This is a genomic window from Variovorax pasteuri (assembly GCF_051216435.1).
Taxonomy (GTDB): Bacteria; Pseudomonadota; Gammaproteobacteria; order Burkholderiales; family Burkholderiaceae_C; genus Variovorax.
On record NZ_JBPJZS010000003.1, the window covers coordinates 164546 to 220346 of the forward strand.

Annotated in this window: 53 protein-coding genes and 1 tRNA gene (2 of these 54 cut by a window edge); 33 read left to right on the forward strand and 21 right to left on the reverse strand. The window is 68.0% G+C overall.

Annotated elements, in window-relative coordinates; all coding sequences use genetic code 11:
- Window positions 1-697: the 5' portion of a sugar ABC transporter substrate-binding protein gene (locus ACSFBM_RS14275; RefSeq protein WP_435484934.1), read on the reverse strand. It extends 257 nt beyond the left edge of the window; only the first 697 of its 954 coding nucleotides appear in the window; its start codon is at window positions 695-697; the stop codon falls past the left edge of the window.
- A gap of 210 nt (window positions 698-907) precedes the next feature.
- Between ACSFBM_RS14275 and ychF the strand changes: the two genes are divergently transcribed.
- The 4 genes from ychF to ACSFBM_RS14295 all read left to right on the forward strand — a co-directional run bounded on the left by ychF (window position 908) and on the right by ACSFBM_RS14295 (window position 3498).
- The gene (gene ychF / locus ACSFBM_RS14280) at window positions 908-1999 is read left to right on the forward strand and encodes a redox-regulated ATPase YchF (RefSeq protein WP_435436862.1); all 1092 of its coding nucleotides are present in this window, start codon (window positions 908-910) and stop codon (window positions 1997-1999) included.
- Between the two features lie 23 nt (window positions 2000-2022).
- On the forward strand, window positions 2023-2544 hold the full coding sequence (locus tag ACSFBM_RS14285) for an ATPase (RefSeq protein ID WP_435484935.1): 522 nt from the start codon (window positions 2023-2025) through the stop codon (window positions 2542-2544).
- Window positions 2541-2726, forward strand: coding sequence for a hypothetical protein (locus tag ACSFBM_RS14290; protein WP_435436864.1), 186 nt, complete (start codon window positions 2541-2543; stop codon window positions 2724-2726). Before ACSFBM_RS14285 ends, ACSFBM_RS14290 begins: the two co-directional genes overlap by 4 nt.
- Before the next feature lie 97 nt (window positions 2727-2823).
- On the forward strand, window positions 2824-3498 hold the full coding sequence (locus ACSFBM_RS14295; RefSeq protein WP_435436865.1) for a glutathione S-transferase family protein: 675 nt from the start codon (window positions 2824-2826) through the stop codon (window positions 3496-3498).
- Here ACSFBM_RS14295 and ACSFBM_RS14300 read toward each other — a convergent pair whose 3' ends face one another.
- A complete protein-coding gene (locus ACSFBM_RS14300) occupies window positions 3499-3963 on the reverse strand; it encodes a YqaA family protein (protein ID WP_093130418.1) in 465 nt (154 codons plus the stop codon). It lies immediately after the preceding gene.
- A gap of 183 nt (window positions 3964-4146) precedes the next feature.
- On the opposite strand from ACSFBM_RS14300, the gene dusB reads away from it, so the two are divergent.
- From dusB to purH, 3 genes are read left to right on the forward strand one after another with little or no spacing between them, the layout of a single operon-like run.
- Window positions 4147-5208, forward strand: coding sequence for a tRNA dihydrouridine synthase DusB (dusB, locus tag ACSFBM_RS14305; protein ID WP_435484936.1), 1062 nt, complete (start codon window positions 4147-4149; stop codon window positions 5206-5208).
- A gap of 20 nt (window positions 5209-5228) precedes the next feature.
- Entirely contained in the window at window positions 5229-5465 is a 237-nt protein-coding gene (locus tag ACSFBM_RS14310) for a Fis family transcriptional regulator (protein WP_007838304.1), read from the forward strand.
- 15 nt (window positions 5466-5480) lie between these two features.
- Complete coding sequence (gene purH, locus ACSFBM_RS14315) at window positions 5481-7088, forward strand: bifunctional phosphoribosylaminoimidazolecarboxamide formyltransferase/IMP cyclohydrolase (RefSeq protein ID WP_435484937.1); 1608 nt, start codon at window positions 5481-5483, stop codon at window positions 7086-7088.
- A 118-nt stretch (window positions 7089-7206) separates the two neighbouring features.
- Here purH and ACSFBM_RS14320 read toward each other — a convergent pair whose 3' ends face one another.
- The 3 genes from ACSFBM_RS14320 to thiD all read right to left on the reverse strand — a co-directional run bounded on the left by ACSFBM_RS14320 (window position 7207) and on the right by thiD (window position 10075).
- The gene (locus ACSFBM_RS14320) at window positions 7207-7692 is read right to left on the reverse strand and encodes a hypothetical protein (RefSeq protein WP_435484938.1); all 486 of its coding nucleotides are present in this window, start codon (window positions 7690-7692) and stop codon (window positions 7207-7209) included.
- A gap of 3 nt (window positions 7693-7695) precedes the next feature.
- Window positions 7696-8982 carry a glutamate-1-semialdehyde 2,1-aminomutase gene (gene hemL / locus ACSFBM_RS14325; RefSeq protein ID WP_435484939.1) on the reverse strand — a complete coding sequence of 429 codons (1287 nt, stop codon included), beginning with the start codon at window positions 8980-8982 and terminating at the stop codon, window positions 7696-7698.
- Window positions 8983-9109: 127 nt separating this feature from the next.
- Complete coding sequence (gene thiD / locus ACSFBM_RS14330; RefSeq protein ID WP_435436871.1) at window positions 9110-10075, reverse strand: bifunctional hydroxymethylpyrimidine kinase/phosphomethylpyrimidine kinase; 966 nt, start codon at window positions 10073-10075, stop codon at window positions 9110-9112.
- Window positions 10076-10186: 111 nt separating this feature from the next.
- Here thiD and ACSFBM_RS14335 point away from each other — a divergent pair, with 111 nt between their 5' ends.
- From ACSFBM_RS14335 to ACSFBM_RS14360, 6 genes are all read left to right on the forward strand, one after another.
- The gene (locus ACSFBM_RS14335) at window positions 10187-10357 is read left to right on the forward strand and encodes a rubredoxin (protein WP_007838397.1); all 171 of its coding nucleotides are present in this window, start codon (window positions 10187-10189) and stop codon (window positions 10355-10357) included.
- An 84-nt stretch (window positions 10358-10441) separates the two neighbouring features.
- A complete protein-coding gene (locus ACSFBM_RS14340) occupies window positions 10442-10840 on the forward strand; it encodes a response regulator (protein ID WP_081271091.1) in 399 nt (132 codons plus the stop codon).
- The gene (locus ACSFBM_RS14345; protein ID WP_435436872.1) at window positions 10840-11205 is read left to right on the forward strand and encodes a response regulator; all 366 of its coding nucleotides are present in this window, start codon (window positions 10840-10842) and stop codon (window positions 11203-11205) included. The genes ACSFBM_RS14340 and ACSFBM_RS14345 overlap by 1 nt, the downstream gene beginning before the upstream one ends.
- Window positions 11206-11224: 19 nt before the next feature.
- The gene (locus tag ACSFBM_RS14350; RefSeq protein ID WP_435484940.1) at window positions 11225-11758 is read left to right on the forward strand and encodes a chemotaxis protein CheW; all 534 of its coding nucleotides are present in this window, start codon (window positions 11225-11227) and stop codon (window positions 11756-11758) included.
- 42 nt (window positions 11759-11800) lie between these two features.
- The gene (locus ACSFBM_RS14355) at window positions 11801-14119 is read left to right on the forward strand and encodes a methyl-accepting chemotaxis protein (RefSeq protein ID WP_435484941.1); all 2319 of its coding nucleotides are present in this window, start codon (window positions 11801-11803) and stop codon (window positions 14117-14119) included.
- 187 nt (window positions 14120-14306) lie between these two features.
- Entirely contained in the window at window positions 14307-20486 is a 6180-nt protein-coding gene (locus tag ACSFBM_RS14360) for a hybrid sensor histidine kinase/response regulator (RefSeq protein WP_435484942.1), read from the forward strand.
- A gap of 102 nt (window positions 20487-20588) precedes the next feature.
- Here ACSFBM_RS14360 and ACSFBM_RS14365 read toward each other — a convergent pair whose 3' ends face one another.
- A complete protein-coding gene (locus ACSFBM_RS14365; protein ID WP_435484943.1) occupies window positions 20589-22088 on the reverse strand; it encodes a cryptochrome/photolyase family protein in 1500 nt (499 codons plus the stop codon).
- Here ACSFBM_RS14365 and ACSFBM_RS14370 point away from each other — a divergent pair, their 5' ends adjacent.
- From ACSFBM_RS14370 to ACSFBM_RS14395, 6 genes are all read left to right on the forward strand, one after another.
- Complete coding sequence (locus tag ACSFBM_RS14370) at window positions 22089-22688, forward strand: YqgE/AlgH family protein (protein WP_435484944.1); 600 nt, start codon at window positions 22089-22091, stop codon at window positions 22686-22688.
- An 11-nt stretch (window positions 22689-22699) separates the two neighbouring features.
- A complete protein-coding gene (gene ruvX / locus ACSFBM_RS14375; RefSeq protein WP_435484945.1) occupies window positions 22700-23152 on the forward strand; it encodes a Holliday junction resolvase RuvX in 453 nt (150 codons plus the stop codon).
- A gap of 124 nt (window positions 23153-23276) precedes the next feature.
- Complete coding sequence (gene pyrR / locus ACSFBM_RS14380; protein WP_435436879.1) at window positions 23277-23780, forward strand: bifunctional pyr operon transcriptional regulator/uracil phosphoribosyltransferase PyrR; 504 nt, start codon at window positions 23277-23279, stop codon at window positions 23778-23780.
- The gene (locus ACSFBM_RS14385; RefSeq protein WP_435436880.1) at window positions 23780-24742 is read left to right on the forward strand and encodes an aspartate carbamoyltransferase catalytic subunit; all 963 of its coding nucleotides are present in this window, start codon (window positions 23780-23782) and stop codon (window positions 24740-24742) included. Before pyrR ends, ACSFBM_RS14385 begins: the two co-directional genes overlap by 1 nt.
- Window positions 24743-24881: 139 nt before the next feature.
- Window positions 24882-26165: a dihydroorotase gene (locus tag ACSFBM_RS14390; RefSeq protein WP_435484946.1), complete on the forward strand. Its 1284-nt coding sequence runs from the start codon at window positions 24882-24884 to the stop codon at window positions 26163-26165.
- Window positions 26166-26211: 46 nt separating this feature from the next.
- Window positions 26212-26958 carry a lysophospholipid acyltransferase family protein gene (locus tag ACSFBM_RS14395; RefSeq protein WP_435484947.1) on the forward strand — a complete coding sequence of 249 codons (747 nt, stop codon included), beginning with the start codon at window positions 26212-26214 and terminating at the stop codon, window positions 26956-26958.
- A gap of 100 nt (window positions 26959-27058) precedes the next feature.
- On the opposite strand, the gene ACSFBM_RS14400 is transcribed toward ACSFBM_RS14395, so the two are convergent.
- Together ACSFBM_RS14400 and ACSFBM_RS14405 are read right to left on the reverse strand one after the other, a co-directional pair.
- Window positions 27059-27208 (reverse strand): hypothetical protein, encoded by a 150-nt coding sequence (locus ACSFBM_RS14400; RefSeq protein ID WP_435484948.1) that lies wholly within the window; start codon window positions 27206-27208, stop codon window positions 27059-27061.
- A gap of 37 nt (window positions 27209-27245) precedes the next feature.
- Window positions 27246-28043 (reverse strand): IclR family transcriptional regulator, encoded by a 798-nt coding sequence (locus ACSFBM_RS14405; protein ID WP_435437281.1) that lies wholly within the window; start codon window positions 28041-28043, stop codon window positions 27246-27248.
- Window positions 28044-28227: 184 nt separating this feature from the next.
- Here ACSFBM_RS14405 and ACSFBM_RS14410 point away from each other — a divergent pair, with 184 nt between their 5' ends.
- The 11 genes from ACSFBM_RS14410 (at window position 28228) to ACSFBM_RS14460 (ending at window position 39795) form a co-directional block, all read left to right on the forward strand.
- Window positions 28228-29994, forward strand: a complete 1767-nt coding sequence (locus ACSFBM_RS14410; RefSeq protein ID WP_435484949.1) for an FAD-dependent oxidoreductase — start codon at window positions 28228-28230, stop codon at window positions 29992-29994.
- Between the two features lie 39 nt (window positions 29995-30033).
- Window positions 30034-30810 (forward strand): SDR family NAD(P)-dependent oxidoreductase, encoded by a 777-nt coding sequence (locus ACSFBM_RS14415; protein WP_435484950.1) that lies wholly within the window; start codon window positions 30034-30036, stop codon window positions 30808-30810.
- Between the two features lie 62 nt (window positions 30811-30872).
- Window positions 30873-32072 carry an ABC transporter substrate-binding protein gene (locus ACSFBM_RS14420; RefSeq protein ID WP_435484951.1) on the forward strand — a complete coding sequence of 400 codons (1200 nt, stop codon included), beginning with the start codon at window positions 30873-30875 and terminating at the stop codon, window positions 32070-32072.
- Window positions 32073-32108: 36 nt separating this feature from the next.
- The gene (locus ACSFBM_RS14425) at window positions 32109-33032 is read left to right on the forward strand and encodes a branched-chain amino acid ABC transporter permease (protein WP_435436886.1); all 924 of its coding nucleotides are present in this window, start codon (window positions 32109-32111) and stop codon (window positions 33030-33032) included.
- Window positions 33033-33073: 41 nt separating this feature from the next.
- Window positions 33074-34879, forward strand: a complete 1806-nt coding sequence (locus ACSFBM_RS14430) for a branched-chain amino acid ABC transporter ATP-binding protein/permease (protein ID WP_435485260.1) — start codon at window positions 33074-33076, stop codon at window positions 34877-34879.
- 19 nt (window positions 34880-34898) lie between these two features.
- Window positions 34899-35609: an ABC transporter ATP-binding protein gene (locus ACSFBM_RS14435; protein ID WP_435484952.1), complete on the forward strand. Its 711-nt coding sequence runs from the start codon at window positions 34899-34901 to the stop codon at window positions 35607-35609.
- Between the two features lie 39 nt (window positions 35610-35648).
- Window positions 35649-36626 (forward strand): MBL fold metallo-hydrolase, encoded by a 978-nt coding sequence (locus tag ACSFBM_RS14440; RefSeq protein WP_435484953.1) that lies wholly within the window; start codon window positions 35649-35651, stop codon window positions 36624-36626.
- Between the two features lies 1 nt (window position 36627).
- Window positions 36628-37545 (forward strand): DMT family transporter, encoded by a 918-nt coding sequence (locus ACSFBM_RS14445; protein WP_435484954.1) that lies wholly within the window; start codon window positions 36628-36630, stop codon window positions 37543-37545.
- Window positions 37545-38738 carry an NADH:flavin oxidoreductase/NADH oxidase gene (locus tag ACSFBM_RS14450; protein WP_435484955.1) on the forward strand — a complete coding sequence of 398 codons (1194 nt, stop codon included), beginning with the start codon at window positions 37545-37547 and terminating at the stop codon, window positions 38736-38738. Before ACSFBM_RS14445 ends, ACSFBM_RS14450 begins: the two co-directional genes overlap by 1 nt.
- A complete protein-coding gene (locus ACSFBM_RS14455; RefSeq protein ID WP_435436892.1) occupies window positions 38735-39436 on the forward strand; it encodes an EthD domain-containing protein in 702 nt (233 codons plus the stop codon). The genes ACSFBM_RS14450 and ACSFBM_RS14455 overlap by 4 nt, the downstream gene beginning before the upstream one ends.
- Window positions 39437-39477: 41 nt before the next feature.
- Window positions 39478-39795, forward strand: a complete 318-nt coding sequence (locus tag ACSFBM_RS14460) for a hypothetical protein (protein WP_435436893.1) — start codon at window positions 39478-39480, stop codon at window positions 39793-39795.
- A gap of 34 nt (window positions 39796-39829) precedes the next feature.
- On the opposite strand, the gene ACSFBM_RS14465 is transcribed toward ACSFBM_RS14460, so the two are convergent.
- From ACSFBM_RS14465 to ACSFBM_RS14475, 3 genes are all read right to left on the reverse strand, one after another.
- Window positions 39830-41488: a methyl-accepting chemotaxis protein gene (locus ACSFBM_RS14465; RefSeq protein ID WP_435484956.1), complete on the reverse strand. Its 1659-nt coding sequence runs from the start codon at window positions 41486-41488 to the stop codon at window positions 39830-39832.
- A 164-nt stretch (window positions 41489-41652) separates the two neighbouring features.
- Window positions 41653-41868 (reverse strand): CrpP-related protein, encoded by a 216-nt coding sequence (locus ACSFBM_RS14470; RefSeq protein WP_435484957.1) that lies wholly within the window; start codon window positions 41866-41868, stop codon window positions 41653-41655.
- Between the two features lie 25 nt (window positions 41869-41893).
- Entirely contained in the window at window positions 41894-42082 is a 189-nt protein-coding gene (locus ACSFBM_RS14475) for a hypothetical protein (protein ID WP_435484958.1), read from the reverse strand.
- 351 nt (window positions 42083-42433) lie between these two features.
- On the opposite strand from ACSFBM_RS14475, the gene ACSFBM_RS14480 reads away from it, so the two are divergent.
- Window positions 42434-42685, forward strand: coding sequence for a hypothetical protein (locus ACSFBM_RS14480; protein WP_435484959.1), 252 nt, complete (start codon window positions 42434-42436; stop codon window positions 42683-42685).
- An 87-nt stretch (window positions 42686-42772) separates the two neighbouring features.
- Here the strand turns inward: ACSFBM_RS14480 and ACSFBM_RS14485 are convergent, their stop codons facing one another.
- The 8 genes from ACSFBM_RS14485 to ACSFBM_RS14520 all read right to left on the reverse strand — a co-directional run bounded on the left by ACSFBM_RS14485 (window position 42773) and on the right by ACSFBM_RS14520 (window position 52682).
- On the reverse strand, window positions 42773-43021 hold the full coding sequence (locus tag ACSFBM_RS14485) for a hypothetical protein (RefSeq protein WP_435484960.1): 249 nt from the start codon (window positions 43019-43021) through the stop codon (window positions 42773-42775).
- A 404-nt stretch (window positions 43022-43425) separates the two neighbouring features.
- Window positions 43426-43500 (reverse strand) — tRNA-Arg (locus tag ACSFBM_RS14490).
- 105 nt (window positions 43501-43605) lie between these two features.
- Window positions 43606-47727, reverse strand: coding sequence for a translocation/assembly module TamB domain-containing protein (locus ACSFBM_RS14495; RefSeq protein ID WP_435484961.1), 4122 nt, complete (start codon window positions 47725-47727; stop codon window positions 43606-43608).
- An 8-nt stretch (window positions 47728-47735) separates the two neighbouring features.
- Window positions 47736-49673 (reverse strand): autotransporter assembly complex protein TamA, encoded by a 1938-nt coding sequence (locus ACSFBM_RS14500; protein ID WP_435484962.1) that lies wholly within the window; start codon window positions 49671-49673, stop codon window positions 47736-47738.
- A 67-nt stretch (window positions 49674-49740) separates the two neighbouring features.
- On the reverse strand, window positions 49741-50928 hold the full coding sequence (locus ACSFBM_RS14505; RefSeq protein WP_435436901.1) for a vWA domain-containing protein: 1188 nt from the start codon (window positions 50926-50928) through the stop codon (window positions 49741-49743).
- A gap of 29 nt (window positions 50929-50957) precedes the next feature.
- Window positions 50958-51545, reverse strand: a complete 588-nt coding sequence (locus ACSFBM_RS14510; protein WP_435436902.1) for a GNAT family N-acetyltransferase — start codon at window positions 51543-51545, stop codon at window positions 50958-50960.
- A gap of 24 nt (window positions 51546-51569) precedes the next feature.
- Entirely contained in the window at window positions 51570-51815 is a 246-nt protein-coding gene (locus ACSFBM_RS14515; protein WP_435436903.1) for a hypothetical protein, read from the reverse strand.
- A gap of 12 nt (window positions 51816-51827) precedes the next feature.
- The gene (locus ACSFBM_RS14520; RefSeq protein WP_435436904.1) at window positions 51828-52682 is read right to left on the reverse strand and encodes an AAA family ATPase; all 855 of its coding nucleotides are present in this window, start codon (window positions 52680-52682) and stop codon (window positions 51828-51830) included.
- 151 nt (window positions 52683-52833) lie between these two features.
- Between ACSFBM_RS14520 and ACSFBM_RS14525 the strand changes: the two genes are divergently transcribed.
- Entirely contained in the window at window positions 52834-53526 is a 693-nt protein-coding gene (locus tag ACSFBM_RS14525; protein WP_435484963.1) for a c-type cytochrome, read from the forward strand.
- An 83-nt stretch (window positions 53527-53609) separates the two neighbouring features.
- Here ACSFBM_RS14525 and pcaG read toward each other — a convergent pair whose 3' ends face one another.
- Window positions 53610-54221 carry a protocatechuate 3,4-dioxygenase subunit alpha gene (gene pcaG, locus ACSFBM_RS14530; protein WP_435484964.1) on the reverse strand — a complete coding sequence of 204 codons (612 nt, stop codon included), beginning with the start codon at window positions 54219-54221 and terminating at the stop codon, window positions 53610-53612.
- Between the two features lie 20 nt (window positions 54222-54241).
- Window positions 54242-54967 (reverse strand): protocatechuate 3,4-dioxygenase subunit beta, encoded by a 726-nt coding sequence (gene pcaH / locus ACSFBM_RS14535; protein ID WP_435484965.1) that lies wholly within the window; start codon window positions 54965-54967, stop codon window positions 54242-54244.
- 104 nt (window positions 54968-55071) lie between these two features.
- Between pcaH and ACSFBM_RS14540 the strand changes: the two genes are divergently transcribed.
- Window positions 55072-55801, forward strand: partial view of a LysR substrate-binding domain-containing protein gene (locus ACSFBM_RS14540; RefSeq protein ID WP_435484966.1) — the 5' portion only. It continues 260 nt past the right edge of the window; 730 of the gene's 990 nt are visible here — the first part of the coding sequence; it begins with the start codon at window positions 55072-55074; its stop codon lies off the right edge, out of view.

Sequence of the window (55801 nt, forward strand, 5' to 3'; positions counted from 1 at the left end):
CCATGCTGTCGTTGCCGGCCAGCAGGGCCTTCAGGTCGGGGTGCTCGCGCATCATGCCGGCGGCCACCGTGTTGCCCTTGTCGATTTCCCACTGGCCCGACTGCACGCCCACCACCGTCACGCCGGCCGCCTTCATGGCGTCCTGGTAGCCCAGCGTGCGCTGCTGGGCATTGAAGGTGGTCGACACGCCTTCGATGATGCCGACCTTGTCGCCCGACTTCAGGTCCTTGGCGAGTGCGTCGCCCACCAGCTTGGCGCCGGCGCGGTTGTCGGGGCCGACGAAGGGCACCTGGATGCCCTTTTCCTTCAGTGCGGCGGCGTCGAGCTGGTTGTCGATGTTGACCACCAGGATGCCCTTGTCGATGGCGGCCTTGATCACCGGCACCAGCGCCTTCGAATCGGCCGGCGCGATGACCAGCGCGTTGATCTTCTGCGCCACCATCTGCTCGACCATCTTGATCTGGGCGGCGGTGTCGGTCTCGTCCTTGATGCCGTTGGCGACCAGCGTGTATTGCGAGGCGTTGGCCTTGTTGTGCGCCTTGGCGCCGTCTTCCATGGTGCGGAAGAATTCATTGGCCAGCGACTTCATGACCAGCGCGACCTTGGGCTTGTCCTGTGCGAAGGCGGGCGTTGCGGCGAAGGCGCCGAGCAGCGTCAGGGCGGCGGCGCTTTGCAAGGTACGGCGGGTGAATTTCATGGTGAATGTCTCCTGAGGTGGTTGATCAAAGCGGTACGCCGGTCTTTGCCGGGGGCTCCGATGTTAGCCGAGGGAAACGTTTGCGCAAACGTTTGCCTGTCGGTGCTAACCCTGAGCTTTGTGGGAGCGGGTGACAGCGGTTCCAAGACCTGCCGGGTGGGCATGCAGCCATGCTCGCCTAAAATCGCCGGTTACCCAAGAGGACCTCCCATGAGTTTGCAATGCGGCATCGTCGGCCTGCCCAACGTCGGTAAATCCACCCTTTTCAATGCGCTGACCAAGGCCGGTATCGCAGCGGAAAACTATCCCTTCTGCACCATCGAGCCCAACGTGGGCGTGGTGGAAGTGCCCGATCCGCGGCTGGCCGCGCTGAGCGAGATCGTCACGCCCGAGCGCGTGGTGCCCGCCATCGTCGAGTTCGTCGACATCGCCGGCCTGGTGGCCGGTGCCAGCACCGGCGAAGGCCTGGGCAACAAGTTTCTCGCGCACATCCGCGAGACCGATGCCACGGTGAACGTGGTGCGCTGCTTCGACGACGAGAACGTGATCCACGTGGCCGGCAAGGTCGACCCGATCTCCGACATCGAGGTGATCCAGACCGAACTCTGCCTGGCCGACCTGGCCACGGTCGAGAAGGCGCTGCACCGCCACACCAAGGTCGCGCGTTCCGGCGACAAGGAAGCGCAAAAGCTGGTCGCCCTGCTCGAGCGCTGCCAGGCTTCGCTCAACGAGAACATCCCGGTGCGCGCGCTTTCCTTCACCAAGGAAGAGCTGCCGCTGGTGAAGTCGTTCACGCTGATCACCGCCAAGCCCGCGATGTTCGTGGGCAACGTGGCCGAGGACGGCTTCGAGAACAACCCCTACCTCGACCGCCTGCGCGAGTACGCCACCAAGCAGGGCGCGCCCGTGGTCGCCATCTGCGCCAAGATCGAGGCCGACCTGTCCGAGATGGACGACGAGGACAAGAAGATGTTCCTCGCCGAAATTGGCCAGGAAGAGCCGGGCCTGAACCGCCTGATCCGCGCGGCCTACAAGCTGCTGGGCCTGCAGACCTACTTCACCGCCGGGGTGAAGGAAGTGCGCGCCTGGACCATCCACATCGGCGACACCGGCCCGCAGGCGGCCGGCGTGATCCACGGCGACTTTGAGAAGGGCTACATCCGCGCCCAGACCATCGCGTTCGAGGACTACATCGCCTTCAAGGGCGAGCAGGGCGCCAAGGACGCGGGGAAGATGCGCTCGGAAGGCAAGGAATACGTCGTGAAGGATGGCGACGTGATGAACTTCCTGTTCAGTTCCTGAGATCCTGAGGAAATGCCCCGTTGATGAGTTATCCGAAGATCGTCGTCATCGCGGGCCCCAACGGCGCGGGTAAAACCACTTTTGCCCGCGCTTTTCTCCCGCAGGAAGCGCAGACCCAGCGATTCATCAATGCCGACCTCATCGCTGCGGGGCTGTCGCCCTTCGCGCCGGAGGCCGAAGCGATCAAGGCTGGCCGGCTGATGCTGGACGAGATTGCTGCATGCGTTCGGCGCCGGGAGAGCTTCGCCTTCGAGACCACGCTGTCGGGGCTGGGCTACCTGCGCCACCTCGGCGAATGGCGCAAGGCCGGCTACCACGTGAGTCTTTTCTTTCTGGCGCTTCCGACCGCGGAATTTGCTGTTGCGCGCGTGGCCGAACGTGTACGACAGGGCGGCCATCACATCCCTGAGGATGTGATTCGCCGACGCTTCGAAGCGGGACGTCGAAATTTCGACGAACGCTACCGCGGTGCCGTGGATGCCTGGGCGCTGTACGACAACGCTGGCGAAGAGCCGACGCTCATTGAATGGGGAGAAGCACCGTGACCGATGAAGAACTCGTGCAAGCCAAGGACAAGGATCTGGCCGCTTCACTGATCGCGATCCGGCGCGCAGCGCAGCAGGCGCGCGAAGCCGCAGTGCGCACCAACACCGCCATCGTGGTGCAGCGGGGCGGGAAGCCGGTTCGCATCACGGCCGAGGAGCTGCGCAAGGCCGGCGTGAAGTAACGCCGGTGCGGGCGTCCGAGGAGGCGCCCATGCTTGTTTGTTGGGTAGACTGCGCGCGCCCGAATCTCGCGATTCCTCCTCCACAAGGCCCGCCCCCATGCTCACCGTCCACCACCTCAACAACTCGCGCTCGCAGCGTGTGCTCTGGCTGCTCGAAGAGCTCGACCTGCCCTACGAGATCGTCCACTACCAGCGCGATTCGCAAACCATGTTGGCGCCCGCTTCGCTGCGGGCCGTTCATCCGCTGGGCAAGTCGCCCGTGGTCACGACGGACGACGGACTCACGCTCGCGGAATCGGGCGCGATCATCGAGACGGTCATCGAGCGCTACGGCAGCGGCCGGCTCGCGCCTGCCGCCGGCACGCCCGAGGCGCTGCGCTACCGCTACTGGCTGCACTTCGCCGAAGGCACGGCCATGTCGCCGCTGCTGCTGAAGCTGGTGTTCGACCGCATCGAGACCGCCAAGATGCCGTTCTTCGCAAAGCCGATCGCCAAGGCCATCGCGGCCAAGGCCAAGGGCGCGTTCATCAACCCGAACATCACGGGGCACCTGAACTTCATGGAAGCCGAGCTTGGCAAGAGCGAATGGTTTGCCGGCGACGAATTCAGCGGCGCCGACATCCAGATGAGCTTCCCGGTGGAAGCCTCGCAGGCGCGCGGCGGGCTCGACGCGAAGCGCCCCAAGCTGATGGCGTACCTGGAGCGCATCCACTCGCGCCCCGCGTACAAGCGCGCGCTCGAGCGCGGCGGCCCCTACGGGCTGCTGAGCTGATCAGAAGATCTGCAACAGCGCCACCGTCATGGTGATGTAGCGCAGGAATTTCCCGATGGCCATGTAGGCCACGCAGGGCCAGAACGGCAGCTTGAGCCAGCCCGCCACCGCGCACAGCGGATCGCCCACCAGCGGCAGCCAGCTGAGCAGGCAGGCCTTCGGGCCCAGCCGCTCCAGCCAGCCCAGAACCCGCACATGGTGTTTCGAGTGCGAGTATTTGTCCGCCACCTTGTGCGCGCCGTAGCCCATCCACCAGTCGACCGCGCCCCCCAGCGTGTTGCCCACGGTCGCCACCGCGATGGCCGGCCAGAACATGTCGGGGTTGAGCTTGAGCAGCCCGAACAGAAAAGGCTCCGAGCCCACCGGCAGCAGCGTGGCGGAGACGAACGCGGCCACGAACAACGTCGAGAGACCGTATTGCGGCAGCGCCAAAAGCGCCATGAGGGAGTCGAGCCAGGCTTGCATAGGGTGGGGTAGGGCCCGCGCAGTATAGGCAGCGCCCGCGTTGAATCCACGTGGGAGAAAGCCCCGCGAAGCACCCGTATTTATACGGGTACCCCGGCGCAAATCGTTTCAGTCGCTGAAACGCGGCATGGCTACAATCGTGCCTCATTTTTCAGCAGCCGACGCGCACCGCCCCCCTTCCCAATGACCCTGCAGATCGGCACCCACACGCTGGAAAACCGCCTCTTCGTCGCGCCCATGGCCGGCGTGACGGACCGGCCTTTCCGCATGCTGTGCCGTGAACTGGGCGCGGGCTATGCGGTCAGCGAGATGGTCACCTCGCGCAAGGAACTCTGGGGCACGCTGAAGACCTCGCGCCGCGCCAACCACGACGGCGAGCCGGGCCCCATCGCGGTGCAGATCGCCGGCACCGACGCGGCCATGATGGCCGAGGCCACGGTCTACAACATCGAGCGCGGTGCGCAGATCATCGACATCAACATGGGCTGCCCGGCCAAGAAGGTCTGCAACAAGTGGGCCGGTTCGGCGCTGATGCGCGACGAGCCGCTGGCGCTCGAAATCGTGCAGGCCGTGGTCGATGCGGCGCAGCCTTTCAACGTGCCGGTCACGCTGAAGATGCGCACCGGCTGGAGCCACGACCGCCGCAACGCCGTGAAGCTGGCGCGCGACTTCGAATCGGCCGGCGTGCAGATGCTCACCGTGCATGGCCGCACGCGCGAGCAGGGCTACAAGGGCCATGCCGAGTACGACACCATCGCGGCGGTGAAGGCCGCGGTGCGCGTGCCGGTGGTGGCCAACGGCGACATTCGTTCGCCCGAGAAAGCGCGCGACGTGCTCGCGGCCACCGGCGCCGATGCGGTGATGATCGGGCGCGCCGCGCAGGGCCGGCCGTGGATCTTCGGCGAGATCGCGCACTTCCTGGAAACCGGCACGCACCGTGCACCGCCGCTCGTGGTGGACGTGCGCCGCCTGTTGCTCGACCATCTGGTGGAGCACTACGCGCTGTACGGCGACTACAGCGGCGTGCGCACGGCGCGCAAGCACATCGGCTGGTACGTGAGGACTTTGCCCGACGGTGAGGCGTTTCGCGCGCGAATGAACACCATCGAAGACTGTGCGGCGCAGCTGCGCGCGGTCGGCGACTATTTCGACGGGCTGGCGGACCGCATGGCGCGCATGCCCGAACAACATGAGGCGGACGAAGAACTGTCCGGTGAAGAGGAGGCGGCTTGCGCCGTCGATTGAGAGAGAAGAGAAGAAAAGCAATGAGCAAGAAACACATCGAGGACTGCGTGCGCACCAGTCTGGACAGCTACTTTCGCGATCTGCGCGGCACCGAACCCGACGGCATGTACGAAATGCTCGTGCGCGTGGTCGAGAAACCCCTGCTCGATGTCGTCATGACGCGCGCCGAAGGCAACCAGTCGAAGGCCGCGCAATGGTTGGGCCTGAATCGCAACACCCTTCGCAAGAAGCTGGTCGAACACAAACTTTTGAAATAACTCCACGGCACATCCATGGCTCAGACTGCACTCATCTCCGTTTCCGACAAGACCGGCGTTCTCGAATTCGCCCAGGCGCTGCATGCGCTGGGCATCAAGCTGCTGTCCACCGGCGGCACCGCCAAGCTGCTGGCCGACGCCGGCCTGCCGGTGACCGAGGTTGCCGACCACACCGGCTTTCCTGAAATGCTCGACGGCCGCGTGAAGACGCTGCATCCCAAGATCCACGGCGGCCTGCTGGCGCGTCGCGACCTGCCCGCGCACGTGGCTGCCATCAAGGAACACGGCATCGACACCATCGACCTGCTGGTGGTCAACCTGTACCCGTTCGAAGCCACCGTGGCCAAGCCCGGCTGCACGCTGGAAGACGCCATCGAGAACATCGACATCGGCGGCCCGGCCATGGTGCGCAGCGCGGCCAAGAACTGGAAGGACGTGGGCGTGCTGACCGACGCGTCGCAGTACGCGGTGGCGCTGGCCGAACTGAAGGCCGGCGGCAAGCTCAGCGACAAGACCAAGTTCGCGTTCTCGGTGGCTGCGTTCAACCGCATCGCCGACTACGACGGCGCCATCAGCGACTACCTCTCGGCCATCGACTTCGACGCCAGCATCGGGCAGGCCGCGCCCACGCGCTCGCTGTTCCCGGCGCAAAGCAACGGCCGCTTCGTGAAGGTGCAGGACCTGCGCTACGGCGAGAACCCGCACCAGCAGGCCGCGTTCTACCGCGACCTGTACCCCGCGCCGGGCTCGCTGGTGTCGGCCAAGCAGTTGCAGGGCAAGGAGCTCAGCTACAACAACATCGCCGACGCGGACGCCGCGTGGGAATGCGTGAAGAGCTTCGACGTGCCGGCCTGCGTGATCGTCAAGCACGCCAACCCCTGCGGCGTGGCGGTGGGCAAGGACGCGGCCGAGGCCTACGGCAAGGCCTTCAAGACCGACCCGACCTCGGCCTTCGGCGGCATCATCGCCTTCAACCGCCCGGTGGACGGCGCCACCGCGCAAGAAATCGCCAAGCAGTTCGTCGAAGTGCTGATGGCGCCGGGCTACACGCCCGAGGCGCTGGAAGTGTTCCAGGCCACCAAGGCCAAGCTGAACGTGCGGGTGCTTGAAATCGTGTTGCCCAAGGGCGGCGCCAGCGACTGGGACAACGGCCGCAACGCCATGGACGTGAAGCGCGTCGGATCGGGCCTGCTGATCCAGACCGCCGACAACCACGAGCTCGCGGCCAGCGACCTCAAGGTGGTGAGCAAGAAGCAACCCACGCCGCAGCAGCTGCAAGACCTGCTGTTCGCCTGGAAGGTCGCCAAGTACGTGAAGAGCAACGCGATCGTGTTCTGCGCCAACGGCATGACGATGGGCGTGGGCGCCGGCCAGATGAGCCGCCTCGACTCTGCGCGCATCGCCAGCATCAAGGCCGAGCATGCGGGCCTGTCGCTGAAGGACACGGCCGTGGCCAGCGACGCCTTCTTCCCGTTCCGCGACGGGCTGGACGTGGTGGTGGATGCAGGCGCGAGCTGCGTCATCCAGCCGGGCGGCTCGATGCGCGACCAGGAAGTGATCGATGCCGCCGACGAGCGCGGCGTGGTGATGGTCTTGTCAGGCGTGCGCCACTTCCGGCATTGAACGGGCTTCTTCGGCTTCTTTCAAGAACACCGCGGAACCGGCTTTGCCGGGCCGCTGGTGTTGCCCCCGGTAGGGGGTTGGAGAAGCGACACGAAGTGCGCGTAGCCTGGGGGCGAGCCTATTCGCCGAACCGGTATTTCAGCTGGAAAGTGATGGCGCCGTACAGCCGGTTCTTGATGGTCGGCACGTAGGCGATGTTCAGGCCCCAGTTCCTGCCTTCGATGGCCGCCGTCGGAAGGATGGCCGGAAACCAGTTGCCGTTGCGGTAGTTGGGGTAGCCGTCGAAGCCGCCCACCACCGCGCCGAACTTCACGCCGTAGAACTCGAAGGGCAGCACGTACAGCCCGACGTAGTTCGACTGACGGCGGTCGCTGTTGCGAAAGGTGCCCGCCGTGACGCGGTAGGTGTCGCTCAGCGGGTACTCGATGCCGAAGCCCTGGTTGACGTTCTCCAGCCCCTTGCCGCCGTCGAAGTGCGCCGAATAGAAGCCGGGGTTGACCCAGATGTTCTTCGGGTCGAAGGCGGACTGCGCAAGCGCCAGGCCGGGTAGAAGAAGAGCGGAAAGAGCAACACTCGCTACCGGCAGCAGGCGCAGGGCGTTCATGGACTAAGGCGTTCTGAAAATCTCTCGTGCCGCTTCTATGGTGGCTGCGATATCTTCCTCCCCGTGCGCTGCGCTCACGAAGCCTGCCTCGTAAAGCGCGGGGGCAATATACACGCCGCGATCGAGCAAACCGTGAAACAACGCATTGAACCTGGCGTTGTCGGTTGTCATCACGGTGGCATAGTTTTGCGGCAGGTCCTTCATCAGGAAAAAGCCGAACATGCCGCCTTCGCTGTCGGCGTTGAAGGGCTGGCCTTCGGCGGCCGCCGCGGCCTTCAGGCCGTCGACCAGCGAGCGCGTTTTCTTGCCTAGCGCTTCGTAGAAGCCGGGCTTGGCAATCTCCTTCAGCGTGGCCAGGCCGCAGGCCGTGGCCACCGGGTTGCCCGACAGCGTGCCGGCCTGGTAGACCGGGCCCTGCGGCGCGAGCTGTTCCATGATGGCGCGCGGGCCGCCGAAGGCTGCCAGCGGCATGCCGCCGCCGATGACCTTGCCCAGCACCGTGAGGTCGGGCTTGATGCCCAGCACGCCTTGCGCGCCGTGCAGGCCCACGCGAAAGCCGGTCATCACCTCGTCGAACACCAGCAGCGCGCCGTGCTTTGTGCAGAGCTCGCGGCAGCGTTGGGCGAATTCGGGCGTGGCGCGCACGAAGTTCATGTTGCCGGCAATGGCTTCGATCATCAGGCAGGCGATGTCGTTGCCGTGCAGCGAGAAGGCGTCTTCAAGCTGCTGCAGGTTGTTGTACTCGAGCACGATCGTGTGCTGCACCACTTCGGGTGGCACGCCGGCCGAGGTCGGGTTGCCGAAGGTGGCCAGGCCGGAGCCGGCCTTCACCAGCAGCGCGTCGGCATGGCCGTGGTAGCAGCCTTCGAACTTGATGATGCTCTTGCGCCCGGTGGCGCCGCGCGCCAGGCGCAGGGCGCTCATGGCGGCCTCGGTGCCTGAGCTCACGAGCCGCACCATCTCCATGGACGGCACCAGCGCGAGGATGGCTTCTGCCAGTTCGATCTCGCGTTCGGTCGGCGCGCCGTACGAGAAGCCTTCGAGCACGGCTTTCTGCACCGCCTCGACCACGGCGGGGTGGCCGTGGCCCAGGATCATCGGACCCCAGGAGCCGATGTAGTCGATGTAGCGCTTGTCGTTGGCGTCCCAGAAGTAGGCGCCTTGCGCCCGCTTGATGAAGCGGGGCGTACCGCCCACGGCCTTGAAGGCGCGCACGGGCGAGTTCACGCCCCCGGGAATCACGGCGCGGGCGCGCTCGAAAAGAATGTCGTTGTTGTCAGTGGTAGGCATCGCAGCGAAGAGGAGGGTTTTCAGGGGAGGGCCGCCGCGCGCGGCCGCCCGAAGCGGCCGGCCCGCCCCCGGCAGGGGGTTGGCGAGCCGACACGACGTGCGGGCAGACGGGGGGGCGAGCAACATTTCAGTGCCGGGTGTCGTGGGGGGGCAGGGCGAAGTCTTGCGGGGCATCGGGTTCGTCGCCATCGTCTTCGTCGTCTTCGGGCTCGGCCCAGAACAGGCGGTCGGGCAGCACATGGCCCATGCCGGGGCGAAAACCCGCGTCCAGGCAGCGGTCCATGTAGGCCAGCGCTTCGGAGGTGGCGGCCACCAGGTCGGTGCCGCTGGCCAGCAGGGCCGCCAGCGCGGCCGACAGGGTGTCACCGGCGCCGGCGAACACGGCTTCGAGCCGCTCGTACTTTTCGCTGACCAGCACCGACTGCGGCGAGGCCAGCACGTTGTCGATGAACTGTTCGGGCAGCACCAGGCCGGTCACCAGCGTGTAGGGCACGCCGAACTCGCCGGCGGCCTTGGCGATGTCGCGCGCGCCGGGCGGGCGCTCGCCGCTCCAGTCGGGCAGCAGCCAGCGCCACAGGGTGCTGTGGTTTCCAACCAACACTGTTGTCTGGGGCAAAACCAGCTCGCGAAACGCGTCCAGGTAGGGCTCGATCAGGTTCTCGTCCCACCACGACAGGTTGGGCATGTAGGCCACCACGGGCACCTCGGGGTAGTCGGCGGCGGTCTCGGCGATGGTGCTCAGCGCCTCGGGGGAGCCGGCGAAGCCGACCTTGATCAGCTGCACCTCCACGTCCTCCAGGATGGCGCGCGCCTGCTCGGCGATGGCCTCTTCGTCGAAGGGAAAGTGGTCGAAGATCTCGGCCGTGTCCCGGGCGTAGGCGCCCGTCACCACAGGCAGTATGTGTGCGCCCACCGACGCCATGGCCAGCGCGTCGGCGCCCAGGCCCCCTGCGCCGCTCGGATCGCTCGCATTGAACACCAGCACGCAGGGAGGATTCAGGTCGCGTTCGGACACCTCGTCGTCGTCCTGCGAGGGGTCGTTAAGATCGCCCGGTTTGCGGGCGTTATCTGCTGGAAGTAGGTAGATGGTCATACGCCGGGCTGAATCCCCTGGATGGTGGCATAGGCGCGACGTTTACGGTCGGCCAGTGAGATACGCATAGATACACTCGTTGCATTTAATGAACAAGGACTTTAAGCTCCGATGAACACGAAAACTTGGATGTGCCTGATTTGTGGGTGGATCTATGACGAAGCGGTGGGTGTGCCGGAAGACGGCATCGCGGCAGGCACGGCCTGGGCTGATGTTCCGATGAACTGGACCTGTCCTGAGTGCGGTGCGCGCAAGGAAGACTTCGAAATGGTTGAAATCTGAAAGCATGGCATAGATAGAGCTACGCGGTCTGCGTCGATGTTCGGCGCGGCGGGCTTCCAAGTCTCATGAGCAGGAGCGTTTGCAATGGGCCCGAATGGATCAGGTTACAAGGTGCTTGTCATCGATGACAGCAACACCATCCGGCGCAGTGCCGAGATTTTTCTGAAGCAGGGCGGGCACGAGGTTCTTCTCGCGGAAGACGGCTTCGACGCGCTCTCCAAGGTGAACGACCACAAGCCGCATCTGATTTTCTGCGACATCCTGATGCCGCGGCTCGACGGCTACCAGACCTGCGCCATCATCAAGCGCAACGCGCATTTCTCCAACGTCCCGGTCGTCATGCTGTCCTCGAAGGACGGTGTGTTCGACAAGGCGCGCGGCCGCATGGTCGGCTCCCAGGACTACCTGACCAAGCCCTTCACCAAAGACCAGCTGCTGCAGGCCGTGCAGCAGTTTGGCATCGTTCAACAGGAAGCGCAGTGATGCCCATTCGAAAAATCCTCGTCGTCGACGACTCCAAGACGGAACTGATGTTCCTGTCCGACCTCCTCCAGAAGAACGGCTTTGCCGTCAAGACCGCGGAAAACGCCGACGACGCCATGCGCCGCCTCGAGGAAGAGCAGCCCGACCTGATCCTCATGGACGTGGTCATGCCCGGCCAGAACGGCTTCCAGCTCACGCGCGCCATTGCCCGCGACCCGAAGTACGCGGCGATCCCGATCATCCTGTGCACGAGCAAGAACCAGGAAACCGACCGTGTCTGGGGCATGCGCCAGGGCGCACGCGACTACATCGTGAAGCCGGTCAACGCGGCCGATCTGATGTCCAAGATCAGCGCGCTGGTCTGAGCGAGAGACCTTCGAGTCCATGGCGAATCGCGATGCTCTGAGAGCCTTCCAGTCCCGGCTGGCGAGCCGCCTGCAGGCTGCTCGCACCACGGGCGTGGCCGCCACGTGGCTGGCGGTCGAGGCGGGTGAGGGCAAATTCCTCTTCCCGCTGGGACACGCCGGCGAAATCTTTCCCTGGACGCCGCCCCAGCCCGTGCCCTACACGGAGCCCTGGTTTCTCGGTGTGGCCAACCTGCGCGGCGGCCTTTACGGCGTGGTGCAGCTGTCGGCCTTCGCCGCCGGCGGCCCGCTCGCGCAGGCCCCCACCGAGGCGGCGCGCATCCAGTCGCGGCTCGTTGCATTCAACGAGCTGCTCGAAGTCAACTGCGCATTGCTGGTCGACCGACTGGCGGGGTTGCGGGGCGCGGAGGCCTTCACGGCGTCCGAACCCCCGGGCGCAGACGCACCTGCCTGGCACGGGCATCTGTACACCGACGCGGCAGGGGAGCGCTGGCAGGAAATCAACCTGCAGGCGCTTTCGCAGCAACCCCAGTTTTTGAGTATTGGTGCGTAGTGCCTCGGCACGCCGCACCCGAAACCACCTGAAGGACCGACCGTGAGCTCGATCGCCGACAAGTTCAAGAAATTACTGCCCCCCAACAACGGCAACGACAAGGCCCGCGTCGACGGCTCCGGTTCCACGCTGTCGATCGACAACGTCGATACGGTCCAGGTCCCGGACGAAAAAACCGTGCGCCTCGCCAGCAAGGGCAGTGCCTCCGCGCCCACTGACACCAGCTTCGGCGACCTCGACCTGCCGGGCGGCGGCGACGCCGCCAACGAGCCGGCCGCCGCGGCGATCGACCCCGCGCCCGACGCCTCGGGCGGCAGCGTGGGTGCCAACCCGGCGAAACAGCAGCGGATCCTGGCCATCCTGCTGGCCGTGGTCGTGCTGCTGCTGCTGCTGGTGGCAGGCTCCGCCATTCTTCGCGCGGAACGCCTCGCCCAGCAGGTGGCGGCCACCGGCCAGTCGCTGATGCAATCGCAGCGTCTCGCCAAGTCCATCTCGCAGGCCCTCGTCGGCAGCGCCTCGGCGTTCGTCGAAGTGAAGGAAAGCTCCGACGACCTGTCCCGCCGCGTGGCGGGCCTGACCAACGGCGACGACTCGCTGCGCCTCGAACGTGTGGGCAACCAGTACGACGAGGAGATGAACAAGATCAACCCTCTGGTCACCCGTGCCGACGCCAGCGCCAAGGCCGTGCTGGCCCAGCGCCAGATCCTGACCCAGGTAGGTGCCGCCTTGCGCGACATCAACCAGCAGTCGTCCACGCTGCTCGAAATGACGGAAACCGTCGCGTCGCTGAAGATGCAGCAGAACGCCACGCTGCCCGAGATCTCGGCCGCCGGCCAGCTCGTGATGCTCACGCAGCGCATCGGCAAGTCGACCAACGAGTTCTTCACGGTCGAGGGTGTGAACCCCGACGCCGTGTTCCTGCTGGGCAAGGACCTGAACACCTTCCAGGAAACCACCCGCGGCCTGCTCGACGGCAATGCGCAGCAGCGTTTCCCCGGCTCGCGCGACCCGCAGACGCGCGAACAGCTCGAATCCATCCTGAAGACCTACGAGCAGATGCGCACGCAGGCCTCGGCCATTCTGGGCAACCTGCAGGGCCTGGTGGCCGCGCGTGAAGCGCAGGCGTCGATCCTGACCGACAGCGAACCCCTGCGCAAATCGCTCGGCGACCTGCAGGACAAGCTCTCCGCCCGCACCGGCCTGGGCGCCGGCACCATCGTGCTGCTGTTCGTGCTGTCGCTGGCCGCCCTGGCACTGGCCGGCGCCATCGGTTTCGTGCAGGTGCGCGAAGGCCGCGAACGTGCCGCCGTCGCCGAACGCGAACGTCTGGCTGCCGAACAGGCCTCCGACGAAGCCGGCCGCGTGAACAACGCCAACCAGGCCGCCATTCTTCGGCTGATGAACGAACTGCAGACAGTGGCCGAAGGCGACCTGACGCAGGAAGCCACCGTGACCGAGGACATCACCGGCGCCATTGCCGACTCGGTGAACTACACGGTGGAAGAACTGCGCCTGCTGGTGGGCAACGTGCAGAACACGGCCACCCGCGTGGCGCAGACGACGTCGCAGGTGGAAAGCACCTCGACCGAACTGCTGGCCGCCTCGACCGAACAGCTGCGCGAGATTCGGGAAACCGGCCAGTCGGTGCTGACCATGGCCGAACGAATCAACGGCGTGTCCTCGCAAGCGCAAGAGTCCGCCACGGTGGCGCGCCAGTCGCTGCAGGCCGCGTCCTCGGGCCTGCAGGCCGTGCAGAACGCCATCGGCGGCATGAACTCCATCCGCGACCAGATCCAGGAAACCTCCAAGCGGATCAAGCGCCTGGGCGAGTCGTCGCAAGAGATTGGCGAAATCACCGAGCTGATCTCGGACATTACCGAACAGACCAACGTGCTGGCGCTGAACGCCGCCATCCAGGCCGCGTCCGCCGGTGAAGCCGGCCGAGGCTTCTCGGTGGTGGCGGAAGAAGTTCAGCGACTGGCCGAACGCTCCGCGGACGCCACGCGCCAGATTTCGGCGCTGGTGAAAGCCATTCAGACCGACACCCAGGATGCCGTGGGCGCCATGGAGCGCTCCACGCAGGGTGTGGTCGAAGGGGCCAAGCTGTCCGACAACGCAGGTACCGCGCTGACCGAGATTGACCGCGTGTCGCGCCGCCTGGCAGACCTGATCGAGCAGATTTCGCAATCCGCCTCCCGCGAGGCCGATTCGGCCAACGTGGTGGCAGCGAACATCCAGCACATTTTTGCGGTGACGGAACAGACCGGCGAAGGCACGCGGACCACCGCCCAGCAGGTGCGCGAGCTCTCGCAGATGGCTGAAGAACTGCGCCGCTCGGTGGCTCGTTTCAAGATTGCGTAATGAAGCTCTCCCCCAGCCTTCGCGCACTTCGTGTCGCTTCGCCAACCCCCTTCCGGGGGCAACACCAGCGGCCCGGCAAAGCCGGTTCCGCGGTGTTCCATGAAGTGGCCGCGATGGCTTTGTGCATTCGGGGCGCGCAGCAGCGCCCATTGGAAAACTGACAGCTAAAGAACGGCGAGCATCCAACGTGTCGATCCAAACCCCTGCCACGGCCCCTCTTGCCGGCACCGTGCCGGCCACCGAAGACCTCGGGCCGCTGGCCTGGGTGCTGGGAGAAATCCAGAAATCCCTTGACGGTGTGGGCAAGTCGTTGCGGCGCTTCGTGCGCGACGTGGGCGCCGCCGCCGAGCCCGAGAGCGGCCCGCTGCAGATGGCCCGCCTGCAACTGCACCAGGCCGTCGGCGCGCTGCAGATGGTGGGACACCCGTCGCCCGCGCTGGTGCTCGGCGCCATCGAGTTCGCGGTGCAGGGCTTCATTGCCGAACCGCAGCGCTGCACCGACGCCGCCGTGCTCAAGATCGAGCGCGCCGGTTTCGCCGTCACCGATTTCCTCAACGCCCTGCTGGCCGGCAAGTCCGTGTCGTCGGTGGCGCTGTTTCCCCAGTACCGCGACGTGCTGGAGCTGGTCGGCAACGAACGTGTGCACCCGGCCGACCTGTGGAGCACCGCGTGGCGCTGGGTCGAGGTCAAGCCTGCACTGACGCAGGCTGCTATCGCGTATGAGCCGTCCGTGCGCTCGCGGCTGGACCGCGAGGTGCTGCAGCTCGTCAAGACCGGCGACGTGCAGGCCGCACGGCGGCTGCATGCGCTGTGCCTGGGGCTCGGGCGCGGTGCGCTGCTGCCGCGCGTCGCGAGCTTCTGGACCCTGGCCGCCGGCTTCTTCGAAGCGCTGGCTGCCGGGCTGATCGCCCCCGATTCCTACGTGAAGCGCGCCGCCTCGCGCGTGCTGCTGCAGTACGCCACGCTCGCGCGCGGCGACAGCGTGGTGTCCGACCGCCTGGGCCAGGACCTGCTGTTCTTCTGCGCGCAGGCCGTGCCCGCCGACGGCGACGACACCGCCACGCTGCGCGCCGTGCGCAGCGCCTGGGGCATCGCCGGCGAGCCGCACATCGACTACAACGCCGAGCAGTTCGGCCGTTTCGATCCGCTGGTGCTGCAACAGGCGCGCAAGCGCATCGAGACAGCCAAGGAAATGTGGTCGGCGCTTTCGGGCGGCGACATCACCCGCACGCGCCAGGTGGCGGACACCTTCGCGCAGCTGGGCGAGTCCCTGCACAAGCTGCATCCGCCGAGCCAGCCGATGGTGCAGGCGCTGACCCACGCGGTCGAAGCGTCCCTGCGCTCGGGCCAGGCGCCGGGCACCGAACTCGCGATGGAAGTCGCCACCTCGGTGCTGTACCTGGAGGCCGCGCTCGAGGACCTCGACCCGAGCGACCCCCAGCTCACCTCCCGCACCCTGCTGCTCGCCGGGCGCATCGAACGTGTGCGCGACGGCGGCCATTCCGAGCCGCTCGAGCCGTGGATGGAAGACCTGTACCGCCGCGTGAGCGACCGCCAGACCATGGGCACCGTGGTCGACGAGCTGCGCAGCCACCTGAGCGAACTCGAGAAGTCGCTCGACCAGTACTTTCGCCGGCCGGCCGAAAAGGGCCTGCTGCGCACCGTGCCCACGCAGCTCATGCAGATGCGCGGCGTGTTCTCCGTGCTCGGCCTCGACCAGGCCGCGCTCACCGTGCAGCGCATGCGCGACGACGTCGAGGCGATGCTCGTCAGCGCCTCGCCGGCCGAGGAAATGGCCGGTTTCGACGCGCTGGGCAACAACCTGGGCGCGCTGGGTTTCCTGATCGACATGCTGGGCTACCAGCCCGCACTGGCCAAGCGCCTGTTCGTGTTCGACGCCGAAGCCGGCGAACTCAAGCCGCTCATGGGCCGCCAGTCCACCGACAGCACGGCTGCCGACAGCGCCGCACCTAGCCAGCCCCCGGCCGCCGCCGCCGTGCTCAGCATCGAGGAAGTCGACGCCCAGATCGCGTCGAAGCTCGCCGCGCTGGCCACGCCCAACCGCAAGGCGAAGGTCTCTCCGATCGAAGAGTTCAGCAACAAGGCCGACAGCTGGACGAACAAGATATCCGGCCCGTCGGCGCTGCCCGACACCGAAGTCACCGAGCTCGAAGAAGACGACCTGCAGAACATCTTCCTGGACGAAGCCCGCGAAGTGGTGGAAGCCGGGCTGGCCGCCATTGCCGAGCTGGCCAGCTACCCGGACGACACCGAAGAACTCACGATCCTGCGGCGCGCATTCCACACGCTCAAGGGCAGCTCGCGCATGGTCGGCCTCACCGACTTCGGCGACGCCGCCTGGTCGCTCGAACAGGTGGTCAACACCTGGCTGGCCGACCAGCGCGCCGCCACGCCGGAACTGCTGTCGGGCACCGAAAGAACGCTGAAGGACTTCAGCCAGTGGGTCGAAGCCATCGCCTCGGGGCAAGCCCACGGCTGGCAGGCCGCGCAATTCAGCCGCGTGGCCAACGCGCTGCTGGCCGGCGAGCCCGTGCCACCGCCGGTGCGCCTGGCCGATGCGGATGCCCTGGCGGTCGCCGCGCGCCATATCGCAGCGGAAACGCCGGCGCCTGCGCCTGCGGCCTCGTTGCCGCCGCTGCCCACCTTGCCGGACCTGCCCGATCTGTCGCTGACCGACGACGTGCCTGCGCCCGCCCCGGTTGCCGCACCGGCCGCACCGGCCGCGCCCGAGTCGTTCGAGACCTTCGCTTGGCAGGAGCCCGAGAAGTCCGCCGCGCTTGAAGCCGACGACGACTTCGCCTCGACCGACTTCCAGGATTTCGATTCGAAGCAGACCACCGAACCGGCTCCGCTGCTCAGCCTGCCGAGCGGCGACGAGTTCGATTTCCTGGCCCCCGCCAGGAAGCCCGCGCGCCCTGAGCCCGTGGCCTTCCAGCCCGTGCCGGAACCTGAGCCCATCGACGCGGCCCCCGAAGTCATCGAAGCGACCCTCCCGACCGAGGCGGCCTTGCCCGACTTCGACTGGGAGCCCGAGCCGCTGCCCGTGCAGGCCGCCGAGCCCGAAGTCATCGAAGCCGCGCAGCCACCGGTCGACGAGCCCGTGCAAGCGCCTGTCGAAGCGATCGATGAAGCGCCTGTAGAAGAAACGCCCGAGCCATTGCTGGCCATTGCGCCGGAACCGGAACCCGAACCGGAGCCGGTACCTGAAGCCGTGTTCGAACAGGAACCCGAGCCGGAGCCCGCGCCAGCGGTCGCCGAAGTGGTCGTGCCCATCTTCGAGGCGCCCCCGGCGCCCGTCGAGGCGCAGATCCTCGTCGCCGAAGAAGCGCCCGAACCGGTCGTTGCGGCCGCCCCCGTCGAGCCTGCCGAGCCGGTCACGGAAGAAATCGCCGTGGTAGCCAGCGCCGAAGACCAGGTCAAGGTCATCGGCCCGCTGCGCATCGGCATCGCGCTCTACAACGTCTACCTCAACGAGGCCGACGAATGGTCGCGCCAGCTGGCGAACGACGTGGGCGAGTGGGCGCTGGAATCGCACGAACGCCTGCCCGACTCGACCGTGGCGCTTGCCCATTCGCTGGCCGGCAGTTCGGCCACCGTGGGCTTCCACAGCCTGTCGGGCATGGCCCGCCTGCTCGAAGCCGCGCTGCAGCACCTGCAGATGCAAGGCAGCGGCACGCGTGAACAGGGCCTGGTGCTGGTCGCCGCCGCCGACGAACTGCGTCGCCTGCTGCACCAGTTCGCGGTCGGCTTCCTGCGCGATCCGGCCGAAGGCACCTTGCAGGCGCTGCGCGACATCGCGGCCTCGCCGATGCCCACCGAAATCGCCATGCGCGCCGACGTCCGGCCGCCGCAACAGGTGGTGGTGCACGACAGCGTGGCCGACGTGGCGCTGGACGATTCCGAAGACGCCATCGACCTGGCCGACGCGGTCGACATCGACCTGTTCCCGATCTTCGAGGAAGAGGCCGCCGATCTGCTGCCGCAACTGGGCGAGGCCCTGCGCCAGTGGGCGCACCACCCCGACGACAGCGCACCGCGCGCATCGGTGCTGCGCACGCTGCACACGCTCAAGGGCAGTGCGCGCCTGGCCGGCGCCATGCGCCTTGGCGAGCGTGCGCACCGCATGGAGTCCGAGATCGAAGTCCTGGGTTCCCAGGGCGCCGAACGCGCCGACATCGAAAAACTGCTCGCGCGCCTCGACGCCCTGCAGGCCACTTTCGACGCGCTGCGCGCGGCGGACGACGCCACGCAGGTCGAGCTGGCGCAGATCGTCGCCTCGGCAACCGCTTCCGTGCCGGCCGCCCAGCTGGTGCAGGTGGCGCATGACGCGTCGGTGCCGGCCAACGACGAAACCGCCGAGCCGCTGAGCGGCGACGCGGACGAAGCCGCCGGCATCGATGCCGCCGCCCCGGCCATGCTGCAGCCGCGTCCCGCGCCGGCCATGCTGCAGCCGCTGCGCACCGCGACCGGCCAGGCCGTGCGCATCCGCACCCAGCTGCTCGACCGCCTGGTCGCGCAGACCGGCGAGGTCATCATCACGCGTTCGCGCCTGGAGGCCGAACTGGGCCAGCTGCGCGGTTCGCTCGCCGACCTCACGGGCAACCTGGACCGCCTGCGCCAGCAGCTGCGCGACATCGAAGTGCAGGCCGAAAGCCAGATGCAGTCCCGCCTGGCGCAAGCCAAGGACTCGCAACAGAGCTTCGACCCGCTGGAGTTCGACCGCTTCACCCGCGTGCAGGAGCTCACGCGCATGATGGCCGAGTCGGTGAACGACGTGGCCACCGTGCAGCGCACGCTGCAAAAGACGGTGCAGGCCACGGAAGACGACCTCAGCGTGCAGGCGCGCCAGACGCGCGAACTGCAGCGCGGCCTGCTGCGCACCCGCATGGTGGAGTTCGAGGGCATTTCCGACCGCCTGTACCGCGTGGTGCGCCAAGCTTCCAAGGACACCGGCAAGCAGGTGCGCCTGGACATCGTCGGCGGCTCCATCGAGATGGACCGCGGCGTGCTGGAACGCATGACGCCCGCCTTCGAGCACCTGCTGCGCAACTGCGTGGCGCACGGCATCGAGAGCGCGCAGGCACGCGAGCAGGCCGGCAAGGACGCCAGCGGCCTGATCGTCATCGAGCTGCACCATGAAGGCAACGACGTCTCGGTGAGCTTTCGCGACGACGGCGCCGGCCTCGACCACCAACGCATCGCCGAGCGTGCCCGCACGCTGGGCCTGCTGGGCCACGACCAGGACCTGTCGCCCGAAGAAGCCACCGAGCTGATCTTCAAGCCCGGCTTCTCGACCGCCGGCCAGGTGTCCGAACTTGCTGGCCGCGGCATCGGCATGGACGTGGTGCGCTCGCAGATCGCGGCGATCGGCGGACGCATCGAAACGCACAGCGCCGCCGGCCAGGGCACTACCTTCAAGCTGGTGCTGCCGCTCACCACCGCCGTGACGCACGTGGTGATGCTGCGCGCGGGCGAGGTGTCGATCGGCGTGCCGTCGAACCTGGTGGAGCTGGTGCAGCGCGTGAGCGCCACCGACCTCCAGTCGGCCTACGAGCAGAACAGCCATCCCTTCGGCAGCGAACAGGTGCCGTTCTACTGGGCCGGCGCGCTGCTGCAGCACTCCACCCGCAGCGAACAGGTGGCCAGCAGGAGCAACACGCTGGTCGTGGTGCGAAGCGCGGCGCAGCGCGTGGCGCTGCACGTGGACGAAGTGCTGGGCAACCAGGAAGTCGTGGTGAAGAACCTCGGCCCGCAACTCGCTCGCTTGCCCGGCCTGGCCGGCATCTCGGTGCTGGCGTCGGGCGCGGTGGCGCTGATCTACAACCCGGTGGCGCTGGCCGCGGTGCACGGCGAGTTGGCCCGCGAGCGCCAGGCCGCCGCGCTCGCGGTGCCGGCCCATGCCACGGCCGAGGGCGATGCTCCGCAAACGCCGGTGGCCCTGGCCCCGGTGGTGCCGCAGGTTCCGCTGGTGCTGGTGGTGGACGACTCCATCACCGTGCGCCGCGTCACGCAGCGCCTGCTGCAGCGCGAAGGCTATCGCGTGTCGCTCGCGGCCGACGGCCTGCAGGCGCTCGAGCGCCTGCAGCAGGAGCGCCCGGCGGTGGTGCTGTCGGACATCGAGATGCCGCGCATGGACGGCTTCGACCTGGCCCGCAACATCCGCGCCGACGCGGCCCTGGCCGAGCTGCCGATCATCATGATCACCTCGCGCATCGCCGAGAAGCACCGCGACTACGCGCGCACGCTGGGCGTGAACCACTACCTGGGCAAGCCGTACTCGGAAGAGGAACTGCTGCGCCTGGTGCGTGCGTACACGAGCGAACCGGCCCTGGCCGCCGCAGCCTGACGCTGGCCGTTCGGCACTGACCAGACAAAAGGGGCCGCGAGGCCCCTTTGTCATTGCTGCTGCGATTGCGTCCGCGCACTGCGTCTGCGCGCTACTTCCGCGCTACTTCTGCACGGCTTTGGCCCGTGCCACCCCGTAGCGCTGCAGCGTCTTCTCTCGCGCCTCGGCGTGGTCCACCACAGGGGTCGGGTACGTGTCGCCCAGCTTGATGCCCGCCGCTGCCAGCTCCACCGGCGAGGCCGTCCACGGCGAATGGATGGCCGCGTTCGACAGCCCCGCCAGCTGCGGGAGGTAGCGGCGGATGAACTTGCCCTCGGGGTCGAAGCGCTCGCTTTGCGTCACCGGATTGAAGATGCGGAAGTAGGGCTGCGCGTCGCAGCCGCTGGAGCTGGCCCATTGCCAGCCGCCGTTGTTGGAGGCCAGCTCGAAGTCGTTCAGGTGCGTGGCGAAGTAGGCCTCGCCGCGTCGCCAGTCCAGCCCCAGGTCCTTGCACAGGAAGCTTGCCACCACCATGCGCAGGCGGTTGTGCATGTAGCCGCTCTGGTTGATCTGCAGCATCGCCGCGTCCACCAGCGGGTAGCCGGTGCGGCCCTGGCACCAGGCCTCGAACAGCTGGTCGGCGTGCTTGCCGTGGTGCCACTGGATCTTGTCGTACTCGGGCCGGAAGCTCTTCGACTCGCCGTTGGCGTGCACGTGCGGGAAGTGCGCCAGGATCTGGAAGTAGAAGTCGCGCCAGATCAGCTCGCTCAGCCACGTCGCCGCCCCCGCGTTGCCCTGCAGCGAGAGCTGGTGCGCCACGCTGGCCAGCTGTCGGATCGACACCGTGCCGAAGCGCAGGTGCACGCCCATGTAGCTGGGCCCGCGCACCGCCGGAAAGTTGCGCGCGTCGTCGTAGCGGTCGATGCGCTCGAAAAAATCTTCGAACAGCGCGCCCGCACCCTGGGTGCCGGTGGGAATCTCCAGCGCCGAGAGGTTGGTCTTCTCGAAGCCGATCTCGCGCAGCGTCGGCACCGGCTCGCCGTAGGCCTGGGGCGAGGGCACCAGCGCATCGGCGTGGCTGCGCACCGGGTACGGCTTGAGGAAGAAGGAGTCCACCTTGGCCAGCCAGGCCCGCTTGTACGGCGTGAACACCGTGTACGGCTGGCCGGTCTTGGTCATGACCTCGTCGCGGTCGAAGACGGTGGCGTCCTTGTAGGTGTGGAAGGTGACGCCGGCATTGGCCAGCGCGCCGAACACCTTGGCGTCGCGCTCCAGCGCCTCGGGCTCGTCGTCGCGGTTGGCGAACACGGCCTGCACGTCGAGTTCGCGCGCCAGGGCCGGAATTTCGTGTGCCGCCGTGGCGTGCCGCACGATCAGTCCGCCGCCGAGCGCGCGCAGCTCGGCTTCGAGCGCCACCAGCGATTCGCGGATGAACTCGACCCGCCGGTCGGCGCTGGGCAGCAGGTCCAGGATCGCCTTGTCGAAGACGAAAACGCACACCACCTGGCGGCAGGCGCGAAGGGCGCGGTAGAGGGCGGCGTTGTCGTCCACGCGAAGGTCGCGGCGGAACCACATGAGCCCTTTGGGATAGGTCTTGTCGACGGCCAGTAAAATCGGAGGCATATGGCTGCCGATTCTGCCCCGATGAACCTCACGCATCACTTTTTGATAGCGATGCCCGGGATGGAAGACAAAACTTTCAACCGCAGCGTCGTGTACCTCTGCGAACACAGCGAGCGCGGCGCGCTCGGCCTGGTGATCAACAAACCCAGCGACATCAACCTCAAGGTGCTGTTCGAAAAAATCGAGCTGCACCTGTCCCGCCCCGAACTGGGCGAGGCCCTCGTCTTCCAGGGCGGCCCGGTGCAGACCGAGCGCGGCTTCGTGCTGCACGAGCCGGTCTTCTCGCAGGCCGAGAAGCCCGAGGAATCGGTCTACGCCTCGACCATGACCATCCCCGGCGGGCTCGAAATGACCACCTCCAAGGACGTGCTGGAGGCCCTGGCCACCGGCGCCGGCCCGCGCAAGGTGCTGGTTTCGCTGGGCTACGCCGCCTGGGGCGAGGGCCAGCTGGAGTCCGAACTGGCCGAGAACAGCTGGCTCACCGTGGGCGCCGACCCGGCCGTGATCTTCGACACGCCGGTCGAGCAGCGCTACGACAGGGCGCTGCTGCTGCTGGGCCTGGAGGCCTGGAAGCTCTCGCCCGACGCGGGGCACGCGTGAGCGCCGTGGTCATGCCTGACGTTCCCGAATCCCTTCCCGTCGCCTCCGCCGTTCCCGCCCCCGCCGTCGTTCCCGCCCATTTCCAGTCCTTCCTGGCCTTCGACTTCGGCCTGAAGCGCACCGGCGTGGCCAGCGGCAACCGGCTGCTGCAAACCGCCACCCCGCAGACCACCATCAAGGCCGAGGGCGATGCCCGCTTTGCGCACGTCGAGGCGCGCATCAAGGAATGGCAGCCCGACGCACTGGTGATCGGCGTGCCTTACCACCCCGACGGCGCCCCGCACGAGAACACCCGCCGCGCGCAGAAGTTCGCGCGCCAGTTGCGCGGGCGTTTCAATCTCCAGGTGTTCGAGGTCGACGAGCGCTACAGCACCACCGAGGCCCTGTCCTCCGGTGCGCGCGACGCCGACGCGGCTTCGGCCTGCATCATCCTGGAGCAATTCTTGAGGAGTCTCCAAGGATGAAGCTCTCCCCCAGGCTTCGCGCACTTCGTGTCGCTTCTCCTTCCCCCTCACCGGGGGCCCGGCAAAGCCGGTTCCACGGTGTTCCCGGAATTTTCCTTTTCCCCTGCCTTGTCCTGGAGCAATCATGGTGAGTCCTGTCGTGCCCGACGCGGAGTTGTTGTATCTCGATCTTCTGGCCGGCGTGAAGACGCTGATGCGCCCCGAGACCAAGCTGGTGGGCATCACCTCCGGCGGTGCCTGGCTGGTCGAGCGCATGCAGAAGGACCTGGGCCTGCCCGGCGCGCCCGGCGTCATTTCCTCGGCCATGCACCGCGACGACTTCGCGCGCCGCGGCCTCTCGGCCAGCGCGCAGACCGCGCTGCCCTTCGACGTGAACGGGACCGACGTGCTGCTGCTCGACGACGTGCTCTACACCGGGCGCACCATCCGCGCGGTGCTCAACGAGCTGTTCGACTTCGGCCGCCCGGCCTGCGTGCGCCTGGCGGTGCTGGTGGACCGCGGCGGTCGCGAACTGCCCGTGGCCGCGGACTTTGCCGCCACCACGCTCACGCTGCCCGACACGCAACTGCTCGCTCTTGCACGCGCCGAAGACGGCGCCTTCAGCCTCAAGGTGGAGGAAAACAACTGATGCTCTACAAGCGAAACCCGCAGCTCAACAAGCATGGCGAGCTGATCCACCTGCTGTCGATCGAGGGCCTGCCCAAGGACATCGTCACGCACATCCTGGACACCGCCGCCAACTTCACCAGCGTGAGCGACCGCGAGGTGAAGAAGGTGCCGCTCTTGCGCGGCAAGAGCGTGTTCAACCTGTTCTTCGAGAACAGCACGCGCACCCGCACCACCTTCGAGATCGCGGCCAAGCGCCTGAGCGCCGACGTCATCAACCTCGACATCGCGCGCTCCTCGGCCACCAAGGGCGAGTCGCTGCTGGACACCATCGCCAACCTGAGCGCCATGGCCGCCGACCTGTTCGTGGTGCGCCACAGCGAGTCGGGCGCGCCCTACCTGATCGCGCAGCACGTGGCACCCCACGTGCACGTGGTGAACGCCGGCGACGGCCGCCACGCGCACCCCACGCAGGGGCTGCTCGACATGTACACGATCCGCCACTACAAGAAGGACTTCTCGAACCTCACGGTGGCCATCGTCGGCGACGTGCTGCATTCGCGCGTGGCGCGTTCCGACATCCATGCCCTCACCACGCTGGGCTGCGCCGAAGTGCGCGTGGTCGGCCCCAAGACGCTGGTGCCCACCGACATGGCCGGCATGGGCGTGCGCGTGTGCCACACGCTCGAAGAGGGCATCAAGGACTGCGACGTCGTCATCATGCTGCGCCTGCAGAACGAGCGCATGAGCGGCGCGCTGCTGCCGTCGTCCCAGGAGTTCTTCAAGACCTTCGGCCTCACGCCGGAGAAGCTGCAACTGGCCAAGCCCGACGCCATCGTGATGCACCCAGGCCCCATCAACCGCGGCGTGGAGATCGACTCCGCCGTGGTCGACGGCAAGCAGAGCGTGATCCTTCCGCAGGTCACCTTCGGCATCGCCGTGCGGATGGCGGTAATGAGCATCGTGGCAGGCAACGAAGCATAGACATGTTGCTCGCCCCCAGTCTTCGCGCACTTCGTGTCGCTTCGCCCACCTCCTGCCGGGGGCAACACCAGTGGCCCGGCGAAGCCGGTTCCACGGTGTTTCCCTAAAAGGCCCTGACTGCCACCGGAAGAACAGACGCATGAACATCCAAATCATCAACGGCCGCGTCGTCGACCCCGCATCGGGCATCGACAGCCAGGCCGACATCGCCCTGGCCGACGGAAAGATCGTCGGCATCGGCAACACGCCGGCCGGCTTCAAGGCCGATCGCACCATCGATGCCACGGGCTGCATCGTCGCTCCCGGCCTGGTCGACCTGGCCGCGCGCCTGCGCGAACCCGGCTACGAACACGAAGGCATGCTCGAAAGCGAAATGGCCGCGGCCATTGCCGGCGGCGTCACCAGCCTTGTCTGCCCGCCCGACACCGACCCCGTGCTCGACGAGCCCGGCCTGGTCGAGATGCTCAAGTTCCGCGCCGAGAAGCTGCAGGGCGCGCGCCTGTTCCCACTGGGCGCGCTCACGCGCAACCTGGCCGGCGGTGTGCTCACCGAGATGGCCGAACTCACCGAGGCCGGCTGCATCGGCTTCAGCCAGGCCGACGTGCCGCTGGCCGACACGCAGGTGCTGCAGCGCGCGCTGTCGTACGCCAGCACCTTCGGCTACACCGTGTGGCTGCGCCCGCAGGACCGCGACCTCGGCAAGGGCGTCGCGGCCAGCGGGCCGCTGGCCACGCGGCTGGGCCTGGGCGGCGTGCCGGTATCGGCGGAAACCATTGCCATCTTCACCATCGTCGAGCTCATGAAGAGCACCGGCGCGCGCGTGCACCTGTGCCGCATTTCCAGCGCCCGCGGCGTGGCGCTGGTGCGCGAAGCCAAGGCGCAGGGCCTGCCGCTCACCTGCGACGTCAGCATCAACTCGCTGCACCTCGTGGACACCGACATCGGCTACTTCGACAGCCGTGCGCGCCTGAACCCGCCGCTGCGCCAGCAGGGCGACCGCGACGCGCTTTCGGCCGGCCTGGCCGACGGCACCATCGACGCGCTGGTGTCCGACCACACGCCCGTCGAGGCCGACGCCAAGACCCTGCCGTTCGCCGAAGCGGAGCCGGGCGCGACCGGGCTCGAACTGCTGCTGCCGCTGGCGCTGCAGTGGGGCGAGCGCAGCGGCGCCGGGGTGGCGCGCGCCATCGAGGTCATCACCTCGGCGCCGGCGCGTTTGCTCGCCGCGGCCGACGCGGGCACCGGCATCGGCCGCCTGGCCGAAGGCGGCGTGGCCGACCTGTGCATCTTCGACCCCGCGCTCGAATGGCAAGTGCAGCCCGACGCGCTCAAGAGCCAGGGCAAGCACACGCCGTTCGCCGGCTACCCGCTGCAGGGCCGCGCGCGCCACACGCTGGTGGCCGGGCGCGTGGTGCACGGCTAGACACGCACCCACCCTCCACCTCACCGACACGCAGGCACGACGCCCCATGGTCCATTCACTGAAAGCCTGCTGGCGCCTGTTGCATGCGGTGGCGCATGCACTGGCCGGGTGGTGGACCATCCGCTTCACCTTTCCAAGCCTGCCGCAGCAGGAGCGCAATGCGCGCGTGCAGGCGTGGTCGAAGCGCATGCTCGAGATCATGGGCATCACGCTCAAGGTGCAGGGCACGCCGCCGCCCGAGGGGCCGGTGCTGCTCATCTGCAACCACCTGTCGTGGCTCGACATCACCTGCATCCATGCGGCGCGCCATGTGCGCTTCGTGTCGAAGTCCGACGTCAAGGGCTGGCCGCTGATCGGCACGCTCTCCACCGGCTCGGGCACGCTCTACATCGAGCGCGAACGCCGCCGCGACGCGCTGCGCGTGGTGCACCACATGACCGAGGCGCTGCGCAACGGCGACCTGATCGGCGTGTTCCCCGAAGGCACCACCAGCGACGGGCGCGGCCTGCTGCCGTTCCACGCCAACCTGCTGCAGGCGGCCATTTCGTCCGGCGCGCCCGTGCTCCCTGCCGCGCTGCGCTTCGCCGATGCCTCCACCGGCGAGACCAGCCAGGCCCCGCGCTACATTGACGACGACAGCCTGGCCGGCTCGCTGTGGAACACGCTGCGCGCGCCGCCGCTGCTGGCCATCGTGCGCTTCGGCGAACCGCAGGACTCGCACGGCCGCGAGCGCCGCGTGTGGGCGCAGTCGCTGCATGAAGACGTGCAGCAGCTGCGCCGCGAAACGCACTGACCCTCGTCAGGACAAAAAAAGCGCCTCCGAAGAGGCGCTGAACGACGCCGAAGCGCCGTGAGGAGGAACCGCAATTGCAGTTCGAGCAAAACCGGGAGGGTCAGAGGATGCCGAAGATCTTCAGGCCGATGATCACGATCAACGGTACGCCGCACAGCCAAAGAATGATGCTTTTCATGATCGAGGTCTCCTGAAGTAGTGAGCCTTCAGGTTCGCCCCGCCCGGGGCGGGCGCGTGCGGGATAAAGCAAAACACGCGCGTGAGCGTGTGCCTACATTGCTGTGCGCTCAGGCCTGCTCGCCTGTGGGCACGAAGCCCAGGCGGCGCGAGATTTCCAGGGCGCAGGCCTTCAGCGGCGCCGCCACGCGGCCTTCCCATTCGCGGTCGAACGTGGCCTCCGGCCCCATGGCCGTGATGCCCAGCACCAGGTTGTTGGTCGAGTCGAACACCGGCGCGCAGAAGGCGTCGATGCCCGGAATCGGCTGGCCCAGCGTGCGCGACATGCCGTGCAGGCGCGTTTCGACCAGCAGCGCCTCGATCTCCGCGCGCGACAGCTCGGTGGTGGCGCCGCGCCCGTCCGCCGGGCGGGCGCGCGCCAGGTCGTCGAGCATCATTTTTTCCACCACCTTCGGCGGCAGGTACGCCGCGAACAAACGCCCCGTGGCCGTGTAGGCCAGGGACATCACGGTGCCCGTGCGCAGGTTCACGTGCAGCGGGTGGATGGGTTCTTCCAGCCGCACCACGGTCGGGCCGAAGTTGCCCCACACGGCCACCGCAATGCTTTGTTCGGTTTCGGAGGCGAGCGCCTCGATGAGCGGCGAGGCCTCCTTGATCGGGTCGAGCCGCTGCAGCTTGGCAAGCCCCAGTTGCAGGGCCAGCGGGCCCAGCTCGTAGCGCCCGGCGCTGTCCTGAACGACGAAGCCGACCTTCAGGAAGCTGACCAGGTACGGGTGCGCCTTGCCGACCGGAACGCCTGCCGACTTGCCCAGGTCGCGCAGCGCCATGGGCGCCACGTGCCGCCCGAGGGCGACCAGGAGCTGGGTTCCGATTTCGATCGACTGAATGCCACGTCTTGGCTTTTCCATGGGGCGCCCGGCGTGGGGAATGAGGGTGGGGGCGAGTATAGCCATCAGGGTTTCTACTGATATTGTCACAGCCAATCGACGATGACTGATCGTCTGATAGTAACTAAACGGCTTGACCATATCAATGTCGCTGCCTAAACTCCGCCGCAACTTAAGACGTACACAACAGAGGCAAGACAGGCAGATGGAACAGAACACTTTTGAATGCGATGTGCTGGTGGTCGGCAGCGGCGCGTCGGGCATGTCCACCGCCATCACGGCGGCGTCGCAGGGGTTGAAGGTGCTGGTGGTCGACAAGGAGCCGCGCTTCGGCGGCACCACCGCGCGTTCGGGCGGCTGGCTGTGGATTCCGGGCACACGCCTGGCCACGGAGCAGGGCATTCATGAACCCGAGGGCGCCGCGCTCGCCTACATGCAGCACGAGACCACCACGCACTTCGACGCGGCACGCGTCGGCGCCTTCCTCGACATGGGCCCCAAGGCCATCGACTTCTTCACGCGCAACACCTGCGTGCAGTTCGACATGCCGCCCGTGTTCCCCGATTACCACGCCGAAGCGCCCGGCGGCCAGCAGGGCGGCCGCTCGATGGTCACGCGCCCGTTCGACGGCCGCGAGCTCGGCGCGCGCGTCAAGCAGCTCGCGCCGCCGCTGCCCGAACTCACGGTGTTCGGAATGATGTTGGGCTCGGGCCCCGAGATCAAACACTTCATGCGGGCCTTCAAGTCGCCCACCTCGTTCTGGTACGTCACCAAGCGGCTCACCCGCCACTTCCTCGACGTGCTGGGCCACGGCCGCGGCATGACGCTCACCAACGGCAACGCGCTGGCCGGCCGGCTGGCCAAGGCCGCCATGGACCTGGACATTCCCGTGTGGCTTTCCTCGCCCGTGAAGAAGCTCGTGGTCGAGTACGACGGCGTCTCGGGCGCGGTGGTGGAGCACGAAGGCAAGACGATGCGCATCGTGGCCAGGCGCGGCGTGGTGCTGGCCTGCGGCGGCTTTCCGTTCGACGTGGAGCGCCGCAAGCAGCTGTTCCCGCATGCGCCCACGGGCAAGGAGCACTACTCGCCATCGCCTTCCACCAACACCGGCGACGGCCTGCGCCTGGCCGAGGCCGTGGGCGGCCGCGTCGACGGCACCATTCCGCACGCCGCCGCGTGGGTGCCGGCATCGGTCACCACGCGGCCCGACGGCACCCAGGGCGTGATGCCCCACTTCATCGACCGCGCCAAGCCCGGCGTGATCGCGGTCACGCCCAAGGGCAAGCGCTTTGCCAACGAAGGCAACTCGTACCACGACTTCGTGCAATCGATGGTCAAGGCCTGTGAACGCGACGGCGAGCCCGAAGTCACGGCCTGGCTGCTGTGCGACCACAAGGCGCTGCGCAACTACGGGCTGGGCTGCGTCGCGCCGGCACCGCTGCCCATCGGGCGCCATCTGAAGAGCGGCTACCTCAAGCGCGGCGCGAGCATCGGCGAGCTGGCGAAGGAAATCGGCATTGCCCCCGCCACGCTCGAAGCCACCGTGCAGGAGTTCAACAAGGCGGCCGCCACCGGCGACGACCCGCTCTTCGGCAAGGGCAGCAAGGCCTACAACCGCTACCAGGGCGATGCCAACGTCACGCCCAACCCCTGCGTGGCGCCGCTGGACAACGGCCCGTACTACGCCATCAGGCTGGTGGTCGGCGACATCGGCACCTTCGCCGGCCTGGTGACCGACGAGAAGACCCGCGTGCTCGACGCCGACCGCCAGCCCATCAAGGGCTTGTACGCGGTGGGCAACGACGCGGCCAGCGTCATGGGCGGCAACTACCCCGGTGCGGGCATCACGCTCGGCCCGGCGCTGACCTTCGGCTACGTGGCGGGCCTGCAGCTCGCGCAGGCCGAAGCCCTGGCCACCGTGCAGCTCCAGGTCGAACAGCGCGAAGCCGTGCCGCTCGCCCGCAAGGCCTGACGCCTTTCCGTTCCCACCCCTCAGATACAGGAGCCACCGATGGCCTTTCCCGCAAATGTCGCCCCCCGCCTGCTCGAAGGTCGCCTCGCCTTCATCACCGGTGCCGGCCAGGGCAACGGCCGCGCGCTCGCGCTGGGCCTGGCGCAGGCCGGCGCCCGCGTGGTCGTCACCGACATGAACGACGCCACCGTGCGCGAGACCGCGCAGCTGGTGCGCAACGAAGGCGGCGAGGCCTGGTCCTTCGTGCTCGACGTCACCGCGCCCGAGGCCTGCCATGCGCTCGCCGAGCGCGTGGGCAAGGAGATCGGCAACGTCGACCTGCTGGTGAACAACGCCGGCATCATCATTCGCGAGAACACCAGCAGCCCGAACGCCGCGGCCAACTGGAAGAAGACCATCGACGTGAACGTGCACGGCACCTTCAACACCACGCTGGCCTTCATTCCGGTGCTCAAGCAGACCAAGGGTTCGATCGTCAACATCGCCTCCATCGCCGCCTACGCGGGGCAGGCCGCCAGCCTGGGCTACGCGCCGTCGAAGGGCGCTATCAAGATGCTGACGCAGTCGCTCGCGCAAGAGCTCGCCCCGGCCGGCGTGCGCGTGAATGCGCTGGCCCCCGGCGTCATCGAAACGCCCATGACCGCCGCCACGCGCGAGAACCCGGCACGCCTCGAATCGTTCATGACGCGCATTCCCATGGGCCGCGTCGGCCAGACCGAAGACCTCGTGGGCCCGGTGATCTTCCTGGCCAGCGACATGTCGCGCTACGTCACCGGCATCGTGCTGCCGGTGGACGGCGGCTTCCTCGCCGTCTGAGCGCCGCCCTCTCTTTCGCTTTCGCTTCCGCTTCCTCGTCCGTCAACCTCAGGAGACAAAAAATGAAAACCATCCGTCTGTACAAGACCCTGCTCGCAGCCGCTGCATTCGCCGCCTTCACCGCCGGTGCCGCGGCGCAGGACATCAAGGTCGGCTACAACGGCGACCTGTCCGCCTCGCCCTCGGCGCAGAGCGGCCAGGCCGCGGTGCTGGGCATGGAAGCGGCCATCGCCGACATCAACGCCGCCGGCGGCGTGCTCGGCAAGAAGCTGGCGCTGGTCACGCGCGACGACGTGTCGGCCCCGCCCAAGTCGATCCAGAACATGAGCGACCTGATCGACAACGAGAAGGTGGTGGCGGTGTTCGGCCCCACCAACTCGGGCAACGCCATGGCGTGGAAGCACATCGCCAACCAGAAGAAGATTCCCGTGCTGGGCAACGTGGGCTCGGGCACCGACATCACCAAGCCCATGAGCCCGGGCGCCGACAACTACATGTTCCGCGTGTCCATGGTCGACCGCGAGCAGGTCGCCGCGCTCATGGCCTACGTGAAGAAGAACAGCGCCGGCTCCAAGGTGGTCGGCCTCATGGCCGAGACCACCGGCTACGGCCAGGGCGGCCTGAAGGACATGGAGGAAATCGCCAAGCTGCAGGACATCAGGATCGCGGCCACCGAGCGCTTCGGCGTTGGCGACACCGACATGACCTCGCAGCTCAGCAAGATGAAGGCCGCCAACGTCGACACCGTGGTGGTGTGGGCCCAGGGCACGCCCATCGCGCAGCTGGTGCGCAGCATGGAGAAGATCAACTACTTCCCGCTCACGCTCACCTCCTGGGCGGCAGACAACATCACCTTCTACGACGCGGCCGGCAAGGCGCTGGCCGAGAAGCCGATCTTCATGCGCACCGTGAGCGAAACCCGCACGCCCGCGCAGCAGAAGCTGTTCGACCGCATCGGCAGCAAGCTGAAGGCCCCGGGCTCGTTCTCGTTCGCGCTGCACGGCTATGACTCGATGCAGCTCCTCGCGCAGGCGATGAAGCAGGCCAACAGCACCGAAGGCTCGGCCGTGCGCGTGGCGCTCGAAGACCTGAAGACCCCCGTGCAAGGCGTGCTCAAGACCTACGACAAGCCCTTCAGCAAGACCAACCACGAAGCCCTGACCGCGAAGGACCTGGTGTGGATCCGCTGGAAGGACGGCAAGCTGATGCCCTACACCGACGCGCTGATCGGCGGCCTCAACGCCGCCGACTTCAAGCAGTAAGCCCCGGCCAAGAAGACGCTAGAAGAGACAAAGACCATGGTTGTAGCGCTCCTGCAGGCGCTCATCAGCGGGCTCGCCGTCGGCGGTGCCTATGCGCTGGTGGCGCTCGGATTCAGCATCACGTTCACGACGACCAAGACGCTGAACTTTTCGCACGGCGAGTTCGTCTCGGCCGGCGCGTTCATCGGCATGAGCGCACTGTTCCTGGTGCTGGGCAAGCCCTTCGACTCCACCACCTTCGGCGACGCTGTGCCCGGCGCGGGCGCACAGCTGTTCGCGCTGGTGGCGGCGCTGGGCGTGATGGGCTTTCTGGGCTGGCTGCTCTATGTGCTGGGCGTGCGCCCCTTCGCGGGCCGCCCCGGCATGGCCTGGGTCATGAGCACGCTGGGCTTCGGGGTGATCCTGCAAAGCGTGGGCCTGGCCATCTGGGGGCCCAAGCCCGTGGTGGTGCCCGCGCCCGTGGGCGACGCCGTGATCCGCATGTTCGGCGTGGGCGTGCGCCCGCAGGAGCTGCTCACGCTGGGCGTGGCCGTGGTCGTGATGTTCGGCTTCGACCGCGTCATGAACCGCACCATGGTCGGCAAGGCCATGCGCGCGGTCGCGCAGAACGGCAACGTCGCCAGCCTCATGGGCATCAACACCAACGCCATGATGATCGGCGCCTTCGTCGTCAGTTCGGCGCTGGCGGGGCTGTCGGGCTTTCTGCTCGCGCCCATCGCGCAGGCCTCGCTCTTCATGGGGCTGACCGTGGGGCTCAAGGGCTTCTCGGGCGCAATGATCGGGGGCCTGAGCAATCCGCGCGGCTGCGTCATCGGCGGCTTCCTGCTCGGCGTGCTGGAGTCGATGGTCAACCTCTGGCAGGCGCAGTGGCGCGAGGTGGCGGTGTTCGCGCTGGTCATTCTGGTGCTGGCCTTCCGTCCCACGGGCCTGTTCGGCCGCTCGACGGTGGAGAAGGTATGAGCGGCAATACGGGTACCACGGGCACCATGGGCACCACTGCAATGTCCCGCTTCGCTCACCCCGCTGGCGTGGTGCTGGTGGCCGCCGCCCTGTGCGGCGGCGCCTCGCTGCTCGGCAACGACTACTACCTGCGCATCGCCTTCATGATGTGCGTCTACTACCTGTGCGCCGCCGGCATGAACGTGCTGGTCGGCTACGCGGGGCAGAAATCGCTGGGCCAGGCGGGCCTTTTCGCGGCGGGCGCCTACGGCGTGGCGCTGCTGACTTCGCGCACCGACATGAACCCGTGGCTCGCACTTGCGCTGGCCGCCGTGATCTCCGGCGTGTGCGGCGTGCTCATCGCGCTGCCTTCGCTGCGCGTGAAGGGCCCGTACCTGGCCATGGTCACGCTGGCCTTCGGCATCGTGGTGGAGAAGCTCGTGGGCGAATGGACCGACGTGTTCGGCGGCGCGCAGGGCATCTACGGCATTCGCCCGCTCACCTGGAAGGGCACGCCGCTGGACACCACGCAGTGGGTCATCCTGGGCATCGTGCTGTGCGCGGCCCTGCACCTGCTGCTGCGCAACCTGCTGGGCGGGCGCTTCGGGCGTGCGCTGCTGTCGCTGCAGGCGGACGAGATCGCGTCGTCGTCGGTGGGCGTGCGCGTGTACCGCGCCAAGGTCATGGCCTTCGTGGTCGCGGCCGTCACCTGCGGCATTGCGGGTGCGCTGGTGGCGCAGCAGAACCAGTACATCAACTCCGACTTCATCACCTTCCACCTGTCGATCTTCATCCTGCTGCTGGTGCTGTTCGGCGGCGCGGGCTCCATGTACGGCCCGCTGGTGGGCGCGGTGCTGCTCACGCTGACCGACGCGCTGCTGGCGCGCTGGCCGTCGGCGCAGCATTTCCTGTACGGCTTTTTGCTGCTGTTCGCGCTGTACGTCATGCCGGGCGGCGTGGTGGGCCTGTTCAACAAGTGGTTCATGCGGTCGCGCCATCGCGGCGAAGGTAGCGGCAGCAACGGCATACCCGGTCAGATCGGCCCCGGCGGCGAAGGCGAGCTGCTGGTGGTGCAGGGCGTGACCAAGTCGTACGGCGGCGTGAAGCCCGCGCAGGACGTGTCGTTCCGACTGCAGCGCGGCCACATCCACGCGCTCATCGGGCCCAACGGCGCGGGCAAGAGCACCATGATCAACATGCTCACCGGCGTGATCGCGCCCGACGCGGGCTCCATCCGCTTCCTGGGCCAGGACATCGCGGGCCGCCCCGCGCACACCATCTGCTGCATGGGCATGGGCCGCACCTTCCAGAACCTGCGCCTGTTCGCCGACCTGTCGGTGCTCGACAACGTGATGCTGGGCCGGCACAGCCGCATGAGCAACGGCTTTCTCTCGTCGCTGGTCGCATGGCCGACGGCGGGCAGGCAGGAGCGCGCCACGCGCGAGCGCGCGCTGCAGCTGCTCGACCTGGTCGACCTGGGCCACCTGGCGCACTGGCCCGCGGGCAGCCTGCCCTACGGCCTGCAGCGCCGCGTGGAGCTGGCGCGTGCGCTGGCCACCGAGCCGCAGCTGCTGCTGCTCGACGAACCGGCTGCCGGACTGAACCCGCAGGAGACCGCCGAGCTGGGCGCGCTGCTGCTGCGCGTGGGCAAGTGCGGCGTGTCGATCCTGATGGTGGAGCACCACATGGACCTGGTGATGTCCATATCGGACCACGTGATCGTGCTCGACTACGGCATCAAGATCGCCGAGGGCAAGCCCGCCGAGGTGCAGTCCAACCCGCGCGTGGTCGAGGCCTACCTGGGCGTCGACGACGAAGAAGAAGCGCAGGGGCATTCCCCACAGGCGCCGCAAGCCGTGCCCGCCTGAGCGAAGGACTGAAACCATCATGTTGAAAATCGAATCGGTGAAGGTCTCCTATGGCGCCATCGAGGCCGTCAAGGGCGTGAGCCTGGAAGTGCGCGCGGGCGAGGTCGTCACCATCATCGGCGCCAACGGCGCCGGCAAGAGCACGCTGCTCAAGAGCATCGTCGGCCTGGAGAGCGTGGCCGAAGGCCGCGTGCTGATCGACGGCAACGACTGCACCCGCGTGCCCGCGCACCAGCGCGTGGGCCTGGGCGTGGCGCTGTCGCCCGAAGGCCGCGGTGTGTTCCCCGACCAGACGGTGCGCGAGAACCTCATGCTCGGCGCCTACTCGCGCCGCGGCGACAAGGCGTTCGTGGACCGCGCCATCGAGCGCGAGTTCGCGCGCTTTCCGCGCCTGAAGGAGCGCCAGCACCAGCCCTCGGGCACCTTGTCGGGCGGCGAGCAGCAGATGCTGGCCATTGCCCGCGCGCTCATGAGCGAGCCGCGCCTGCTGCTGCTGGACGAACCCTCGCTGGGCCTGGCGCCGCTCATCATCAAGGACATCTTCGACGCCATCCGCCAGCTGCGCAGCTCGGGCCTCACCATCCTGCTGGTGGAGCAGATGGCCAAGCAGGCGCTGGGCGTGGCCGACCGCGCCTATGTGCTCGAAACCGGCCGCATCACGCTCGAAGGCTCGGGCCGCGAGCTGCTCGACAACCCCAAGGTGAAGTCCGCGTACCTCGGCACGCACTGATTCCATCGCCTACCGCTCAACGTCAAAAGGAACACACCCATGACCGCACCCGTCACCAAGAAATTCGCCAGCCAGGCCGACCTGGAAGAAAAGAAGGTCTCCTTCACCCGCCTTTCCGAAAACGCCTACGCCTACACGGCAGAGGGCGACCCCAACACCGGCATCTTCATCGGCGACGAGGCCGTGATGGTGGTCGACACGCAGGCCACGCCCGCCATGGCGCAGGACGTGATCCGCCGCATCCGCGAAGTCACGCCGCTGCCCATCAAGTACGTGCTGCTGAGCCACTACCACGCGGTGCGCGTGCTGGGCGCGTCGGCGTACTTCAAGGAAGGTGCCGAGCAGATCATTGCCAGCCGCGACACCTACGACCTGATCGTGGAGCGCGGCGAGCAGGACAAGGCCAGCGAAATCGGCCGCTTCCCGCGCCTGTTCCGCAACGTCGAGTCGGTGCCCGCCGGCCTCACCTGGCCCACCATGACCTTCGACGGCACCATGAGCGTGTGGCTGGGCGAGAAGCTGGAAGTGAAGATCGCGCAGGTGGGCCGCGGCCACACCAAGGGCGACACCATCGCCTACCTCGAAGACCAGAAGATCTGCTTCGCGGGCGACCTCGTCGAATACCAGAGCACGGCCTACGCGGGCGACTGCTACTTCCGCGACTGGCCCACCACGCTGGACCGCCTCGCGGGCTTCGGCTTCGAGAAGCTGGTGCCCGGCCGCGGCGCTGCGCTGGAAAACGCGAGCGACGTGCGCAAGGCCATCGCTTCCACGCGCGCCTTCATCTCCGACGTGTACACGCTGGTCAACAACGGCGTGGCCGCGGGCAAGACGCTGAACGTGATCTACAAGGAAACCGTGGCCGCGCTGCGCCCCACCTACGGCCATTGGGTCATCTTCGACCACTGCATGCCCTTCGACGTGACCCGTGCCTACGACGAGGCCACCGGCCATGTGGACCCGCGCATCTGGACGGCGGAGCGCGACATCGAGATGTGGAACGCCCTCGAAAGCTGAGGTGAACCGGCGCTCGCCTTCATCGGGCGCCACGCCCGCCGCGGTGCAGGGCTGGATGCTGCTGGCGATGGTGCTGTGGGGCGTGAACGTGTCGGCCGTGAAGGCGCTCACCGCGTCCTTCGAACCGCTGACGCTCGCCGCGCTGCGCATGGCCGTGGCCTGGCTGGCGCTCAGCGCCATCGTGCTGTGGCGGCGCGGCGGCCTGCCCGCGCTCGGCGCGCGGCAGTTCGCGGCGCTCGCGGGTTGCGCGTTCCTGATGGTGTATGCCAACCAGATCCTGTTTGCGCAGGGGCTGCAGCGCTCCACTGCCACCAACGGCGCGCTCATCATGGCGCTGAGCCCGCTGGTGTCGGCGCTGATGGCCGCGCTGGTGTTCGGTGAACGCTTCACGCCGCGCCGCATGCTGGGCGTGGCGCTGGGCTTTGCGGGCGTGGTCGCGGTGGTGCTGAGCCACCCCGGCGCGGGCCTGTCGAGCGCCGGCATCGGCGACCTGATGCTGGCGTTGTCCGTCGCGAGCTTCGCGGTCGGCGGCGTCGGCGTGCAGCGCCTGGCGCGGCAGGTCGATCCGCTGTCGATCAGCTGGTTCATCTACGTGATCGGCACGCTCATGCTCGTGGTGCACGCCGTGCTCGGGCCTTCGCGGCTGGGCACCGCGCAGTTGTTTCCCGTTGCGTGGCCGTGGGCGCTGGTGCTGTTCTCGGGCATTGCCGCCACCGCGGCGGGCAACCTGATCTGGAACCGCGCCATCTCCGTCATCGGCGTGGCGCGCACCGCCGTGTTTCTTTATTGGGTGCCGGTGTTCGGCGTGGGCTTTGCGGCGTTGCTGCTCGGCGAAACGCTGACGTGGTGGCACCTGTTCGGCTTTGCCGCGGTGATGACGGGCACCTGGCTCGGCACCCGGCCCACACCCTCGTCCTGATGCCTTCGAAGATCTCCGACTCCCTTCCGCTGCTGTTCCAGCCCCTGAAACTGCGCGAGCTCACGCTCGCCAACCGCGTCGTCATTTCGCCGATGTGCCAGCACGCCGCCGAGCGCGGCCACGCCACGCCGTGGCACATGGTGCACCTGGGCAAGTTCGCGCTGGGCGGCGCGGGGCTCATCCTCACCGAGAGCACCGCCGTCGATCCGCGCGGGCGCATCGGCACGGCCGACCTCGGGCTGTGGAAAGACAGCCAGATCGCGCCGCTGAAGGCCGTGGTCGATTTCGTGCACGCGCAGGGCAGCGCCATCGGCGTGCAGCTCGCGCACGCGGGGCGCAAGTCGGGCAGCGAGCCGCTGTGGGAGGGCGGTGCGGCCTTGGGCGACGCGCGCATGGCCGCCGACGAAGAGCCCTGGGAGCGCCTGGGCCCGAGCGCGCTGGCGGCCGGCCCCGGCTGGTCGGCGCCGCGCGCCCTGGACGCGGAGGGCATCGCGTCGGTCGTGCAGCACTTCGTCGATGCGACGGTGCGCGCGGACAAGGCGGGCTTCGACGTGGTCGAGCTGCACTTCGGCCACGGCTACCTGGTCGCCAGCTTCCTGTCGCCCAACGCCAACCACCGCGGCGACGCGCACGGCGGCAGCCGCGAGAACCGCATGCGGCTCGCGCTGGACATCGCACAGCGCGTGCGTGCCGCGTGGCCCGCGGGCAAGCCGCTGTTCTGCCGGCTGTCTGCGGTCGACGGCACGCTCGACGGCTGGAACCTCGACGACTCGGTGGTGCTGGCGCGCGAGCTCAAGCGCTGCGGCGTCGACGTCATCGACTGTTCGTCGGGCGGCCTCACCGAAGAGACACGCGCCTTGCCCGTGCCGCGCGGGCTGGGCTTCCAGGTGCCGTTCTCGGAGCGCATCCGGCGCGAGGCGCAGGTGCCCACGCAGGCGGTCGGGATGATCGTCGATGCGCAGCAGGCCGAGGCCGTGCTGGCGGCGGGGCAGGCCGACCTGGTCGCGCTGGGCCGCGAGGCGCTGTTCGACCCCTACTGGCCGCACCACGCGGCCGCCGCGCTCGGCGCGGACCCCGGCTACGAGCGCTGGCCCGTGCGCCACGGCGTGTGGCTGGCCAAGCGCGCGCCCGGCCTGGCGCGTGCGCGTGCCGAGGCCGAAGCACTGCACCACCCCAAGGAGACAGACGCATGACCGAACCGACGACCCTGCGCATGGGCTTGATCCGCAAGAAGCCTGGGTGGACCGACGAAGCCTTTCGCAACCACTGGCGCGACAGCCACGGCCCGCTGGTCGCGCAACTGCCCACACTGCGCGCCTACCGGCAGAACCTGGTGGTCGACCGCCTGCAGCGCGGCATCGACTTTGCGCGCGGGCCGTGGGACTTCGACGGCTTCTCGCAGCTGCGCTTCGATGCGGCAGCCCAGGCCGGCGACGCTTTCAGCAACGGCGAGCTGGCTGCGGCCATCCGCGCCGATGAAGCGCATTTCCTGGGCGGCCTGCACATCGTGAGCGTCGCGCAGACCGAAGTGATTGCGCTGCCGCCGAAGCCTGAAGGCCTGCTCAAGCGCATCTCGCTGCTGCGCCGCCCGGTCGCGCAAACCGAAGAAGACTTCCGCCGCGAATGGAAGGTGCACGCCGACCATGTGCGCCGCATGCCCGGCGTGAGCGGCTACCGCCAGAACGTGGTGACCGCGCGCGAGTTCGACAAGGGCACGCCCTGCGGCTATCCCGAGCTACCGATCGACGGCATCGTCGAGCTGTGGTTCGAGAACACCGACACGCTGAACGCCGCCTTCGCTTCCCCGCCGGGACAGGTGACCATGGCGCATGCGCTCAGCTTCCTGGCGGAGATCACGGCCTTCGTGGTGGAAGAGCACACGGTGGTGTAACGGCGCCTCTACCATCGGGCCTCGACAACACCAAGGCGCACATGGGTCGAATCATCTTCCTGGGCATCGTCATGGCCACCGCCGCGTGGTCGGCATCGGGCCAGACGCGCAAGCCGTTTCCGCCCGGCGTGGTCGGCGCCATGCAGGTCGACGCGGGCACCGAGTATGTGTTTCTCGACCGGCCGAGCACCGTGGGCGGCGCCTGCAGGGGATGGAAGGCCGTGTCCATCCAGCAGCCGGGCCGCCTGGGCTCGGGCACGCTGGGCGTGATGTGCTGGAAAGAATCGAACGGCCAGCTGCTGACCGCCACCGCCGCCAAAGTGTCGCCGCAGCTCGCGTCCATGGACCTGATTCGCTGAGGCGAACCCCGGGGCAGGTCGGTGCATGGGCCCGTCAGGCCGGCAGCAAGCGGTCTTTCCGCAGGGGCACCGCGCGGGCCGTTGCGTCCGGCCGTGCCGGCACCCATTCGGCCTGCACGGTCGCATCGTCGGGCAGCACGAACTGGCTGATGAGCGTGTCCAGGTTGCGCGCCTGGTCGCGCAGGCCCTCCGATGCGGCGGCCGACTCCTCGACCATGGCCGAGTTCTGCTGCGTCATCTGGTCCAGGCGGGTGACGGCGGTGTTGATCTGCCCGATGTCCTGCATCTGCGACTGCGTTGCCGCCGTGATGGCGCTGACCGTGCCCGCGACCTGGCCGATCGAGGCCACGATGCGGCCCATGGTCTGGCCCGCGCTGTCGGCCAGCACCGTGCCGGCCTCGATGCGCTGCACCGAGGTGTCGATCAGGCCCTTGATCTCGCGCGCCGCCGCCGCCGAGCGCGTGGCCAGCATCCGCACTTCCGACGCCACCACCGCGAAGCCGCGCCCTGCGTCGCCCGCGCGCGCGGCTTCGACCGCGGCATTGAGCGCCAGGATGTTCGTCTGGAACGCGATGCCGTCGATCACGCTGGTGATGTCCGCCACCTTGTGCGACGCGCGATGGATGTCCTGCATGGTGCTCACCACCTGCGACACCACCTCGCCGCCCTGGGCCGCCACCGCGGCCGCAGCGCCGGCCAGCTGTTCGGCCTGGTTCGCGGCCTCGCTGGAGTGCCGCACGTTGCGCAGCACCTGCTCGAGCGCCGCCGCCGTCTGCTGCAGGCTGGACGCGGCATCTTCGGTGCGCGCCGACAGGTCGGTGTTGCCCTGCGCCATTTCGCCGGCGGCCGCGCGCACGCTCTGCACCGACTCCCGCGCGCGCAGCACCAGCTCGCGCAGCGCGCCTTGCATGGCGCCCAGCGCCAGCAGCATCTGGCCGGCTTCGTCGCGCGTGTGGCCTTCGATGTCCTGGCGCAGGTCGAGGCCGGCCACGCGCTCGGCGGTTTCGTTGGCGGCGCGAATGGGCCGGCTGATGCTGCGCACCAGCCACTGGGCCAGCACTGCGCCCAGCAGCAGGGCGGCGGCGCTGAACAGCACCAGCGCCAGCCGGGCGGAAGCGCTCAGCTCGGCGATGCGCACGCCGGCCGCGTCGATGGCCTCGCGCTGCGATTGCGCGAGCCTGGACACCGCCGCCAGCAGCGCGGCCGAGCTGGGCTGGAAGCGTTGCGCGTACACAGTGCGGATGCGCTCGGTCAGGCCCGAGTCGCGCGCGGCCACCAGCTCCTTGACGGCGGCCGCGAAGTCCTTGGCGGTGGCCTCGGCCTGCGCGAGCAATGCCCGGTCGGCATCGTCCTGCAGGCGCTGGCGCACCTGCCCGAGCAGGTCGTCGTACCGGGCCGCGGTGGCCTGGATGTCCGCCGAGAGAATCTCGCCCACCTCGGGCTCGGAACTCAGCGCCATGGCCTTGTAGCGCTCGGCGTTGATGGCCTGCAGGCGGTAGGCGTCGACCACCAGCCGCTCGGACACGCCGTGCTCCTGGATGGCGACGCGCGTGGCCTCGTCCACCTTGGCGAGCGACCAGATGCCGATGCCCGAACCCGCCAGGGTCAGCAGCAGCACGACGCCGAAGGTGGCCAGCAGGCGGCGGCCGAGGGTGTTGCGGGGGGCGCTGGGGGTGCGAAGGTCTTGGGTCACGGGGCAGGGTGAGCTCCCGGCGGCTGCGGCCGGGGGCGCTCATGGAGGCAGGGAGGGTTCCCGCGAGGCATTAGAGCGGGCCCGTGTGACGTCGCATTGACGACGGCGTGCCCGGGCCCCGGGGCCGCGCCGGCCTCCGGCCCCCAGCCCCCATTCGCCCTTTTTCAGGTCTCGGCGCGAGCCTGTGCCATGCGGCCCTGCCGGCGCGCGTCTTCCGAGCGCCAGCCGCGCGTCCAGGCCTCGGCCTTCCGACTCCATGTGGCGGCGGAGTCGCGCGTCTTGCTGGGCAGGGCGTCGCGCTTGTAGAACGGGTTGTCGAACAGCGAGAGGCCGCGCGCGCGGGCGTCGGCACCTTCGGTTTCAAGCGAGTCGGATGTCACGGGGGCTCCTGGGCACCGAGGCGCTTCAGCGCCCGGCGCGCTGCGACGCTTCGAGCGCGCGGGCGTTGTCGATCTTGCGGTGGCTGGCCAGCTTGAACTTGTGGCACTTCTGGCATTGGTAGCGACGAAGCCATGGGAACAGCCGCATCCAGGGACGCCGAGGTACGCGCGCCAGGTCAACTGGCTCGCATGAGCACTCACTCGAGGCCGTCATCAGGAAACTCCAGGTGGATGGTCTGCGTGCACCGTCCTTTGCACGACGCGTGGGCTGTCTCTGATGCCGCAGTGAGAATGGGCGGATTCTGGGCATTAACGCGAAATTCCTCATCACTGGTTTCCGTAGAAATTTGGTTTATGTGGCGCCTGGGTTGAATCCGTCGTGCGGTGCCTTGCGTATCGCTGCCGGAGGTGTGCGCCGGGCGCCGGCCCTCGGGCAGGGCGCCGCCGTCACCCATTCATGGGATGGGACGCGGCGGGCGCCGCGACGACACTGGGGCGCCAAAAAAACAATTCATGGACGCGCCCACGCACAAGACGGCGGGCCGTCCCAGAGCGCGCTCCACTCTTGACCCCATACCCCATTTCCGTCGACCTTCAAGCCGGCTGGTCCTGTTCGTTCCACTTCAAACAGGGCGCCAGCGGCGGCTATGCCGGCGTGGCCGAGATTGCGCTGCATGGCCTTCGGCACGGGGAGCTGGTGATCATGGCGCAGCCCTCGCTCGATGCCGCCGTGGCGCGGGTGAAGCTGCGGGCCAGCCAGTTTGTCAGCGCGCGGTCCGAGGGCGGGGCGCACAAGCCGTGGCGGCAGCGGTTGTGAAACTCCCCGACCCACCTTTTTGAGACGGGACGGGGAGAGCCTTCAGGGCCATGCGCGAAGCCGCATGAAGGCTGCCGGGGTGCCTGGCTAGCGCTCTCGCGGCGCGCAGACCTGAACCAGGTCCATCACTTCCTTCGCGAGTTCGGACGCCAGCCAGAACACGTTGTCGCGGTGCACGGGGCCCGCGTCTTCTTGATCCGGGGCGCCGTTGCCGTGGCAGTAGCACAGCAGCGAGTGGAGCTGGGTGCTCTTTTCCTCGAGCGCGGTCCAGGGGTCCGGGGGGTCGCCAGCGGGAGGTACGGGCGTGGAGGGGCGGGCTATATTTGGGGTAGCCATTCGGGGTGCTTCCTTCTTTGACGTTGGGCACTTCGTTGGTTAGACGGCTGGGGTGTTCGTAGCACCCTGGCCGTCGCCTTTTGATACCTCGCATTTGCGTCTTTGCCGGTAGGCATCGACGACGCGCCGCGAGGCAGGCGGTTCGTTCGTTGATGTGCTCGAGGGTGATGCGCTCCTTGCCTGCTTGGTGAGGCTTTGGGTGATGAGGGCATTCACTGTAGAGACGAACGGCGGGGCGCGGAAAAGGGAAATGCCCAGTAATTCTCGAAATGCGCGGGTAAGTGCTGCGTGACCGGGCGGGGCAACAAAGGCTGACTTTTGTAGACGCAACGAGGCCGTTGTTCGACCTGAGCGCGGTCGCCGTGTCTTGTCAGCGTGAGGGCTCCTGCGGGAGCCGTTGTTCCTGGTGCGTCCAGAGGGAATCGAACCCCCATCTGGCCCTTAGGAGGGGCCCGTTCTATCCGTTGAACTATGGACGCCGTGTGTGGCCTGCGGTGAGTGGCAGGCGCTGCCCCATCGACGACGGCGTCACGGGGCGTACAGCGGCCCGCACTTTACCAGCTTGAGGCCGACTTCCCCGCCCCTCAGTCGTACTTCACGGTGTAGATCAGGTCCAGCCCGCTCGTCTGCCCCGCCTGCCCCCGCAGCGTGAGCCGCGTCGTCAGGTCGTAGAAGATGAAGATCGTGCCGAAGGCCCCGCCCAGGCTGCGTTCGTAGGTCAGGTAGAAATCCTTCGACAGCCGCTTGCCCAGCGTCACCGCCGATTCGCGCAGGTCGCCGCCGCTGCCCGGGCCCTTGAAGCCGAGTTCGTCCAGCCCGAAGCGGCTGGCCAGGCTGCCGCCGCTGCCACTGCCGCCGATCTTGCCGATGAGCGACAGCGCGGCCTGCTGCAGCAGTGCAGACTCGCCGCCGCTGGTGGCCGACGCACGGCCCAGGATCACCCAAGACAGCGTTTCGGCGTCGGACAGCGCGGGCTCCGAATACAGCTTGACGCGGGGCGACTGCGCGCTGCCCGTGATCTGCACGCCCGCGCGCTGTGACAGGTTCGGGCGAATCGCCAGGATGTCGAGCGCCGGGTTGTCGAACGGGCCGTTGAAGCGCGCCACGCCGGTCTCCACGTCGAGCTGCTGGCCGTAGGCACGGTACTGGCCCTTGACGGTCTTCACCTCGCCGGTGATGCGCGGCGGGGCATTGAGCCTGGTGCTGCGTATTTCCAGGTTGCCTTCCAGCCGCGTGGTGATGCCGCGGCCCTGCACCGCGAAGTCGTCGCCCAGGTCGAAGTTGACGACGATGTCCGGCGGCTTCAGGGTCTGCGCGGTCGGTGCCTTGGCGTCCTGGGCCGCCTGGGCGTCCGCGCGGGCCGCGTCGCGCTTTGCCGCCTCGGCGGCCTCGCGGTCCTTGGCGGCGGAACGCACGACCACGTCGCTGCCCAGGCTGGGCGCGGTCTCGTCGGGCAGGATGATCACGGCGCGGTCGGTGCGCAGCTTGCCGCGCACGCTGAACTGGCCGTTGTCCAGCTTGGCCTGCAGGTCGCCCGAGAGCGTGACCTGCCTGTCGGAGCGCACCAGCACGCGCAGCGCGCGCACCTGGCCCTGCAGCGCCATGCGAATGCCCGATGCGGTGCCGCTGGCGGGGCCCCAGTTCATGCTGCCGCTGGCCGAGAGGGTGCCGCCGTCGGCGCGAGCCTCGCTGGCCGTGGTGCTGCGGTTGCCGCTCTGCCCGGCGATGCGCGCGGAACTGCCTGCGCCGCCCTTCAGGGTGAATTCGGTGATCTGCACGCTGTCGCCGCTCAACGTGGCGCGCAGCCGGCCGTCGCGCAGGTCCAGCCCTTCGACCGGCGCGCGCAGCGCGAGCTTGTCGGCGCCCAGCGTGCCGTTCCAGCGCGGCACGGTGCGGTTGCCCGACAGGGTGGCGCTGGCGTCCAGCGTGCCGGCAATGCGCCAGCCCGGCGGCGCCAGCATCGACCACACGCCCAGGTTGGGCAGCGAGGCGTTGATGGTGCCGCCCAAGGGTGCGTCGGGGGCCCACTGCCAGCCGCCCGCGCGCTGCTGCACGCGGGTGTTGATGTCGGCGTTGATCTTGCCGGCGCGCTCGCTGTCCCAGGCCAGGGTGGCGCGCACCGCGTCGCCCTCGGCGTCGAGCCGCAGCTCGGCCTGGCGCAGGCCGGCCGGGGTGCTGGGTGCCTCGCCGTTGGCGGTGGCCGTGTTCATGGTGCGTTCGCTGGCGGTGCCCGTGCCGGTGCTGACGATGTGCGTCACCAGCGCGGCCTCGCCGGCCTGCACGCGGATGTCGCCGCTCTGGCGCGCGATGCGCATCTTGGCGCGCAGGGTGTCGGCGGCGTCGATGTCCCAGTCGCCGTCGAACATCAGGTCGCCGCTGATGCCGTATTCGCCCAGCGTGGCGTTGGCGCCCAGCGCGCCGGCCCAGGCCATGGGCAGGCCCTTGAGCTCGCCCTTCGACTGCAGGCGGAACACGCGGTTGGGCGCCGCGCCGCTCTGGCTGAAGCGCAGCGGCTGCCAGTCGATGCGCACGGTGCCGGGCACGGGGCCGCGCAGGGTGGCTGCGGCGGCGGAGGCTTCCACGTCGAGGCGGGGCGCGTTGCCGGTGGTGCTGCGGATGGTGGCCGTCACTTCGCGGCTGAGTTCCACCACCCAAGGGTCGCCGGGGCGGGCGCTGTCCTGCGCCTGCAGCTTCAGGCTCGCCAGTGCCGCACGCCATTGGCCCGGCCCGGCAATGCCGCCGCTGGCGCGGGTGTCGATGTTGATTTTCTGCGTGCCGGTGGCGGCTTCGCCCTTCAGCGTGAGCGTGGCCTGCGCCAGGCTGCCGGCGAGGTCGGCGCGCAGGTCGCGCAGTTGCACATTGGTGGCCGTGCCGCCGGGCTGTGCGGCGGGCAAGGTCAGCTCCAGGCGCGGCACGCCGAGCATCGCCTTCAGGCTGGGCTCGGTGATGCCGCGCTGCGCGGGCGCGTTGGCGTTTTCCAGCCGGCGCTGGATGGTCTGCCAGCCGCCTTGCCAGCTGGCGTCGAGCCTGGCCGAGCCCTTGGCGCTGGCGCCGGCGAACACGCCGGACATGCCGGGCAAGCCCTGCACCCAGCGCTGCACGGTGTCGGCGTCGTCGATGCTGGCCTTGATGTCGCCGCCGCCCGATGTCTGCGCGATGCGGCCTTCCACCTGCGCGCTGCCGCCCGGCAGCACCAGCGCGAGCTTGCCGCTGGCGGCCTGCTCGGCCACGCGCACCTGCAGCTTGCCGTCGATGCTGGCGCGCTGGGCTTCGATGCGCAGCGTGCGCAGGTCGAGCACCTGGTCTTTCCACTGGCCCTGGGCCAGCGCGCGGTCGAGCGCAAAGCCGGGCAGGGCCTTGCTGCCGGCACCGCCTTCGGCGCGCAGCGCGGCGTCGAAGGTGATGGTGCTTTCCTTCTGTTCGGCCTTGAGCGTGCCGCTCACGGGCGCGCCCGAAAGCTCGGTGTACAGCGCGCCGGGCCGCACGCCGCGCACGGTGGCCTGGGCCTGCCAGGGCAAGGGCGCGGGGCTCCACTGGCCGGCCGCGTCGATGCGCCCGCCGCCCGCGCGCACGGTGGCTTCCGGGATGGTCCAGTGGGTGCCGTCGAAGCCGACCCTGGCCTGCACCTGTTCAACGGGCAGCTTCTCCTGGTCCCACGGGCCGGGCAGGGCGTTGCGGATGTCGGCCGAGGCCTTCCATGCGGCGGGGCCGGTGTCGGCGTCGGGCTGCAGCTCGACGGTGCCGGTCAGCTGCGTCTGCGGTGCGCCGGGCCACAGGCTCGATGCATCGACGTTGCGCAGGTCGGCCTTGGCGTCGATCACCGGTTGGGGCAGCCAGGGCGCAATTTGCGCCTGCAGCTTGGCTTCCATGGGGGCGTCGGTGTTTTCTTCGGCGGGCTTCAGCTCGGCCGCCACCTGCAGGCGCGCATCGGTGCCGGCGAGCGTGCCTTTCACGGTGGCGGTGGCCAGCACGTCGATGTGGTGGTCCTCGGCCAGCGGCGCCTTCACGCGGCCGTCGAGCGCGGCGTCGATGGCCATGGGCGCGGGGCCCTGCAGCTTCACGCGGGCGCCGTAGTGGCCGTCGGCAATGTCCACGCCCTTGATCTCCAGCGCGTGCTCGGAGGCCTTGTTGTAGCTGTAGGTGCCCGACAGGTTGAGCGCCTGCAGCACGGGCGGCCCGGCCCAGCGCACTTCGTCGATGCGAAACGGCAGCTCGACCTCCACCGGCAGCACGATCTGCTCGAGCGGTTGGGTGGGCTCGGTGCTGGGCGCGCCGCGCTTCTCGATGAGCACCTGCTTCGCATGCACCTCGCCCAGCTGCACCTTGCGCTGGAACAGCGGGGCCAGTTGCCAGCCGATGGTGGCGTCGTTCACCTCGACGGCGATGCTCTCGCTCTGGTACTTGAGCCAGCCGATGTGGCCGCCGGTGCGCAGCGAGCCGCTCACGTCGCGGCTCTCCAGGGTCTGGCCGGCCGGCAGGCGTTGCGCGGCCTGTGCGAGCGCGAAGGCCAATGAGGTGTTGGAGCCCAGGTACCACCACGCGCCCGCGGCCAGCAGCATCACCACGAGCAGCAGGCTGGTCACGGTCCAGGCCAGGGCGCGCACCGCGCGGCGTGCGCGCGAGCGGCGCACGGCCGGCGGCACGGGCGTGGGCGTGGGCGTGGGCGTGGGTGCGGGCGTCGGCGTGGGGTCGGCGTCTGTCTGCATCGGGAAAATCAGAAGGTGAAGCCGAGGCGAAAGTGCAGGCGGAACTTCTTCGTGTCCACGCCGTAGGCCAGGTCGGCCTGCACCGGCCCCACGGGGCTGCGCCAGCGCGCGCCCACGCCCACGCCCACCTTGGGCTTGAGCTCGCCGGGCTTGTCGGCCACGGCGCCGGCGTCGACGAACATCACGCTCTCCCAGGCGGTGAGCTTGTTGTTGTAGACGACGGGGCGCTGCCACTCCACGCTGGCCACACCCAGGTAGCGGCCCGCCACGATCTGGCCGTCGGGGCGCACGGTGCCGATTTCCTTGTAGCTGTAGCCGCGCACGGTGGTGTCGCCGCCGGTCAGGAACATCAGCGTGGAGGGAATCTGTGCGCTGTCTTTTGCGGACACCGCGCCGGCCTCCACGCGCAGCTGCAGGCGGCTGCGGCGCGCACGGCTTTCCTTGTCTTCGGCCCCGCCCAGCGGCACCACGCCGAGCCAGCGCGCGTAGGTGCGCGTGAACGGCACCTGCTCGCCGGTGAGGGTGTAGCCCGCGGCCACTTCCAGCGCCAGGCCGTAGCCGCGCGAGGGGGCGGCGTTGTCGTCGAAGTAGCGCCCGGTCCAGCCCCAGTTGGCGGTGACGGCCGAGGCCGAGGGCGGTGCGTCGATGCCGCGGTTCTGCGCGTAGTCGTACTGCAGGAAGTAGCTGCGGTCGATGTGGTCGCTCGACTTGCTGCGCCCGCCGCGCAGGCGGCCGCTGTCGACCACGTAGCTGCCCGACTGCTCGCTCTTGAGCTCGGCGCCGGTGAACCATTGCCAGCCGCGGTCGTCGGGAATGGCCTTGAGCTCGGTGCTCAGCGACTTGATGTCGCGGTCGACCGACAGCCGCGAGACGGCGCGCCAGCCCAGCAGCGGCACCTGGTTGTGAATGTGGTCCAGCGACAGGCGCGGGCCGTTGTCGGTGGTGAAGCCCACGCCGGCCACCACCTTCTGCAGCGGCGCCTCGCGCAGCTGCGCGATGACGGGCGCGGCCAGCGGGTTGCCGCTTTCGGTGTCGAGCGTGAGGAACACCGAGTCGTAGTAGCCGCTGCTGGCCAGGCGCTGCTGCGCGTCGAGCAGCTTCTGCTGGTCGTAGTCCTGGCCGCTGGGCAGGCGCGCGATGCGGCGTGCGCCGTCGGGGTCGTAGCGCTGGATGCCGCGCAGCACCAGCGGGCCGAACTTGTAGGCCGGGCCGGACTGGTAGGTGGCGCTCAGGCGCGCCTCGTGGCGGTCGGCATCGACCTCGGCGCGGCTGACCTCGATGTTGCCGGTGGGGAACCGCTTGGCCGTGAGGCTGCGCAGCGCGGTGGTCTTGGCCTCGTCCCAGGCGCTCTGGGTGAAGGGCAGGCCGGCGCGCAGGGCCCAGTTGGTGCGAATGGCGTCGCGCTGCGCCTCGGCGCTCGCGTCGTCGGCAATCGGCCCGGCATAGCTGATCTGCACGTTGCTCACCTTGGCGATGTCGCCCGGCGACACGGTGATGACGATCTCGCGCGGGGCCTTGGTGCTCTGGGGCGTCTCGGTGAGATCGAGCGTCAGCGTGGGCGTGAAGTAGCCCAGGGTGCCGAGCAGTTCGCGGGCATTGGCCTCCGCGGCCACCATGAGGCGGGAGATTTCGGTGGCGCCCAGGTCGTCGAGCTCGCGGTAGCGCTGGATCTCGAGGTGCAGCTTGAGGTAGTCGCGCACGTCCTCGGGGCCGCGCACGTCGACGGTGAAGGCGTCGCGCTTGTCTGCCTTGGCCTTCTCGCCAGTGCCGTCCTTGCCGTCATCGGCGGCGGCAGAACCGCTGCGAACGAGGCCCGCCACGGGCTGGCCCTCGGCGGTGTCCTTGTCTTTTTTCGGCAGCAGGCTGCAGCCTTGCAAAAGCAGGACGCCTGAAAAAAGCAAAGCCGGCAACCACGCCGGCGAAGAAACGGATACCGCCCTGACCATGGGCGGATTCTGACAGCAAGCAATGGCCCTTCCGGAAGGCCCCGCCAGATCGCCGGCTTCGTCCTACTTACTTGGACAGCATGCGCATCGCCTCTTCGAGGCCGCGCAAGGTCAGCGGGTACATGCGGTTGGACATGAGCTGCTGCATCACCGCGATGCTCTGGCGGTACTGCCACACGCCCTGCGGTTCGGGGTTGATCCACGCGAACTTGGGGAAGGTGTGCGTGAGCCGCTGGATCCACTCGGCCCCGGCCTCTTCGTTGTTGTATTCGACGCTGCCGCCAGGTTGCAATATTTCGTAAGGACTCATCGTGGCGTCGCCCACGAAGATGAGTTTGTAGTCCTTGTTGTACTTGCGCAGGATGTCCCAGGTGGCGAACTTCTCGGAGAAGCGGCGCTTGTTGTTCTTCCACATGAAGTCGTACACGCAGTTGTGGAAGTAGAAGAACTCCAGGTGCTTGAACTCGGTCTTCACGGCCGAGAACAGTTCTTCCACGCGCGCGATGTGCTCGTCCATGGTGCCGCCCACGTCCATCAGCAGCAGCACCTTCACGTTGTTGTGGCGTTCGGGCCGCATCTTGATGTCGAGGTAGCCGGCGTTGGCCGCGGTCGAGTGGATGGTGTCGTCCAGGTCCAGCTCTTCCACGTTGCCTTCGCGCGCGAACTTGCGCAGCCTGCGCAGCGCCACCTTGATGTTGCGCGTGCCCAGCTCCTGCGTGTCGTCGTAGTCCTTGTAGGCGCGCTGGTCCCACACCTTCACCGCACTCTTGTTCTTGCCGGCGCCGCCGATGCGGATGCCCTGCGGGTTGTAGCCGCCGTTGCCGAAGGGCGAGGTGCCGCCGGTGCCGATCCACTTGTTGCCGCCCTCGTGGCGTTCCTTCTGCTCCTCGAAGCGCTTCTTGAGCGTTTCCATGAGCTCGTCCCAGCCCATCTTCTCGATCTTGGCTTTTTCCTCGGCCGTGAACTCGCGCTCCAGCGTCTTCTTGAGCCAGTCGAGCGGCACTTCCTTGGTGAAGTCGGTCAGCATCTCCACGCCCTTGAAGTAGGCGGCGAAGGCGCGGTCGAACTTGTCGTAGTGCTTCTCGTCCTTCACGAGCGCGGTGCGCGAGAGGTAGTAGAAGTCGTCGATGCCGTAGGCGCCGTCGGAGTTGGGCCCCACCACGTCGGCCTTCAGGGCCTCCAGCAGCGTGAGGTATTCCTTGACCGACACGGGCAGCTTGGCCGAGCGCAGGGTGTAGAAGAAGTCGATGAGCAAGGTGTGCTCCTTGTGGGGCCGGGTGTGCGTCAGCCGCGCGGCTTGTCGAGCAGATAGAGCAGCTGGGCTTTCACCTCGGGCCACTCGCCCGCGCGCAGGCTGTACATGACGGTGTCGCGGATGGTGCCGTCGCGGCGCATCGCGTGGCCGCGAATGACGCCGTCTTTTTTCGCGCCCAGCCGCTCGATGGCGCGCTGCGAGGCGAAGTTGAAGTTGTCGGTGCGCCAGCCCACCACGTTGCAGCCCAGCGCCTCGAAGGCGTGCGTGAGCATCAGCAGCTTGCAGGTGGTGTTGACGTGCGTGCGCTGGCAGCGCGCGGCGTACCACGTGTAGCCGATTTCCGCGCGCTTCACGCCCGGCAGGATGTCGTGGAAGCTGGTGCTGCCGAGCACGGTGCCGGTGGCTTCGTCGGTCACGGCGAAGGCGAAGCGGTCGGCGGTTTTCAGCGCGGTGTCTATGTAGGCGCGCGTGTCCTGCGGTTCGGGCACGGAGGTGACGCGCAGCTTCCAAAGCTCGCCGTCGGCGGCCGCGGCGCGCAGGCCTTCTTCATGGGCCGGCGACAGCGGCACCAGCGCAATGCCTCGGGCCTTCAGCGTGACGGGTTCGACGAAAGCCATCTTCAAGACTCTGTATTGGATTTTTCAGCCGCGCGGGTTGCCGTACTTGCGCACGTACCAGGCGCGTGCCAGTTGCACCCCGCCGCCGCCGCCCAGGCCGATCAGCAGGATGCCGAAGATCTCGCGGTTGCCGTAGCCGGCGGCGCCGAAGGCGTCGAGCCCCAGCAGCAAGCCGAGCCCGCGGCCGAGCAGCGCACCCACCACGAACAGCACGGCCTGGGCGATGCCCAGCTTCATCAGTTGCCCGGTGGGGTGCGGTGTCTGGCTCATGGGTTTAACGGCTCAGCGGTTGTTGCGTTGCATGAACACGAGCTTCTCGAAGAGCGTCACGTCCTGTTCGTTCTTCAGCAGCGCGCCCACCAGCGGCGGCACGGCGACCTTGTCTTCCTTGCTTTGCAGCGCCTCCAGCGGAATGTCTTCGGCCACCAGCAGCTTGAGCCAGTCGAGCAGCTCGGAGGTCGAGGGCTTCTTCTTCAGGCCGGGCAGGTTGCGCACGTCGTAGAAGGTCTTCATGGCGGCGGTGAGCAGTTCCTGCTTCAGGCCGGGGAAGTGCACGGCGACGATGCTCTTCATCGTCTCGGCATCGGGGAACTTGATGTAGTGGAAGAAGCAGCGGCGCAGGAAGGCGTCGGGCAGTTCCTTCTCGTTGTTGGAGGTGATGAACACCACCGGGCGGTGCTTGGCGCGAATGAGCTCGCGCGTCTCGTAGCAGTAGAACTCCATGCGGTCGATTTCGCGCAGCAGGTCGTTCGGGAATTCGATGTCGGCCTTGTCGATCTCGTCGATCAGCAACGCCACCGGCTGGTCGGCCGTGAAGGCCTGCCACAGCACGCCCTTGATGATGTAGTTCTGGATGTCCTTGACGCGCTCGCCGCCGTCGACGTCTTTCAGTTGCGAGTCGCGCAGGCGGCTCACGGCGTCGTATTCGTACAAGCCCTGCTGCGCCTTGGTGGTCGACTTGATGTGCCACTGCAGCAGCGGCAGTCCGAGCGACTGGGCCACTTCCTCGGCCAGCATGGTCTTGCCCGTGCCGGGTTCGCCCTTGACGAGCAGCGGACGTTGGAGCGTGATGGCCGCGTTGACCGCGAGCATCAGGTCCCGCGTGGCAACGTAATTGTCTGAGCCCTGGAATTTCATGAGTGAGACGGAAGCTGGGGGTGGAGAAAAGAACACACTCGACGCGCGTTGTGCAGCCTAGGGTTGGCCTGCACAGGGATCCGGGGGACCCCTGCCTATAATCGAATGTTGATTCGAAAAACTGTACTCTCCACGAGATTGTGCGCGCAAAATGAACAAGTTGTTGACCACGATGTTTGCCCTTGGTGTCGCTTGCGTGACGCTCTCGGCGCAAGCCCAGCAAGTCACGGGCAAGGCCCAGGACGGTGCGAAGAAAGTACAGATGTGCGTGGGCTGCCACGGCATCATCGGCTACCAGGCCAGCTTCCCCGAGATCCACAAGGTGCCCATGATCGCGGGGCAGAGCGCCACGTACATCACGGCGGCGCTCACCGCGTACAAGGGCGGCGACCGCAAGCACCCCACCATGCGCGCCATTGCTGACTCGCTCACCGAGCAGGACATCGCGGACCTCGCGGCCTACTACAGCCAGCTCGGCCTGAAGGACGGCGGCGCACCGCCCGCCGCGCTGGCCAAGGCCACGCCGGCCAACGTCGAGGGGCTCATCACCCGCAACGCCGACAACAGCTGCACCAAGTGCCACGGCGCCAACTTCAACACGCCCAACGACGGCACCGTGCCCAAGCTGGCCGGCCAGCATGCCGACTACCTGTTCGTCGCGCTCAAGTCGTACCGCGTGAAGAACAACGCGCACCTGGGCCGCTCCAACGCGGTGATGGGCCAGCAGGTCGAAGAGAAGAAGTTCACCACCGCCGAGCTGAAGACGCTGGCCACCTACATCAGCTCGCTGCCCGGCGAACTGAAGACGGTGCCCGAATCGCGCATTCACCACCGCGTCGACTGAACAAGCGTTTCAACGCATATCAAAAAAGCCCGCTCGCAGCGGGCTTTTTTTGTGCCTCGGGTTTTCCCCGAGTCCTGCGCGAATCAGACGTCGAAGAACGCCGTCTCGTCCGCGCCCTGCATGCGGATGTCGAAGCGGTAGCTCACCGCGCCGCCTTGCACCACGCGCTCTGCAATCAGCGTGTGGCGGCGATCGGCCGGCACGCTCTGCAGCACGTCGTCCTTGGCGTTGGCCGCGGCTTCGTCGCCGAAGTACACGCGGGTGAACGCATGCAGCAGCAGGCCGCGCATCAGCACGATCACGTTGATGTGCGGCGCCTCGCCGGGCGCCTGCGCGCCGGGCTTGACGGTATGGAACACGAAGCGGTTGCCTTCGGTGGTGCCGGTGCCGACGCGGCCGAACGCGCGAAAGCCGATGGCGCGCGCCTCTTCGGGCGTCTGCGGGTAGCGGCCTTCGCCGTCGGGCTGGCTGATCTCGACCAGCGCGTCGTTGATCGGGTTGCCGTCGCCGTCGATCACGCGGCCTTCCAGGCGAATGCGCTCGCCGCTGGCGTTGTCCAGCGCGAGCACGGCGTCGAAGGGCTGGTCGAAGTCGTAGCCGTACTGCGTGGCGGTGAGGCCGTAGGCGAAGTAGGGGCCCACGGTCTGCGAGGGGGTCTGGCCGAAGTCGGCTTCCTGTGCGGTCATCAATGACATGGTCTGTGTCTCCTTGCGGCTCAGCGGTTCTCGAACGGCGTCTCGTCGGCGCCGCGCAGCACGATGTCGAACTGGTAGCCCAGCGCGTAGCCCTCTTCGGTGATGTCGAGGCTGAAGTCGGCAATCAGCCGGTTGCGGTAGCGCTCGGGCGTGCCGGTGACCATCGGGTCGTACTGCAGCAGCGGGTCGCCCGGGAAGTACATCTGCGTGACCAGCCGGCTCGCAAAGCTCTGGCCGAACAGCGACATGTGGATGTGCTGCGGACGCCACGCGTTCGGGTGGTTGCCCCAGGGGTAGGCGCCGGGCTTGATGGTGAGGAAGCGGTAGCGGCCTTCGCTGTCGGTCAGGCAGCGGCCCGCGCCCAGGAAGTTGGGGTCCAGCGGCGCGTCGTGCTGGTCGACCTTGTGCACGTAGCGGCCCGAGGCATTGGCCTGCCACAGTTCGACCAGCGTGTTGGCCACCGGGCGGCGATGCTCGTCGAGCACCTGGCCGGTGAGGATCATGCGTTCGCCCAGCGGCTCGCCGTTCTTGCGCGCGTTGCGCGTGAGGTCGTGGTCGAGTTCGCCGATGCTGTCGTGGCCGTACACCGGTTGCTGGAGCTCGCCGAGCGAGGCCTTCAGCGGAATCAGCGGCTTCTGCGGGCCGCGCTTCATGGTGGACTTGTAGCCCGGGTAGACGTAGCTGGGGTGGGCTTCCCAGTCGCGCGGGGTGAGGACGGGCGAGCTGCCCTTGGTCTTGGTCAACATGAACGTTGTCTCCTGTCGTGGGACGAATCCGGAAGCCGCCACTGTAGAAGCACCGTTCGATGATGTAAATTGAAGATTGCTCTGTTCTCAATAACCAGCAGTAATTGAAAAATTCCGCCGATCTCCGACTGGACTTCCTGCGCAACGTGCAGCTGCGCCATCTGCGCTGCTTGGTGGCGGTGGCGCAGGAGCGCCATCTTGCGCGCGCCGCCGAGCGGCTGGCGCTGAGCCAGCCGGCGGTGTCCAAGACGCTGTCCGAGCTGGAGGCGATCGTCGGCACGCGGCTGGTGGAGCGCAGCAACGCCGGCCGGCGCGGCGTGCAGGGGCTCACGGCGGCCGGCGAGCAGTTGCTGGCCCACGCCCTGCGCGTGCTCGAGGCGCTGGACGCCAGTGCGCAGGCGGTGGCGCCGGCCGCGGGCGGGCGCATCGAGCGGCTGCGCATCGGCGCGCTGCCGAGCGTGGCGCCCGCGCTGCTGCCGGTGGCGCTGGCACGGCTGCGCGACGGCTGGCCGCAGGTGCAGATCGTGGTGAAGAGCGCCGCCAACGCCGCGCTGCTCGACGAGCTGCGCGCCGGCGAGCTCGACCTGGTGGTCGGCCGCATGAGCGACCCGCGCCTAATGGGCGGCCTGAGCTTCGAGCTGCTGCACACCGAACCCTTGGTGTTCGCCGTGCGCGCCGGCCATCCGCTGGCGCTGAAAGCCGCGTCGGTGCAGGCGGTGCTGGGTTATCCGCTGGTGGTGTACGGCGAAGGCACCATCCCGCGACACAACACCGAGAGCTTTTTGTCGGCGCGCGGCCTCGTGCTGCCGACCAACGCGCTGCAGACGCTCGACG

Bases quoted from the DNA above. Each gene is read 5' to 3' on its own strand.
- ychF (WP_435436862.1), top strand. From the start codon at position 908: ATGAGTTTGCAATGCGGCATCGTCGGCCTGCCCAACGTCGGTAAATCC.
- ACSFBM_RS14285 (WP_435484935.1), top strand. From the start codon at position 2,023: ATGAGTTATCCGAAGATCGTCGTCATCGCGGGCCCCAACGGCGCGGGT.
- ACSFBM_RS14295 (WP_435436865.1), top strand. From the start codon at position 2,824: ATGCTCACCGTCCACCACCTCAACAACTCGCGCTCGCAGCGTGTGCTC.
- ACSFBM_RS14300 (WP_093130418.1), bottom strand. From the start codon at position 3,963: ATGCAAGCCTGGCTCGACTCCCTCATGGCGCTTTTGGCGCTGCCGCAA.
- dusB (WP_435484936.1), top strand. From the start codon at position 4,147: ATGACCCTGCAGATCGGCACCCACACGCTGGAAAACCGCCTCTTCGTC.
- ACSFBM_RS14310 (WP_007838304.1), top strand. From the start codon at position 5,229: ATGAGCAAGAAACACATCGAGGACTGCGTGCGCACCAGTCTGGACAGC.
- purH (WP_435484937.1), top strand. From the start codon at position 5,481: ATGGCTCAGACTGCACTCATCTCCGTTTCCGACAAGACCGGCGTTCTC.
- ACSFBM_RS14320 (WP_435484938.1), bottom strand. From the start codon at position 7,692: ATGAACGCCCTGCGCCTGCTGCCGGTAGCGAGTGTTGCTCTTTCCGCT.
- hemL (WP_435484939.1), bottom strand. From the start codon at position 8,982: ATGCCTACCACTGACAACAACGACATTCTTTTCGAGCGCGCCCGCGCC.
- thiD (WP_435436871.1), bottom strand. From the start codon at position 10,075: ATGACCATCTACCTACTTCCAGCAGATAACGCCCGCAAACCGGGCGAT.
- ACSFBM_RS14335 (WP_007838397.1), top strand. From the start codon at position 10,187: ATGAACACGAAAACTTGGATGTGCCTGATTTGTGGGTGGATCTATGAC.
- ACSFBM_RS14340 (WP_081271091.1), top strand. From the start codon at position 10,442: ATGGGCCCGAATGGATCAGGTTACAAGGTGCTTGTCATCGATGACAGC.
- ACSFBM_RS14345 (WP_435436872.1), top strand. From the start codon at position 10,840: ATGCCCATTCGAAAAATCCTCGTCGTCGACGACTCCAAGACGGAACTG.
- ACSFBM_RS14350 (WP_435484940.1), top strand. From the start codon at position 11,225: ATGGCGAATCGCGATGCTCTGAGAGCCTTCCAGTCCCGGCTGGCGAGC.
- ACSFBM_RS14365 (WP_435484943.1), bottom strand. From the start codon at position 22,088: ATGCCTCCGATTTTACTGGCCGTCGACAAGACCTATCCCAAAGGGCTC.
- ACSFBM_RS14370 (WP_435484944.1), top strand. From the start codon at position 22,089: ATGGCTGCCGATTCTGCCCCGATGAACCTCACGCATCACTTTTTGATA.
- ruvX (WP_435484945.1), top strand. From the start codon at position 22,700: ATGCCTGACGTTCCCGAATCCCTTCCCGTCGCCTCCGCCGTTCCCGCC.
- pyrR (WP_435436879.1), top strand. From the start codon at position 23,277: ATGGTGAGTCCTGTCGTGCCCGACGCGGAGTTGTTGTATCTCGATCTT.
- ACSFBM_RS14385 (WP_435436880.1), top strand. From the start codon at position 23,780: ATGCTCTACAAGCGAAACCCGCAGCTCAACAAGCATGGCGAGCTGATC.
- ACSFBM_RS14390 (WP_435484946.1), top strand. From the start codon at position 24,882: ATGAACATCCAAATCATCAACGGCCGCGTCGTCGACCCCGCATCGGGC.
- ACSFBM_RS14395 (WP_435484947.1), top strand. From the start codon at position 26,212: ATGGTCCATTCACTGAAAGCCTGCTGGCGCCTGTTGCATGCGGTGGCG.
- ACSFBM_RS14405 (WP_435437281.1), bottom strand. From the start codon at position 28,043: ATGGAAAAGCCAAGACGTGGCATTCAGTCGATCGAAATCGGAACCCAG.
- ACSFBM_RS14410 (WP_435484949.1), top strand. From the start codon at position 28,228: ATGGAACAGAACACTTTTGAATGCGATGTGCTGGTGGTCGGCAGCGGC.
- ACSFBM_RS14415 (WP_435484950.1), top strand. From the start codon at position 30,034: ATGGCCTTTCCCGCAAATGTCGCCCCCCGCCTGCTCGAAGGTCGCCTC.
- ACSFBM_RS14420 (WP_435484951.1), top strand. From the start codon at position 30,873: ATGAAAACCATCCGTCTGTACAAGACCCTGCTCGCAGCCGCTGCATTC.
- ACSFBM_RS14425 (WP_435436886.1), top strand. From the start codon at position 32,109: ATGGTTGTAGCGCTCCTGCAGGCGCTCATCAGCGGGCTCGCCGTCGGC.
- ACSFBM_RS14430 (WP_435485260.1), top strand. From the start codon at position 33,074: ATGTCCCGCTTCGCTCACCCCGCTGGCGTGGTGCTGGTGGCCGCCGCC.
- ACSFBM_RS14435 (WP_435484952.1), top strand. From the start codon at position 34,899: ATGTTGAAAATCGAATCGGTGAAGGTCTCCTATGGCGCCATCGAGGCC.
- ACSFBM_RS14440 (WP_435484953.1), top strand. From the start codon at position 35,649: ATGACCGCACCCGTCACCAAGAAATTCGCCAGCCAGGCCGACCTGGAA.
- ACSFBM_RS14450 (WP_435484955.1), top strand. From the start codon at position 37,545: ATGCCTTCGAAGATCTCCGACTCCCTTCCGCTGCTGTTCCAGCCCCTG.
- ACSFBM_RS14455 (WP_435436892.1), top strand. From the start codon at position 38,735: ATGACCGAACCGACGACCCTGCGCATGGGCTTGATCCGCAAGAAGCCT.
- ACSFBM_RS14460 (WP_435436893.1), top strand. From the start codon at position 39,478: ATGGGTCGAATCATCTTCCTGGGCATCGTCATGGCCACCGCCGCGTGG.
- ACSFBM_RS14475 (WP_435484958.1), bottom strand. From the start codon at position 42,082: ATGACGGCCTCGAGTGAGTGCTCATGCGAGCCAGTTGACCTGGCGCGC.
- ACSFBM_RS14485 (WP_435484960.1), bottom strand. From the start codon at position 43,021: ATGGCTACCCCAAATATAGCCCGCCCCTCCACGCCCGTACCTCCCGCT.
- ACSFBM_RS14495 (WP_435484961.1), bottom strand. From the start codon at position 47,727: ATGCAGACAGACGCCGACCCCACGCCGACGCCCGCACCCACGCCCACG.
- ACSFBM_RS14500 (WP_435484962.1), bottom strand. From the start codon at position 49,673: ATGGTCAGGGCGGTATCCGTTTCTTCGCCGGCGTGGTTGCCGGCTTTG.
- ACSFBM_RS14510 (WP_435436902.1), bottom strand. From the start codon at position 51,545: ATGGCTTTCGTCGAACCCGTCACGCTGAAGGCCCGAGGCATTGCGCTG.
- ACSFBM_RS14515 (WP_435436903.1), bottom strand. From the start codon at position 51,815: ATGAGCCAGACACCGCACCCCACCGGGCAACTGATGAAGCTGGGCATC.
- ACSFBM_RS14520 (WP_435436904.1), bottom strand. From the start codon at position 52,682: ATGAAATTCCAGGGCTCAGACAATTACGTTGCCACGCGGGACCTGATG.
- ACSFBM_RS14525 (WP_435484963.1), top strand. From the start codon at position 52,834: ATGAACAAGTTGTTGACCACGATGTTTGCCCTTGGTGTCGCTTGCGTG.
- pcaG (WP_435484964.1), bottom strand. From the start codon at position 54,221: ATGTCATTGATGACCGCACAGGAAGCCGACTTCGGCCAGACCCCCTCG.
- pcaH (WP_435484965.1), bottom strand. From the start codon at position 54,967: ATGTTGACCAAGACCAAGGGCAGCTCGCCCGTCCTCACCCCGCGCGAC.